Genomic DNA, 53,735 nt, shown 5'->3' on the forward strand with positions numbered 1-53,735 from the left:
CAAACCTGCACCAAAAGAGGAATAGGTGCAGGTTTACGTGAGAAAGCAGCACAAACCTGCATCAAAAGAGGAATAGGTGCAGGTTTGCGGGAGAAAACAGTTCAAATCTGCATCAAAAAGTTCCTAAAGCGGTGAATAGTTTTCTATCTATCGTTTTACATAGTGACTAGAGTTGGAATGTCCGATTAGCTCGTAATTTTTGGCTAGATGGTCTTGAATGATTCTTTTTGATTGATGAATTTTACACCATTCCCATATGGAATTTGTTGTGACAGGTCTTTCAGGAAACAACAAACGATACTCATCGATGCTGCGGGAAATAGCTAATTGATTAGTCTCTGTATAACCACACTGACATATTACTTTTTGAGTTGATAATGTTTTCATAAAAGAAGAGCATCGGGGGCAAACGACTCCTTTTTTTAATTTCTCGTAAGGATAAGATGGTTTGTGCGTGAACGGAGATTCGGGGATGTGGTGTGCCAAAAAGATATTTGCTAATTTCCGTTCGTCTGTTTTTAGATTGAGTTGGTTAGAATTTAATTGACTAACAAAACGCTTGCGTTGAGTTGAAAATATGATTGGTAGATTCATTGGGACATTATACAATTGGAATTCGGTGTTTGGGAAGATTAGGTAGCCTTTAATAGGCTTTTGAACACGAAGATGTTGAAGTAGCTGTCGTAAGAGTGATTCGTTTCGTTGCAATTGCAAAAGGGGATTTTTCATTTCTGTATGGATGGAAGTATACCAGCGGTTTTCTTTTAAATAAAAGTCACCTGAAAAATGTTTCACTTCGAACATCAAGAGGCAATCGGATAAAATGAGGAGAGTGTCAATTTGAAAGTGAGTTTGGTTGAATTCAAATAATAAATCTTGTAACACGAGTGAATCAGCTGTTAAAGCTTTCAGCCATTCATCAAATGTTTGTTCGCCATTATAGCCTTTTTCTAAATTTGAATACTGAAGTTCATCCTTCTCTGTTAAGGTTGTTCTCGCTTTAAAATGTTGTAGTCTGATTAAAGGTAAGGGTTTTGATCGTTGTTTAACTATCAAGAAATTCACTCCATTCGAATAGGTTACTATTTTTAAGTTTATAGGATTTATTTTCTTTTGAAAAGAAAGAATATGATTGATACTTGCTGATTCCTAGAAGAAACGTTAGTGTAGACAAGGATGGTTATCGTTTATTGGAGGGGACAGCATGAGGAACAATAAGAAGCTTTTAAAGAAATCGATTTTTGTTATTGGTTTAGTGTTTGTCGCGTTAAACCTGCGACCTGCCATTACATCTGTTGGTCCACTTATCCAAGATATTCGTAACGATTTAGGGATATCTAATGGAGTAGCTGGTCTATTAACGACTGTTCCATTACTAGCCTTTGCTATTTTATCGCTATTTGCTCCGAGAATCGGACGGAAATTTGGGAATGAAGCAGCAATTATCTTAGGCTTATTTTTACTAGGTATAGGAATTGTCGTAAGACCGTTTGAGTCTGTTACGTTATTATTTTTAGGGACCATTTTAATTGGTGTAGGCATTGCAATCGTTAATGTACTACTTCCTGGGATTATTAAAGGCAAGTTTCCAGCGAAAATTGGTTTAATGACGGGAGTTTATACGTTATCAATGGGGCTGGCAGCAAGCCTTGGTTCGGGTCTTAGTATTCCAATCTCACAGCAAATGCAATTAGGGTGGGAAAATGCATTACGTTTCTGGGTTTTTTTAGTAATGCTTGCTATTGTAGCTTGGCTCCCCCAATTAAAGAAAGATACTAGCGTTGCCAAAAAAGTAAGGTCATTACCGACTAAGTCGAGCCTATGGAAATCAAAGCTTGCTTGGCAAGTGACACTGTTTATGGGAATACAGTCATTTTTATTTTATTGTATGATTTCATGGTTACCCGAAATTTTAGCTAGTAGGGGAATGGATTTAGCTACAGCTGGTTGGTTAGTTGGATTTATGCAATTCATTGGTTTACCTGCGACGTTTATAGCACCAGTTCTTGCAGATCGACTATCTGATCAAAAAAAGATTGTGAAAGCAATAGGATTCCTTTCTGTTATTGGGATCGGTTTGCTGCTACTAGACGTGCAATCAATTTTACTAGTTGGATTAAGCGTTGTGATGATGGGAACTGCTTTTGGTGCTAGCATTAGTTTGGCATTGACGTTCATTAGCTTACGAACGAGAAATGCAGAGCAAGCTGCCAATCTATCAGGGATGGCCCAATCAGTCGGTTATTTATTAGCCGCTTGTGGACCGTTTATGATTGGATTTCTCTATGATTGGTATGCATCATGGAGCTTTTCTCTCATAGTATTAGTAGGACTAAGTATTGTAATGATGATTGCTGGTGTAGGTGCTGGACAAGCAAAATATGTAGACGATGAAAATAAATCACTCATGCCATAATCGTGAGTGGTTTTCGTGTTTTTACAGCTTCTCCCTTTTTCTTTTATTAAGTTATCTATAATATTGTAAAATTTTACTGTTTAAACGTATAGAAATTTCGTAAGATACATAAGTAAGTATCATTTTAGAAAATGCGGATAGGAGACTGGTATATGGGAGCATATCGCTATTTAATCCAAAGAAAAATATTAATTGGGCTTGCTGTTTTATTTATCATCATGGCGGGATGTTATTCAATGGTAAAGCTCGACAAGGAGCTATTTCCAGCAATCACACTTGGTGGGGCCTTTGTTGATGTGAATGCTGGGGAACTAGCAGCTACTGAAGTAGAAAGGCAAATTATTGAACCAATTGAACGAGAGGTTATGGCAATTGAAGGAGTAGAGACAGTCGTATCGTCTTCCTCGATAGGTCGAGGCTCAATAGATATCATTTTTGAGCGTGATAGCAAGGATACGCTTTATCAGGACATTCAAGCTGCCATACACGCAGTCACGGCAGATACCCGTTCTATTCAACATATTGAAATAGGTCAATATGGTACGAATCAAGATTATGAATTTTTTATGGATCTTTCTGAAGGTGAAATGGCCATAATGTCTGAGTTCGCGACCGATGTTCTGAAACCTCGTTTAGAGCAGCTACGTGAAGTGAGAGATGTCGCGTTAATGGGCTTAGAGGAATATGAAGTCGTGATCGAATTTAAGCGCGAACAGTTAGAGAAAAATAATATTCCACTACATACGCTAATTGGATTGATTCAACAAGAAAACAGTGAAGCGACATTAGGTGTATTAACAGGTGAAACAGATGCACCGACAGTACGTTGGGATCAGACGTTTCAAAATATTGAGGAACTTCGAGAATTACCTATACCTTCAGAAGATGACGAGCTCTCATTAGAGGATCTAGCATCCGTTTCATTAGAAAGAAAAAAGACTAGTACGAATGTTTGGAAAAATGGGACGACTGACTTTATTTTTATTCAAATTGGTCGTGTCGATAGTGTCTCACAAATTGATATGGCAAGTGCGATTCGTGATGAATTACAAAGCATTCAAGACGAGGGACTTGTTCAAGGATTTGAGATAAATGAACTTGTTGCTCAGGCGGATTATGTGCAATCTTCCTTAGATGAAGTTTCAACAAATATTATTATTGGTGCTGCTATTGCGATTGTGATTTTACTATTATTTTTACGCAATGTACGTGCAACCTTAATTATAGCTGTTTCAATTCCAACATCAGCACTATTAACGTTTCTCTCAATGTGGGTGTTTGGCTATAGCTTTAATATTCTAACCTTAATAGGACTCGGTTTAGGAATTGGGATGATGGTGGATGCTTCGATTGTTATACTTGAATCGATTTATCGCAAAATGGAGCAAGGTCTAGGACGTTTACAAGCAGTTCTGCAAGGGACGAAAGAAGTGGCGACCGCTGTTATTGCTTCGGTGCTTACGACAATCGTCGTCTTTATTCCAATTGGCTTAATTGGAGGAGAGATTGGCCAATTTATGATCTTTTTATCAGTGGTTGTTGCGATTGCACTGATTAGCTCGGTGGTCGTTTCGTTTACCGTGATTCCGTCAATTGCTGAAACATTTTTAAAACTATCTAAAAAGAAAAAGTTGCAGTCAGAAGGAAAAGGATTAAAAGTCTATTCATCTATTGTCTCCTTTGTCGTGAAAAGAAAGATTAATAGCTTATTAGTCATATTAGGATTTTGTGCTATGTTTGTTGGTTCCTTCTTTTTTGTCACAAAAATTCCGATGGCAATTATGCCTGATGTGTTTAATCGATATACGGAAATGGGGGTTGAGATAGAACCTGGACTTACGGTACAGGAAAAAGAAGAATTGTTTACTGAGATTCATCAGTCTATGAGTGCGATTACTGATGTTGAATCGAATTATATTATGGATAATGGGACTATTATTTATTTAATGATCAACATGACGAAAGATGATGATATTACAAGAGAGCAAGCTGATATTAATGAAGAAATCTCAAGTGTCTTAAGAGATCTACAAGAAGAGCAACCGATTCGAAATTCTCTAGATATGTTAGGGGGAGGTGGCGGTACACCTGTACATGTTAACTTAACTGGAGAGGATGTAGATGAACTTGTCACATTAAGTGATCAGTTTGCTGCAGAGCTTGAGAAGGTTGATGGAATTGTTGGTGTGACCCATTCTGCTGAACGAAGCTCGCTTGAAGAAGTCATTGTTTTGAATAATGCCGAAATAGAAGAAGCAGGAATTTCGTCAGCTACCATTCAACAAATGATCCAAGAGTCGTTTTTAGAGATGCCGATTAGTGAAATGAATCATGAAAGCGAAACGGTTGAAATTGTAGCGCAATGGGAGGAGCCTGTTGATCAAAAGCACCAGTTACTCGACTTAACGATACCGACACTCGAAGGGGAAAAAAAATTAGGCGATTTCATACAATTTGTCAGCAAACAGTCTCTGAATGAAATAAGACGAATTGATGGAGAACGTTTCATATCAATCACTGCAAATATGGAAGGTAGAGATTTAGGTTCGGTAAACCGAGATGTCCAGCAAGTCGTTAACGAATTTTCTCTTCCAAGCGGATATCAGCTATCATTGGCAGGCGATTTAGAAGAGCAGCAGGAATTAATGGAGGAAATGTTACTAGTATTAGGAATGGCGATCTTTTTAGTTTATGTTGTTATGGCGGTACAGTTTAATAGTTTCATTCATCCATTAATCGTTATGTCTGTTATTCCGATGACGATTGTTGGTGCAATCCTAGGTTTGCTATTGACACAACAGGAGCTAAACATCTTGTCTGGTGTAGGGGTTATCATGCTTATTGGTATTGTCTTGAACAATGCGATTCTATTAATTGATCGGACGAATAAACTCCGTCTCGATGGAATGTCTGTAGAAACGGCAATCGTAGAAGCAGGGAAAAACCGAATTCGACCAATTTTTATGACGACATTGACAACATCAGGGGGAATGCTCCCACTGGCATTATCGTCTGGAGATGCTGGGCAATATCAAGCTCCGATGGCAATCGTGATTATATCAGGTTTGTTATTTGCAACTTTAATAACTCTTGTGTTAATTCCGGCTGTTTATCGGTTGTTTTCATTCGGTAAATATAGAAGTGTAAAGAAAAAGAAAGAACTTACAGTATAATATTTAAGGTGCTCTCTTCAGAGGGAGCACCTTTTTTATATGGTGTTTAATAATATTAATTATATTATTTAAGAAATTTAATTTTTATTGATAAAAATTTTAAAAATTCTTATTTACTTTTTTATATAAGTGGATTAAACTGGAATTGTAGAAAGGGGATGATCGAAGTTGGCACATCCAATCATTACAGCATGTCCAGTTTGCAGTCAAACGATGAAGGTAACGAAATTACATTGTACGAACTGCCATACAACGATCGAGAACCAGTTTGAGTTGTCAAAATTTGCGGCGTTGTCAAAGGAGCAGCTTCATTTTGCCGAAGTGTTTATTACGTGTCGTGGAAATATTAAAGAGGTTGAAAAAGAGTTAGGTATTTCTTACCCAACTGTACGTGGCAAACTGACTGACATCATTTCTGCTCTTGGCTACGAGTCAGAGAAGAAACCGGCAGCAACGGATAAAAGTAAGGTCATTCAAATGTTAGAAAATGGAGAAATTTCATCTGAGGATGCCATTAAACTTTTAAAAGAAGAATAGGAGATGAGATTAATGAAGGATGAAATCGCAAAAGTACTGAATATGGTGCAATCGGGGAAAATCGATGCTGAAGAGGGTGCGGAATTAATAGGGTTGTTAAAAGGAGAAGACAAGGAAACAAACGAAGAAACGACGAGAAAGTCAAATTATTTAAACAAGACTTTAAAAATCCGCATCACTTCTGCGGAAAATGAAAATGTTAACGTGAATTTGCCGATTAAGCTTGTTAAAGTTATTCTCGTTGCTGGCCACAGCATTGCCTCAAAAATTCCACAATCAGAAAAATATGTGAAGGATATTGATATTAGTCTCATCATCGATGCAATTGAAAATGAATTAGAGGGACAAATTGTCGATGTGCAGTCAGAAGATGGTGATATGGTTTCGGTCGTTATCGAATAGTGAATACATATTGTAAAAGTAGAAAGGACGGATGATAGTGGAGCATTTAGAGTATGCAATTGAGGCTAAAGGGTTAATAAAGGTGTTTGGAGAAAACCGAGCTGTCAATGGAGTTGATCTTAAAGTAAAGGCTGGTACAGTTTACAGTATTTTAGGGCCTAATGGTGCTGGTAAGACGACAACAATTCGGATGCTTGCAACGTTATTGAAGCCCGATGGCGGTTCTGCGAAAGTTCTTGGACATGATTTACAATCAGAAGCCAAAGAAGTCCGCAGCCGTGTAAGTCTTACAGGGCAGTTTGCATCGATTGATGAAGATTTAACGGGCTATGATAACTTACGTATGATTGCACGCCTAATGGGTTTTTCGCGAAAAGCAGCGAAGGAACGAGCAAATGAATTGTTGCGTGCTTTTGGCCTTGAAGATGCAGGGAAGCGTCAAGTAAAAAAATATTCTGGTGGAATGAGAAGAAGAATTGATATTGCAGCTAGTATTGTTGTGACACCCGATTTACTATTCCTTGATGAACCGACAACCGGATTAGACCCACGCAGCCGAAATCAAGTATGGGACATTGTACGAGTGCTAGTAAGTACAGGTACGACGGTGTTATTGACGACACAATATTTAGATGAAGCTGATCAGCTAGCAGACAGGATTGCTGTGATTGATCGTGGAAAAGTGATTGCCGAAGGGACGAGTGGGGAACTGAAAGCTTCGATTGGTTCGGGTATGCTGCATGTCAGGTTGCTAGAAGCTAGCAAACGTCAAGAGGCTAAGCAAATTTTACAAGGACATTTACAAGCGGAGGTGCAATTATCTTCTGATCCAACTAGTCTTTCAGCTCGTATTCAAGAAAGTGAAAGAGCTGCACAAGCTTTGGTTGAACTTGCGAAAGCAGGAATTACTGTAACAGACTTTTCGCTAGGACAGCCAAGTTTAGATGAAGTATTTTTAACGTTAACCGGACTCCCGGCAGAGGATGAAGAAAAAGAGGAGGTCCAGTCATGAATTCGAATGTAAATGATAGTTTAAAAACAGCGATTGCCAATGGACAACGACCAAAAAAAGCACGAGGCTGGACCTCAACGTTTGTTTTTACTTGGCGGGCCATTTTAAAAATTAAGTACGTACCAGAACAGTTATTTGATGTGACTATGTTTCCAATTATGTTTACGTTAATGTTTACATATTTATTTGGTGGAGCAATTGCCGGTTCAACAAGTGAATACTTACAATTTTTATTACCAGGCATATTAGTACAGACAGTTGTTTTCACGTCCGTTTATACTGGAACGGCTTTAAACACTGATATTTCAAAAGGGATCTTTGACCGTTTTCGTTCGTTGCCAATATGGGGGCCATCACCACTTGTCGGAGCCCTCTTAGCTGATACTGTTCGATATTCGATTGCATCGGCCATCGTTATTGTTTTAGGTCTAATTTTAGGATTCCGTCCGGATGGTGGACTGTTAGGTATTCTGTTAGGTATTCTTCTTCTACTTATTTTTGCGTTTAGTCTATCGTGGATCTTTACAGCACTCGGTCTTGTTATGAGAACAACGAATGCCGTTATGGGTGTCAGTATGTCTGTACTATTTCCACTGACATTTGCTAGTAATGTTTTTGTAGATCCTGAAACGATGCCAGGTTGGCTACAAGCTTTTGTTGATGTGAATCCAATTACGCTGCTAGTAACTGCGATTCGCGGACTGATGGATGGGACGGTGACCTTCGGAGAAATTGGGGTTGTTCTGTTATTTTGTTTAGGATTAGTTGTGATTTTTTCTCCGTTAACGATGTATTTGTATCGAAAGAAGTAAGAATTGTGAAAGCATGCAACCAAGCTATCATCCAAGGAGAGTAAGGATCATTAATTGAATAATGGTACAATTAACAACTTAATAGAATGGAGTGAAGATGTGGAATATGCATTTTGGTTAGTAATCCTCTTTGCATTATTATATGAACCAATTGTCGGTTATTTTGATTTTCAAAAATTAAAAATTGAACGTAAAAACAAACGAAAAAAGCTAAAAACCAAATACTATATTAATTCAATAATAGGGCTATGGGTTCCTACGATATTTATACTACTATTAGTAATTTTTTCAGACCTAACTTTAGTTGATATAGGTTATCATGGACAACTATTAATACTGAACCATTCGGTCCAATTGTTACCTATTTTGTGTTTGGTATAGCGAGTTTATTATGTAATCAATATTTTATATTTTCTTATAGGTTATCATTATAGTGATAATATAAGATATAAATTAACAAAGGCGAAAGAAAAAGAATGGGATAAAGTGGAGTTTACAGAAATTTTGCCTATAACTAAAAAAGAGAGGAAATTGTGGACTTACGTCTCGTTAACAGCGGGTGTAACAGAGGAAATTATATATAGAGGATTTTTAATTTTTGCTTTTGCGTTCATATTTCAAGATTTTTCGATTTGGGTCATAATTTCTCTAGCTTCATTACTGTTTGGTCTAGCACACACTTATCAAGGAGTAATGGGAGTATTAAGAACAACCATTATCGGAATGATTTTTTCTATCCTTTATCTTAGTTTAGGGTCAATATTCCCCCTCATTATCTTACATTTCGTAATAGACTATGTTGCTAAATTAGGAGAAAAGGAAATTGTAAAATAAAATAGACAACAAAACGTTTGAGTTAAACGATTTATATTCATCCAACGGAGCTACTTCCGTAATGAACATACCACTACTTACGCAGAATGCTTGTTTCAAGTTTACTTACCTGTAATTATATTTTAGCGGTTTAAATCATGATTGAAAGAAAATGATAATGGGAGATGGAAAATGAGAGTATTAGTTCTTGGAGCAAGTGGTGCTACTGGAAAATTAGTTGTCAAACAATTAATCAAAAGGCAAATCAATACTCGAATTATCATAAGAAAAAGTGCTGTCCTACATGAGAGTATAAAAGAGAGTCCTTTAGTTGAAATAGTGGCTGGAAATATTAATGAACTTGATGATTTAGAGATGAAACGTCTTACAAATGATTGTGATGTCGTTATCTCGTGTCTTGGCCACAATCCCACCTTTAAAGGGATGTTTGGGCAGCCGCGTGATTTAGTGTTTCAGGCAATTAAAAGAATAAGTGAGACAATTGAAAACAAAAAAGTAAAGCTTATCCTTATGAGTACAACAGGCTATACGAATCCTTTAATTGGAGAAACACATTCCGTTGGAGAAACGATCATTCATTCCATATTAAAGATTTTCCTCCCTCCACATCGAGATAACATTAAAGCCGCGAATTATTTGATTAATGAAATTGGTACGAAAGACGAAATGATTGAATGGGTAATAGTTAGGCCTGACACATTAGTCAACCATGAGGAAAAAAGTTCATACGAAGTTTACGAATCTCCGATAAGAAGCCCACTATTTAATGCAGGTAAAACGAGCAGAATGAATGTAAGTCATTTTATGATAGATCTAGTAACAGTTGATCAAACATGGACGAATTGGCTGTTTAAGACACCTGTAGTTTACAATAATTGATTGTAGTCGTATTACTCAAGAAAACTTTTTTATGAGTGTAAACGTTTGCCTAATTTACTAGAATCGGAGTATGATGTTGGTCGAAAGGGGTTGAAGGAATGCAAAATTTTGAATTTCAAAATGGAACTGCCATTATATTTGGTAAAGATCAAGAGCAAGTAGTTGGAAAACAAACAGCTACTTACGGGAAAAAGATTCTTCTTCATTATGGTGGTGGAAGCATTAAAAAGAGCGGCCTGTATGACCGTGTCATCGCATCATTACAAGCAGAGGGGCTAGAAATTTTTGAATTAGGTGGAGTCAAGCCTAATCCTCGTATTGATTTAGTGAGAGAAGGAGTAACGATTTGTAAAAAAGAGCGAATCGACTTTATTCTTGCAGTAGGTGGAGGGAGTGTCATTGATTCGGCTAAAGCCATTGCTGCGGGAGCCTACTATGATGGAGATGTGTGGGATTTCTTTATTGGAAAAGCTGCAGTTGACAGTTGCTTGCCAATTGGTGTTGTGTTAACGATACCAGCAGCGGGAAGTGAAACAAGTGGTGGTACGGTTATTACGAATGAAGAAGGATTATATAAACGATCAACAGGTCATCAAAACATGAGACCGCAATTTGCTATTTTAAATCCGGAGCTTACATATACACTGCCACCTTATCAAACAGCATGTGGATTGACCGATATGATTGCTCACATTTTAGAGAGATATTTTACAAATGAGACGAATGTTGATTTAACTGATCGTTTATGTGAAGGAACATTACGTTCGATTATTGCCAATGCACATACGGTCATGAATGATCCGAATAATTATGATGCTCGTGCTGAAATTATGTGGGCAGGAACGATTGCACATAATGATATACTTGGTACAGGACGAATTGGTGATTGGGCAAGTCACGAAATCGAGCATGAAATCAGTGGTATTTATGATATTGCACATGGTGCCGGTTTAGCCATTGTGTTTCCTGCATGGATGAAATATGTTTATAAACATAATGTGAAACGCTTTGCACAATTTGCAAATCGTGTTTGGGATGTGGAAATCGACCTCAATGACCTAGAAAAAACTGCTTTAGCTGGTATAGAAAAAACAGAACAGTTCTTTAGCTCAATTGGAATGCCAATTCGTTTAAAGGAAGTAGATATTGATGACACTCATTTTGCTGAAATGGCGAAGAAAGCAACGGACCGTTGGTCTGTTGGGAATTTTGTGAAGCTAGATGTCGGTGATGTCCGAAAAATTTATGAATTAGCACTATGAGTGTATAGCTATCGAAAATATCGATACACTCTGTATTAGTTGTGATATCTCCATTGTTGGTATTTATTTCGGATATGGGTACATTAAGGGAAGTTCGGAATAATAGTTAAGGGCGATGAAAAAGTTATAATTTTTCATCGCCCTTTTTGTTGTCGTAATGGGATTGCTGTATATATATCATTGACACATATATATCAATCCCATAATATAGAATTATGAAAACGAATATGGATAAATGGAATACGCAACTACGTAAAGGAACGTTTGAATTAGCGATCTTATTATTAATTAAGAGAAAGCCAATGTATGGCTATGAGTTAACAAAAAACCTTCAGGAAAGCAGCACCTTTTCCATTGCCGATGGTTCAATTTACCCGATTCTTAAACGTATGACGACAAATGGTTGGGTTGACTCATACAAGGAAGAATACGAGGGGAGGAATAGAAAGTATTATTTCATTACTGAATTAGGAAATGAAGTGCTAAATAATCGTTGGGAAGAATTTGAGCAAGTATTTGATTTTATACGACGTATGCGAAATGTGGAAAGGAGCAATTAAGTGAAGAAGCTAACTACTTTTGATGAGTATCTTGCTCAATTATCATTTATATTAAAAGGGATACCGGAAGATGAGCGGAATCTTCATCTTACAGAGATCCGAGATCATTTTTTGGAACTAAAAGAAGAAAAATCAACGGAAGATGAAGAGGCTATTTTACAAGCATTTGTTCGTCCTGAAAAAATTGGGGCAGAAATACTTGAGGATTATAAAGAAAAGGAAAATGTACAATTTGAACAGCCTGACTTTGGTTTTACGATAGCTACCATATGTACGGTAACACCGTTTGCTACAATGGCACTTCCGATTTTTCTAGGATACTATGATGGTGGCGTTCAGCTTGCCTTTATAATCAAACTGCTCTTAGGAACAATTTTCACATTTGGCTATTATAAAAATAAACTGAATGAAAAAAGAATCAACATATTAAGAACAATGGGGAGATTTATGATTTTTCTTTTATGTTTACCATTTGGATTTTATGCCTTTTCCATAGCTAATACTGGTGAGATCGTGCTGTTTTCTTCCGTTTATTTAGTAATCTATTTAATGGTTTGGTCGATTTACTATTTTGCATTGCGGAGATATTATGTCAAAGCAGTTCATTAACACGCTTTTTCGATGAATTCGTGAAGACTGTTACTAGGTTTAAAAATTGAAAAGGTTAGAAATCGGAATAGTAAATAGAAAGCTGTACAAGATAATCATTTCTCATCGAACAGCTTAATTATCATCTGTTGAACAAAGAACTCATTGGATATACACCAACCATAATGGTAGTAAGTAATGAAGGGAATGTTGTCGGAAAATTTCCATACAGGTCTCTTTATACCAGAGATGAAACAATCGTGTTAAATTACGGTAATTCTTATACATTGTAACAAACAGTGATACTATTATATGGTATCAAGATAAAATATGGTAAAATAAAAGAACATAATTTCTTTCTAGGAGTGTTCATAAGATGAACCAGTTGTTTAAAATAGCTATCTATTCGTTGTTGGTGCTATTTACTTTCCTATTGTTAGGCTGGCATGGCGAAATTTCTTTATTTATCATCATGATAAGCTCAGTAGTATTCGGTTATAACATAAACATGTTTATGGACTTTTATAGAAAATTCCAAAGTAATATTGAAAAGAACACTTATTAAATAAATAGACGGGTATTCAATGAGCAGCACTTCCTTAGTGTTGCTCTTCTTTTTTTTGACGGCTTTGTTTTCATGAAGCAGGCACTAAACAACAACGAATGTAGTTGATTCTGTTCTCCTCAAAAAGTTAAACATAAATATGCTAGTATTCTAATAAATAAACATTGACAGCCTAAATAAAATAACTTAAAGTAATTAGTAATGATAATCATTATCGTTTGGTGGAAATCAGTATAAATCGCCATTCGAATTGATTATTTAATTCCATTTTAGATAGGTAGGGTTACATATGAAAAATATAAAAACTTCTTTAGTTATCGTCGTGTTTACGATAATAATCACTTTTGCTTTAGTAGGGTGCTCTAGCGAGTCTTCAACCGAGAAGACAGATGAACCAACGAAGTCGTCCGATTTAACGGAAACTAGTTCGGAGTATCCAATTACAATTGAACATGCTTTAGGAGAGGCTGTTATCGAAAGCAAACCTGAGCGAATTGTAACGATTCAATGGGCAAACCATGATATTGTTTTGGCACTTGGTAAAGTTCCTGTAGGTTTTTCTGCAGCAAACTTTGGAGTTCAAGAAGTTAATGGATTATTGCCATGGACAAAAGAGAAGTTAGATGAACTTGGAGTAAACGACCCAAATGTTTTTCAAGATACGGATGGTTTGGATTTTGAAGCCATTTCAGATGCGAACCCAGACGTCATTCTTGCGGCATATTCAGGTATTACAGAAGAAGATTATGAAATATTAACACAAATTGCCCCGGTTGTTGCGTACCCGACTGCACCGTGGACAACAACATGGCGCGAGCAAATTGAATTTAATGCGACAGGTATGGGAATGGAAGAAGAGGGAAAGCAATTAATTGTTGATACAGAGGACTTAATTACAGAGAAATTGAGTGCTTATCCACAAATTGAAGGGAAAAAGGTCGTATGGGTTAACTTTTCAGCCGACGATTTATCTCAATTACATATTTATACGCCCATTGATTCACGTGTTGCATTTTTAGAAGAATTAGGTATGACCTATCCAGAAAGTGTTCAATCACTCATTACAGACGCGACGAGCTATTCTTTAAATTTAAGTGCTGAAAATGTTGAAGCTTTATTCGATGCAGATGTACTTGTTGGTTACGGTGATGATAATCTTTACGAAACGATAAAAGCCGATCCGTTATTAGGGAAAATTCCAGCCGTTGAAAGAGGTTCTGTGGCCTTTATTTCAAGTGAAACACCATTAGTAGCAGCAGGAACGCCAAACCCACTTTCAATCGCTTATACAATTGATGAGTATTTAGAATTAATTGGTGGGGCGATTGATCAAATTGAATAGTCCTATCTCTGTCTCGAAAAATAAGCAAACTCATTTCAACGTTCCTAAGCGTATTTCTTTGATTTTAATGGTGGGACTTATGTTACTACTATTAACAATCATTGCCTCGCTTGTATTAGGTGCTAGGGTGGTCAGTTTTCAAGAATTGATTGAAGGGTTATTTTATCAGAATCAAGATTCCTACGGTGCTACCGTCGTACAAAAACGAATATCTCGTACAGTTTTTAGTTTGTGCTGTGGTATTGCGTTAGGTGTTGCAGGTGTACTTATGCAATCTGTCACACGTAATCCATTAGCTGACCCAAGCATCTTGGGGGTGAATACAGGAGCTGCTTTGTTTGTTGTAGCTGGCATTGCCTTTTTTCACATTACTTCAGCTTTACAGTATATTTGGTTAGCGATGATCGGTGCAGCTGTTACCGCTGTTTTCGTATTTGGTATTGGTTCTATGGGTCGAGGGGAGCAACACCAATAAAACTAGTTTTAGCTGGAGCTGCAACGAGTGCAGCACTATCTTCACTTGTAACCGCTATTATGATTCCAAATGCATACGCAATGGATCAGTTTCGATTCTGGCAAGTAGGGAGTGTTGGGGCAGGATCATGGAATTCGATTACGATTCTTCTTCCTTTTTTACTAATTGGGGTGATGATTGCGTTTGTATCTGCACCAGCACTTAATGCTTTAGCATTAGGGGATGATGTGGGAACGGGTCTTGGTGTACGACCAGGCATACTACGTATGCTTGCTATTTGTGCAGGTGTCATTTTATGCGGAGTCACGACTGCTTTGGCGGGTCCAATTGGCTTTATTGGACTTTTAGCAACTCATGCGATGCGTTTCGTTATTGGACCTGATTTACGCTACTTAATTCCAATGTCGGCGTTAGCAGGGGCCATTATATTAACGATTTCTGATGTGGTTGGCAGACTAATTGGAAGTCCTGGAGAACTTGAAGTTGGGATTATTACAGCGTTCATTGGTGCACCAATCCTCATCTTACTTGCTAAGAAATCGAAGGTGAGGTCATTATGAACATTCAATATAATACAGTCAATGTTATTAAAGAAGGAATGCGTCAAAGAAAAAGACGCTGGCTTTTTGTTACCCTATTATTACTCGGTTTAGCCTTATTACTATGTTGTGTGATGCTACTGTTAGGAAACACAATTTATCCAGTGAATGTGGTTTTTCGTTCATTAATAGGTGAAGAAATAGAAGGTGCTCATTTTGCAATTCATACGATTCGCCTACCTCGAATGATTGCGGGGGTATTTGCTGGTTTTGCTTTTGGTGTAGCTGGTTATATTTTTCAAACGATGTTACGGAACCCATTAGCGAATCCTAATATTCTCGGTATTACCTCTGGATCTAGTGTGGCTGCAGTATTTTGTATAACGGTGCTACAGACTAGTAATACAATTGTATCTGTTGCTGCGGTTATTGGTGGATTAATAACTGTTATCGTCATGTATCTATTATCTCGTGGCCGATCTTTTTCTATTGGTCGTTTAATTATAATTGGAATTGGAATGCAAGCGATGTTAGATGCGGTCATATCGTATATGATTTTGAAAAGTTCCCAGCAAGATATAGCAGGAGCACTTCGATGGTTATCAGGTAGTTTAAATGGCTCAAACATGGGTGAAGTATTTCCTTTAACTCTAGCTGTACTCGTATTTACACCTATCCTACTCGTACTTGGCAAGCAGCTAAACATGCTAGAATTAGGGGACCAAATGGCTAAATCGCTTGGAGTTGCGACCGATAAAGCGAGAATGATACTTATAATAGGTTCAGTATGTGTACTAGCAATTGCTACAGCTACAACTGGGCCGATCGCTTTTGTCTCATTTTTAGCAGGCCCTATTGCAAATCGACTGGTTGGTGTGAGTACATCCAATATTCTTCCGGCAGGTTTAGTTGGGGCTATTCTTGTATTATTTGCAGATATAATCGGGCAGTTTGCATTTGAATATCGATTCCCGGTAGGCGTTATTACAGGAGTACTTGGAGCACCCTATTTACTTTATTTACTTATCCGCATGAACCAAAAAGGAGAAATATAATGAACAACACACATGAATTTCGAGTCAAAGGTCTTGTTTCTGGGTATGATCATAAACCGATTATTCATGGGGTCGATCTCCATATTCCAAAAAATAATATAAGCGTAATTATTGGTGCAAATGGTTGTGGAAAATCAACACTATTAAAAACAATGGCTAAACTCATTAAGCCGACAGAAGGGGATATTACGCTTAATGGAAAAGCTATTAACAAAATCCCACCAAAGAAATTGGCTCGGGTTTTAGGGCTTCTTCCACAATCTCCTGTTGTTCCTGATGGAATTACGGTTGCCGATTTAGTGGGGAGGGGAAGGTTTCCTCATCAATCATTAATCGGTGGCTGGTCAAAAAAAGATTATGAGGCTGTAGAAGAAGCGATGGAGTTTATGAAGATTACAGAGTTTGCAAATCATCACATCGATGAGCTTTCAGGTGGTCAGAGACAGCGTGTATGGATTGCCATGGCACTTGCACAGCAAACCGATATTTTATTTTTAGATGAACCAACGACCTTTTTAGATATTACATATCAGGTAGAAATATTAGATTTGCTTACTAATTTAAATCGTACGTACGGGACAACGATTGTGATGGTTTTACATGATATTAATCTGTCAGCACGTTATGCAGACCATATTTTCGCAGTGAAAAAAGGGAAGCTCGTTGCAGAAGGAAAACCAACAGAAGTTCTAACAAGTGATCTTGTAAAATCAGTTTTTAATTTAGAATGTAAGGTTATTTCAGATCCCATATCAGATACTCCTTTAATTATTCCAATAGGCCGTTATCATGTGAAATAAAAATTTTGCAGAGAAATTGAAGGAGAACGCTGAGCTGGCAAAACAAAAGAAAACTCTTGTATGTAGCTAGTAGCTAGTAAGAATCGTCAAATTTTAAATTATAAGACTTTGGTAATATGGTAAGTAAATAATTTAACTGTTATTACTCAATAACAAGCAGACAGTGGGAGTTTGTGAAATGTACCTATAACAGTATTTTGATTTATCTGCCTAAGCATTCAAAACATCTCAGAAAAAGAAATTAATGATATTTCCATTTCTCACTGTGGACAACTCTTGTATAAAGGATAGAATTAAGCAAGTGTAGTTACTGCTCTTCTATCCTTTATTTCGTGCATTTTATTTTTTTAACTCTAATGAATTCCTATAATTTAATTATTATTTTAAAACAGAAGAGATCACTTTTTAGACAAGTATTTTTCTGTGCCCAATGGGATTAGATCGTTCAATGATAAACGCTAGGTCTATGTCGAGATATAACACGAGGATTTCATGAAGAACATAGACATAGCACGTACCGTTTTCATGAAAAGCAAGCCAATGTAACGGCTGAGCACAGTGTTTTTTTAAGTCTTATAATTCTTTACCGTTTGTTGCTATAACATTCTTATACCAATAGAATGATTTCTTCTTTTTACGTTCTAACGTACCGCTACCGTCATCCTGCTTGTTAACGTAAACAAGGCCATACCGTTTCGACATCTCTCCTGTACTCATACTAACTAAGTCTATACATCCCCAAGCAGTGTAGCCTATTAACTCTACGCCATCCTCTATTGCTTCTCCTATAGCCTTTATATGTTCACGTAGGTAATCAATGCGGTAGTCATCATTGATGCTACCATCCTCTTCCACTTTGTCGTAAGCACCTAGTCCATTTTCTACAACAAATAATGGAACACGATAACGATCATATAATTGATTTAAACTAATTCTTAAACCAATTGGATCAATTTCCCACCCCCAATCACTTGCTTTAAGGTAAGGGTTTTTCACCCCTGCAATGAGGTTTCCAGATGCTTTTTCTTCCCCTGATAGCACGGACTTCTCAGTACGAGACATGTAGTAGCTTAAAGATATGAAATCGACAGGGTATTGTTTTATTATTTCTAAATCACCTAGCTTCATGTCAATCGTAATACCGTTTTCTTTGAAGTAGCGTTTGGAAAAATTCGGGTACTCTCCTCGAACTTGTACATCACCGCAAATATAATTAAAGATTTGTTCCTCTTTTTAAAGCGTTTAGTACATTGATTGGATTACTATCGTATGAATAAACAGGCAAATAAAGTAACATACAGCCAATTTGTGAATGAGGAATTATATTGTGACAAGCTTTTACAGCTAGGGCACTTGCAACAAATTGGTGATGCAAAGCTTGGAAGGTTTCTTGTAGACGAACATCTTCTGTTTCAGGTGAGAAGCCGAGACTCATAATAGGAATATGTGTCGCACCATTAATTTCATTAAATGTTAACCAGTACTTTACTTTGTTGTTATAACGTTGAAATAAAGTGATGGCATATCGCTCGAAAAATGATATCACTTCTCGACTTCTCCAACCACCATACTCTTTAATCAAATACAAGGGCATTTCATAATGGGAGATCGTTACAACTGGTTCAATTTCATGTTTTAAGCACTCATCAAAAATACGATCATAAAAGGCAAGACCTGCTTCATTTGGTTCTAATTCGTCTCCTTTAGGAAGATACGTGACCACGCGATTGACATACGATACGTTTTAAAGCCCATTTCAGCAAAAAGAGCAATATCCTCTTCATAGCGGTGATAAAAATCGATCCCATCATGATTTGGATATGTATACGTATCATTGTCGATTTCAAAGTCGAATCCCGGTGAAGAAATGACCTTTAATCGAACTTTTCCTCCTGGCATTACATCTGCAAGGTTCATTCCTTTCCCATCTTCAAGATACGCACCTTCTATTTGATTGGCTGCTGTCGCACCTCCCCATAAAAAACGATCTGGAAATTGATAACTAACCATTTAATAAAACCTCCATTCGTATTTATCATTACAATGGTAGTATGAGATTAATTCAAAAACCTAAACCATATTAGAAGACAAAAGGTCCTTCCGATGCTATAGGATTTTGCGAAAATTAGTAACTATTGAAAGGGAATAGATATGTAAAAAGAGAAATATAACATTTAGCGAAAAATGGAAGGGGATAATAAAATGAAAACAAAATTATGGCGGGTGGGTACAACATATATTCCAGTATTTAATGTCGAACTTTCATCTGAATGGTATGTGAATAAATTAGGTGCTGAGTTAAGCTATAAAGATGAAGACAAAGCGATTTTAAATTTAGCTAATCAGAGCATATTCCTTGTGAAGTCCATAGAAAACCAAACCGCTAATTTCATTGATATTTATGGGGAGGAACGTTTTTCGTTAACTTATGAAGTGGATGGGATAGGGGAGTTAGAAGCACTTCACAAAGACTTTAAGGAAAATGAGATTACTGTTGGGGAGATTGAAGACAGAGGGCATTCTGGGAGAAACTTTGTTTTTTATGATTTAGATGGTAATAAATTTGATGTATGGAGTGAGCTCAGTCCGATATTTAAAGAAAAATATATGATCTCGAACTAAAAGAAATGATTGCGTTACTGCTTAGAGGTGGCGCCTTTTTACTTAGTTGCTAGTGATCATCATTGATCGTGAATTAGAGAAATTAATTTGCTAAATAAAGGTTTGCTAAATAGTAGCGACGGCTAAGTCCAATGTAGGAGGAAATTATATATATCACATTATGATATATATGTAGACTGATATATCATGATGTGATATAATCTTTTAGATATATCGCTTTGTGATATATCATAATCAAATATAAAGTGAGGTGCTAATTTTGAAAAAGACGGAACAATTAACAGATTCAATGTTCTATATTATGGCAGCTTTAACTGAACCAAGACATGGCTACGCTATTATGAATCTAATTGAAGAGACAACAAAAGGGGCAGTTACGATAGGTCCGGCCTCCATGTATACAATTATTAAGAAGTTATTAAAACAAGAGTGGATCTATTTACATGATGGTACGGACTCAAGACGGAAAACATATTTACTTACTGATAAAGGTAGAGACGTATTGGAAGAAGATATAAGGATTAGAAAACGTCTGATTCAATTAGCAGAGGATGGATTAAAACAGGAGGGGAAATAATGAAACAAACTAAATACGTCATGTCAGGTGGATTAGCTTTTTCAGAAGAGAAAGACATGGAGAAACTACGCCAATTTTCTTTAAAAGGTTGGCATGTTAGCAATTTTTCATTCATGGGATATACGCTTGAAAAAGGGCCTAGTTCGGATTATATCTATAGTATTGATTATCGTTCTTTACACGATGAAGAGAGTGAGGAGTATTTCGGCTTTTTCGCCGCTTCCGGTTGGACCCATGTTACATCAGAGGGAGATATGCATTTGTTTCGTGCAACACCAGGAACGAAGCCGATTTATAGTGATCGCGAGACGCAAGCTGAGAAGCACGACCATTTAGGGAAATCGATGAAATGGACTGCCATTTCAGTCATTTTCATAACAATACTCGTATGGCTAGGAGTGTTATTTAGTTCAGGCTCGCTCCAAGTGGTATTGGCTATAATTGCAGTTATTTCCACTGTGATTACTATTCCAATGTCTTGGACTGTAACGGCAATATACAAAAATAAGTGGGAGACAGATGGTAAAAGACGTTTAGCAGCGATAACAAAAATGTTACCATTCCTTTTTCTTTTCTTGGTTGTAGTGAGCATTTTACTTGTAGTTAATGATTTACGAAGTGCCATTCGGATATTAACGTCGATGGCAATTGGAGGGGTTATCCTACCAACTGTTATTTGGATCATTATGTCATTGTATCATAAAATACGTAGAGGAAATTCGTAGTAATTTTAAAGGGGCATTGAAAAGTATTTACTTTTCAATGCCCCTTTAGCAATTGCCTCTTTCGAATCAAAGGTGCGAACTTTAGCTACACCGATCATCACTACAAGTGCTATTGTGATTCTTTTCCTGTTCATTAAATGGTCCATCTTGCTCAATTACTTGCTGCAACGATTGAACGAAAACATCCGTTGGTTGAGCACCTGTAATGGCGTATTTTTTGTTAATAAGGAAAAAGGGTACGCTGCGAATGTTATATTCTGAAGCTTGCTGCTGATCTTTACGAACGGATTCGATTAGGTCATCACTTTCTAGCATAGCTAAAACAGCATCTTGATCTAAGCCGACCTCAGTAGCGATTTCGGTAAGTGTTTTGTGATCTCCTATATGTTTACCTTCTGAAAAATAGGCTCGTAAAAGGCGTTCGGTCATTTGAGCCATTAACCCTTTTGATTTTGCATATAAAACTAGGCGGTGTGCATCGAATGTATTCGTCAAAACCATTCGGTCAAAATCAAAGTGCAAACCGGCTTTCTCAGCCATTTTGACAATGTTATTGCAATTAGCCTTTGCTTGATCATTACTCATCCCGTATTTTTCAGAAAGCTTTTCGTACATCGATTGATTGTTATGAACGCTTGCAGTTGGATCAAGTTCAAAGCATTTATAAACGACTTTAGTTGGTTCTTCAATTTGTTTGAGGGCATCCTCCAGATGCCTTTTGCCAATATAGCAAAATGGTCAAGCGAAATCTGTCCACATTTCAATTAACATGTTTAGTCCTCCTTTAAAGATCTAATGTTAGTATACAGAGTGAACAGTGTGAAGTCCAAACACTTGATTAGAGACTGCTTAAAAAGCTCTTATGAAACTAACATATTGTTCCACCTCTAAATGCTTATAATTATAAATTTTCTCTCTAAGAAAGATAATGCAGGAATGAGTTATCTTGAAGGAGAAAGGATAATATACACATTATTTTATTGGGGGGACGTTCATGTCAGAATTTTATCGCGTGCTTATCGTCGATGATGAACTGTTAATTAGGCAAGGAATTAAGCATTACCTTGATTGGGAAAAAGCAGGTTACATCATTGTTGGCGAAGCTTCAAATGGCCAAGAAGCATTAGATCTTATTCCTCGATGCCAGCCCCACATTGTTTTAACTGATATTGTTATGCCCGTTATGGATGGTGAACAACTGACGAAGGAAGTGAAGCATCGTTATCCAGACATACAGATTATTATTTTAAGTAGTTTCGGTGAGTATGATTATGTGCGAGCTGCTTTTCGTAATGGTGCGATAGATTATATTTTAAAACCAAAGCTAAATACGAAAGATCTTCATGATGTATTGACTAAAGCTGTACAACATATACCGAAAGGAACAGCAAAGAACCCCATTTTAACTAAAACAGTCATTTCTACATCTCATTTAGTTGAGAAAGTACTGGAAGGCTACAGCTCAAAGGAAGAAATTGAACAAATAAAAAAGACTTTTCAACATGATTTTTTTGCACTAATTGGTGTTTTTATAAAGAATCAAAATGAAAGCGATAACAAAACTAAAGTGAAGCATGCTAATTCTTGCTTAAAGCCTTTTCACCAACAACATGTACAGCAGTTCGATTACCTATGGATCAAAGATGAGAAAAGAATCGCAATCGGGCTATTAAATATCGCACAAAGGGATTTAGTTGATAAGTTAAAAGGATTTCTTCATTCACCTTCCGTTTCATTTGTCTTGACGTCCACTTGTGAAATTGAGGAATTGCGTCACGTTTACCAACAGGAATGGAATGAATTAATTCAATTATCTTTTTATTTTCCCAATCAAGCAGTTTGCGTGAAATCTGATGTCCCGACTTATGATAAGGAGGAGACGTTTAATTTAGATTGGTTTACAGCGGAAATGAAAAAGGGTCACTATGATTTGGCTTTTCAATACTTACGGAAATATAGTCAATTTTTAGTGGGAAATGCCTATTTAAGTATAAAAGAGTTTCGTAGCTTTTTTAACCATATATTCTTTACAGTGACAATTTTATTAAAAAATCAAGGTTTCAAAAAGTCATTGTTAGAGCAGGTAAAGTACACGTATGTTGCCATGGTGAGCGAAGCAACGAATGCGAATCAAGTTGTTGATTGTATGGATCGCTTTATTGAAGAAATAGATATAGCAGTAAGTAAGGAAAGTGTGAACGAAGGTGAGGGGAATATTCAGCGAATTATTGAGTATATTTCTTGCCATTTTCATGAGCCGATTAGTTTGCAGGCAGTAGCAGAGGTATTCCACTTCAATCCTTCTTACTTATCTACACAATTTTCTAATCATATGAAGGTCGGATTTAACGAATACGTCAACCGAATTCGCATAGAACATGCTTGTAAGCATTTGATAACAAAGGAGAAGTCGATCGCTGAAATAAGTGAGCTTGTTGGCTATTCAGATCATAGTTATTTTTGTAAGGTTTTTAAGAAAATGAAGGGCGTCTCACCAAGTCAATATCGACGCAAGCAACGAAATCAACAACTGCGAGAGTTGGGATAACATGATTCCAAAACGTTTTCAGCATAGAAGTTTATTTATTAAATTGTTTGTAATAACAGTCGTGATGATGATGATCGTCTCGACTGTTATTACGTGGACAGCGATTCGGATGTCTGAACGATTTTTCATTAATACGTTTAGCATTACAAATACACAAATTTTGGAGCAAATAGAAGGATCAATCGATACGTTTCATTATTCGATCGTGATGGCGTCGAACCAATTAATGCAAAATACACAAATGAAAAGCTATTTATCTGAGGAGTACTCAAATCTTGAATTACTTAATTCCTATTATTATATGGATCAAGAAATAGAACGAACTAAACGTTTTTTTAGTGCTCATGATGTTGGTGTTCTTATTGCTGGGGATAACGGTCGAGTATATACGTCGGAACGCTCGCAATGGCCGATTTCAGATAAAGAGTTATATGCAAATGATATTACGAAGATGTCACTGTTAAACCCACGAAAGATGCTTTATCAAACCGATCCGACTGCGAGAGTTCCGATTATTGTGATTTCTAGAGCTTTCTTAGATCGTACGAAACAATCAACGTATGGTGTGATGTACTTTACAATTCGCGAGGCTGATTTTCAAGCTTTTTATGAAAGCTATACATCGCCAGGCAATGATATTTTGTTAATGAATGCTGCTGGTGAGGTTGTGTCAAGCAATCGCAATGATTTAATAGGCAAGCAGGACTGGAGTTTATTACAATATTCACAGCAAATCGCAAATAGTGAGACAGGGTATTTAACGACAACGATCGATGATGCAGAGCATATTATTTTTTCTTCGTATATTCCAGCGATTGATTTGTATTTAGTCAATACGTTAAATAAGGATATTGTGTTTGCGGATTTAATTGATACAAGAGCAATTTTCCTCTTATGTATGTTGATCACATTGGGGGCGGTTTTTATTATTTTTTTCGTGACCCAAAAAATAACTAATTCGATTTCAACATTAGTTAGAGAAATCGGTTACGTTTCTGAAAATCAATTTGGCTTTTATATAACGTTACAGGATACGTATGAAACGAAGAAGATTGGACGTGCTTTTAATCGAATGCTTGATGAGTTGCATACGTATGTGGACAAAGTTATAGAAAGCGAGAAGAAAAAGCGTCAAGCAGAATTTGCAGCACTACAACAACAAATTAATCCCCATTTTTTATACAATACTTTAACGTCGGTACAATTCCTTGTACAGCAAGGTAACAAGGAAGAAGCCGTCAGTACGATTCATTCCCTTATTTCATTGTTGCAGGGGACGTTAAATAACGGGAACGAGATGGTAACGGTTAAACAAGAAATGGAGCATTTAAAGCATTATGTCATTATTCAACAAAGGCGTTATGGTGCGCGTATCCATGTTGATTATTTTATTGATGAGCAAACTTTATCGTTTTTGATTCCGAAGCTCATATTACAGCCTTTTGTGGAAAACGCGTTTTTCCATGCTTTTAATGAACAAGATCAAGGATACATCCACATTTTTATATCGAAAGAACAGAACTTGCTCCTATGCGAAGTAATAGACAATGGCAAAGGGATGGATTTGAATGGAGAACAACTAGATATTGGGAAACGAAGCCGCTCATCATTTTTTAAAGGAATAGGCATTAAAAACGTCAATGAACGAATTCAGTTTTTATATGGGGAGTCTTATGGGGTACATGTTTATAGTGAAAAAATGAAAGGGACAAACATTAAGTTAACATTACCGATCCAACATATAGAAAATGTCCAAATTTCTAAAGATACTCCAAATGAGTAGAAACGTAAACGATAAAAAACTCCAATTATCACTAGAAATCATCCTAACGGTATAAATAGATAAGATGGTAGACTTTTCACAAAAGGAAAACGCTTACAATAAAACGATAGGGGGATTTATGATGAAAAAATGGTTGATAGCAGTTTTATTAGTAGTACTGCTTGGGTTAGTAGCTTGTTCGAACGCTTCCGACCAATCGGCAGCACAAAATGGTAATGGTGATTCAGATACGACTGGTGATGTCGAAGCAACAGGAGGAGATGGAAAGATTACGATTTGGGCTTGGGATGTTAATTTTAACATTAAAGCTCTTGAAATTGCTCAAGAACATTATCAGTCAATCAATCCAAATATTGAATTTGAAGTAATTGAGAATGCTCAAGATGATATTGTTCAAAGATTAAATACGAGTTTAAGTTCTGGGACAACAAGAGGTTTACCGAATATTGTCTTAATTGAGGATTATCGTGCACAAAGCTTCTTAAATGCGTACCCAGACTCCTTTCACCCTATAACAGGTTCATTTAATGCAGAAGATTTCGCTCCATATAAATTAGCACCTACAAGCTATGACGGCGAAAATTATGGACTTCCATTTGATACAGGTGTAACAGGTTTATTCGTACGTACTGATTATTTAGAAGATGCCGGATATACAGCTGACGATCTATCTAATATTGACTGGTACGAATATATTGAAATAGGAAAAGATGTGTATGAAGCAACGGGGAAGAAAATGATTACAACAGATCCGAGTGATTTAGGTTTAATTCGGACAATGATTCAATCGGCAGGATCTTGGTATATGGAGGATGACGGAATTACACCAAATCTAGCAAACAACGAAGCTTTAAAAGCAGCGTTTACAGTTTATAAGGATATGGTTGAAGAAGATATTATGGGTTTCCATTCGGACTGGAGTCAATTTTTACAAGGATTTAATAGTGGCGACGTTGCATCAGTTCAAACAGGGAACTGGATTAGTCCATCAATAAAGGCTGAGGAATCTCAAGCTGGTTTATGGCAAGTAGTTGAACAGCCGAGATTATCCGGGGTTGATGGTGCCGTCAATGCTTCAAACTTAGGTGGATCGTCATGGTATGTGTTAGATGTAGATGGGAAAGAGGATGCCGTCGAATTCTTAGTACAAACATTTGGTTCAAATATTGATTTTTATCAAGATCTCGTAACAGAAATCGGAGCAATTGGAACGTATATGCCAGCAGCTGAAGGAGAGGCATATCAATATGGAGATGACTATTTCCAAGGACAGAGTATCATTGCAACTTTCTCAGAATGGGCGGAGTTGATTCCACAAATCAATTACGGTATGCACACGTATGCAATTGATGACATTCTTGTTGTTGAGATGCAAAATTATTTAAACGGGAAGGACTTAGATGAGGCGTTAGCAGATGCACAAGCACAAGCAGAAGCTTCTTTAAATTAAAAAAGAGCATTTGTCCTAGGAGGGATAAGCCTTTTAGGACATAGCTTTTTATGAAAAAGGAGAAAGGAGTGGAAAGGGTGCTAACTACAAAACAAGAAAATCAACCTATGAAGCTGCAACCCAAACGTACAATAACTGGTCAAAACTTGAAAAAAAACATGATAGGCTGGTCATTTGTCCTCTTAGCAGTTTTCATGATTGGCTTATTCTATTTTTATCCGATGGTCCGAGCTCTAATTTTATCATTTCAATCAGGGTCGGGAAATAACTTAGAATTTATTGGATTTTCAAATTATATTAGGCTTTTTTCTGATCCTGTTTTTATTACAGCAGTGCAAAATACAGTTCTATATTTTTTAATTCAAGTACCAGTGATGTTAATATTGGCACTGTTCTTTTCAGTTTTGCTGAATGATCGGAATTTAAAAGGTCGAAGCTTTTTTCGGATTGCAATCTTTCTACCTTGTGTAACGTCACTTGTTGCATATTCTGTCGTATTTAAATACATGTTTGGGCCTGATGGATTTATTAATATCATGCTTATAAATATGGCACTTATCCAAGAGCCGATTCAATGGTTAACCGATTCTTTTTGGGCAAAAGTGACAATTATTATTGCGATAACATGGAGGTGGACGGGTTATAATATGATTTTTTACTTGTCAGCTTTGCAAAATATTAACCCTTCCATTTATGAAGCGGCTCGAATAGATGGAGCGTCTGCTTTTACCCAGTTTTTTAAAATTACGATTCCACTATTAAAACCAATTATTTTATTTACATCGATTATGTCAACGATTGGGACACTTCAATTATTTGATGAGGTGATGAATATAACGGGTGGAGGTCCAGGAAATGCCACGCTGACGATCTCACAATATATTTATAATATTTCATTTAAGTACACTCCTGATTTTGGTTATGCGGCAACGGTATCGTATGCGATTGTCGTCATGGTCGTGTTCTTCTCAATTATTCAGTTTAAAGTAGCAGGTGATAAAAATGCGTAGCGTTAAACGAATGTTCGTATATTTGTTTTTATCTATAGCAGCGTTGATTTCGATTCTCCCTTTTCTATGGATGGTTGTTAGTTCAACGAATCGTTCTGTCGATGTAACAGGTGGAAGGTTAATTCCAGGAACTCATCTAGTAGAAAATGTGAGAAACTTGTTTGCTACTGTTGATATTGTGCAAGCTCTTTGGAACTCGACATTGATTGCTGTTGGTACGACTGTACTCGCTTTATTAATTGGGTCACTCGCAGGTTACGGATTTGAAATTTACAGAAGCAGAACGAAGGATATTGTTTTCTCGATATTATTGTTATCGATGATGATTCCTTTTGCGGCTCTAATGGTACCACTCTTTCAGTTATTTGGGACGATCTCATATATCATTCCAGCGATTGGGATTGATACGCTAGCGGCTGCAGCTCTTCCAACAATTACGACTGCGTTTTTAATCTTTTTATTTAGACAAAATACAAAGTTCTTTCCAAAAGATATTTTAGAAGCTGCAAGAATTGATGGTGTTTCAGAGATTGGCATATTCTTTCGGATTTACATGCCGACAATGAAAGCAACGTATGCAGCAGCAGCGATCATTACATTTATGAATAGCTGGAATAATTATCTTTGGCCATTAGTTGTCTTACAGTCGCAGGATCGCCAGACAATTCCGTTATTAATCTCTACATTAGGCTCCAGTTATTCACCTGATTACGGTTTAATAATGACAGCAATAGTGATTGCAACGCTACCAACAGCTGTTATTTTCTTTTTAATGCAGCGTCACTTTGTCGCTGGTATGTTAGGTTCAATAAAATGAGTGGTCTACGCTCCCCCTAAAAGCACTTAGGGGGACGTATTAATGTCCAATTGTATTTGATAAGCTATCATTTCCTATATTGTTTAGCATTTATATACATGCTAAAGTTAATGTCTGGTAGGTCATAAATTTTCTTAGGTTTAATCTTTAGTTTGTAGAGTGACTGAACTAAGTTATTAAATATACAATGAAAGGGCTTACAATGAAGGTAAGCTAATTTAAATAAAGGGGGAATTGCAGTATGTTTTTAGTAAGAAGAACTTGTTCTTATGTTTAGCATTTGTGTTCATGTTAGCATTGGTTGCTTGTTCCGGAAATGATACATCGAGTAATGAACCGAGTGACACAGGCGATGACTCTAGTACAGATGAGGGAACAGAAGTAGAAAATGAGCCGTATACGTTTACGTATTTCAATGGTTCTACAACGTTACCGAACATTAATTCACGAGATACAACGATTGGAGCCATGTTTGAAGAGGAGTTAAACACGACTGTTGATATGGAGTATATTACAGGTGATCTTAATACCCGTATTGGTACGATGATCGCATCAGGTCAATATCCAGATGTTATTGAGCCGAATGAAGCAATTGATGCATTATTGGACGCTGAAGCATTTATCCCATTAAATGATTTAATTGATGAATATGCTCCAGATTTGAAAGCGCTTTATGAACCGTATCTTGATGCAATGACTCATGATGATGGAAATATTTATTATATTCCGATGGGAGCAAATCAAGGATTCATCCCTCCAGCAAACCAAGATCAAGGTGCATTTTGGATTCAACGTGAAGTGTTACGTGAGTTTGATTACCCAGAAATTAAAACGCTAGATGAGTACTTTGAGTTAATTGAAGCATATGTTGAAAGACATCCAGAAGTTGATGGAGCAGCACCGATTGGATTTACAGCACTGACTTATGATTGGAGATTCTTTGCATTAACGAATGTACCTAACCATTTAGCAGGATTTCCGAATGATGGTGGTGTATGGGTAGATATGGAGACGCACGAGGCAGAGATTTATGCAGATAAAGAAGAAACGAAACGTTATTTACAAAAGTTGAATGAAATTAATTCAAAAGGATTGTTCGATCGCGAAGCTTTTGTTGCGAACTATGATGAATACTTAGCAAAAATTTCTTCTGGTCGCCTGTTAGGTTTCTTTGATTACGGATGGCAATCTGATGTTGCAATGCGTGTCCATCGGGAAGATGGGAATCATTATAAAGAATATATGGGTCTTCCAATAGTTTTTGATGAAGATATTACCGATCAATACCTTGATCCACCAGCCTTTATTACAAATCGTGGTGTTGGTATTACGACAAGTGCAGATAATCCTGAACGCATCATGGAGTTCTTTAACCATATTGCTAAAGAAGAGACACAAAAGCTTGTTATGTGGGGTATTGAAGGTGAAACATACGAGGTCGATGAAGACGGAATGTTTTATCGTACACCAGAGCAAATTGAGATGACATCTGATCAAGATTGGCGACAAGATTTTGGGTTTGCTTACTTTGAGTGGTACTGGCCTCGTGGTGATGGTGTTTTCTCAGACGGAAACGCATGGGAACCGCGCCGTCAACCATCTGTAGTTCAAGAGACGTACAATGAAACAGATCGTGAATTCCTAGATGCATATGGATTAGAGACCTTTACGCAAATTTTTGCCGAGCCACAAGATCGTCCTTGGTATCCAACATGGAGTGCCAATATTGAACAAGGATCAGACCCTGAAATTTTCGAGCAGCGTTTAGAAGATATTCAACGTGAGTACTACCCACAATTAGTTTTATCAGATCCATCAGATTTTGAAGATATTTGGGAGAAATATGTAGAACGAGTTCATGAGCTTGATATAGAATCATATGAAGCATTCTTTACACAAGTAGTAAAAGAACGTATTGAACAATTTGAAGGTGAATAAGAAATATAGGATGAAGCTAGCTGTTGATCAGTTAGCTTTCTTTTTGTTTGAAATTAGATGGTTTTTTCGATTTTTAGGAGGAATTAACCTAGGTGTTGTAAAAGGTTACATAGAGGAGGAGATTTACCTTGAAGCCGAATATATTTATTACCCGGAAAATAAACGAATCAATTGTTCAACAATTACAAAAGTATGGAGAAGTTGAGATGTGGGATGAAGAAGAAGTTCCAGTCCCTAGACAGATACTAGAAGAAAAAATAGAGAACATCCACGGAATATTTTGTTTACTAACAGACACGATTGATCAAGCTCTACTAGAACGGGGAAAGCACCTAAAAGCGATTAGTAATATGGCAGTTGGCTATAACAATATCGATATTTCATATGCAAGAAAGCTCGGAATTCCTGTTACGAATACTCCAGATGTATTAACGGAAACAACTGCTGATTTAACGTTTGCATTGTTAATGGTGACAGCAAGAAGAATAACGGAATCTGAACGATATTTACGGGAAGGGAAATGGCAAACTTGGTCACCGATGTTATTAACTGGTCAAGATATTTATGGGGCCACTCTAGGAATCATTGGAATGGGGAGAATCGGTGAGGCACTTGCTAAGCGGGCTAATGGTTTCTCGATGAATGTCTTATACCATAATCGAAATCGGAAATATAATGTGGAAAAAAAGCTAGGAGTGTCTTATGCGGAGCTTCATAAGCTTTTGGAACAGTCTGATTTTGTATGTGTGATGACACCTTACACGAAGGAAACCCACCATTTAATCGCTGATAAAGAATTAAAGCAAATGAAACGTACAGCTGTCTTAATTAATACATCTCGAGGTGGTGTTGTTGATGAACAGGCTTTGTATGATGCGTTAGTAAATGGTGAGATCTGGGGGGCGGGGCTTGATGTTTTTGAACAAGAACCGCTTCCACATGATCATCCATTATTGCAGCTTGATCAAGTCGTCGCAACGCCACATATAGGAAGTGCTAGCATAGCAACAAGATTAAAGATGGCCCAATTAGCAGCGACCAATTTAATTCAAATGTTAAACGGACAAAAAAATCAATATATTATAAATCAAGTTAAATAGCTTAGAGTAGGAGGTATTATAGTGAAAGTAGTTTTAGCTCCAGACTCATTTAAAGGTTCACTTGATGCTAGTCGAGTTTGTCAGATTATGAAAGAGGCGATTCATTGTATAGACAGATCAGTAACAGTACAAGAGGTACCGTTAGCTGATGGTGGAGAAGGTACGACAGATAACTTCGTAAAGGTAACAGGGGGGGAACGAATAAATGCTGTTGTGCATGATCCACTATATCGTCCAATTCAAGCCTTTTATGGTGTGTTAGGTGATGGGAAAACGGCTGTTATTGAAGTTGCCCAAGCTTCAGGTTTACCTTTATTAAAAGAGAAAGAGCGAAACCCACTCATAACATCAAGCTATGGAACAGGGGAGCTAATTAAGCACGCACTTGATAAAGGGTATCGCCGTTTTATCATCGGTTTAGGTGGCAGTGCGACAAATGATGCGGGTGCCGGTATTTTGCAAGCACTAGGGTGCAAGCTCTTACAAGAGAATGGTGAAGATCTTACGTTAGGTGGAGGTTCATTATCCAAGCTCGCAACTATTGATTTGAATCATTTTGATAATAGGATTCGAGAAAGCTCCTTTCGTGTAGCGAGCGATGTCTCGAATGTTCTCTGTGGTAACGACGGAGCTTCTGCTGTATTTGGTCCACAAAAAGGAGCTACTGCTAAAATGGTGTCTGTTCTAGATCGTAATTTAGCTCATTACGCCAACGTTGTTGAAAGGCTAGACGGAACTGATTTGCTTTCGATAAAAGGAGGAGGGGTAGCTGGAGGTATTGGGGCAACTCTCGTTCATTTCTTTCAAGCAGAAATGTGTTCGGGCATTGAGTTAATAATGGAAGAAATTGATTTTAACACAATGTTGCTAGATGCTGATTTAGTGTTTACGGGCGAAGGGAAAATAGATCAACAAACACTTTCGGGAAAAGTGGTAATGGGAGTTGGAAAAGAGACGAAACGGTTACGAATTCCTACGATTGCCTTTTGTGGTCAATTAGACTTAGACCATCAGCAATTAAGGAAGATAGGCGTTACAGCTGCATTTTCAATCGTCCAAGAGGCATGTACTCTAGAACAGGCCATTTACCATAGTGAAAAATGGTTAAATGAAACCGTAAAGAATGTTTACTCTAGCTTATTGAATACTAGATAAGAGTTTATCACTTAAATGAGATTTTCGAATTAATAGTACGTATGAGGATGCGGAGATCGCTTATTGATTGATAATTTGGTTTTTCCTATTCCTTCCGTTATAATAAAATTGGCGATAATTAGAAATCTAAATGCTCGTCTCATCTAAAAAGAATAGCCAAAAAGATGTTTTCTTTGGTATTCTAAATAAAGAAGGAATTAAGTCAAAATGGCTAGAACAGCTTAAAGGTAAATGGAAACAAGCCAAAAGGGTACTAAGAACAACGTTTGTTTGGTTTATTGCTTTCTATCAGTTTGGAAACGTTAAGTAAAGATAGGAGTTGGTAACGAATGAAATTCTTTGCAAATCTCATTATTGTAGTTGGACTTGCACTAGTTTTTTATAGTGGCTACAATATTTATGACAATTATATGAAGCAAAACGATTCAATTGCCCAAGCGAATGAGTTACTGAAGCGTAACTCGACACCGAAATCAGCTGAAGAAATGGTGATTGAACAGGGCGATGCTATTGGTATTTTGTATATTCCGCGATTTGATAAAGAACTTCCGATTGTCTCGGGAACGGATGAAGATGATTTAGATCGCGGAGTTGGTCACTATACGACAACTGTACTTCCAGGACAAGGGGATCAAATTTTATTATCAGGTCACCGAGACACGGTATTTAGAGGGTTTGGTGATTTAGAAATTGGCGATGAGTTTATTGTGAAAATGCCTTACGGTGAGTTTACGTATGTCATGTATGAAGATGAAATTGTTGACGCCGATGACCGAACAGTAATTCGCTCCACGGCCCCGGATGAAATCTTAACTTTATCGACATGTTATCCTTTCGGTTTTGTCGGTTCCGCACCTGATCGATACATTGTATATGCCAAGCCGGTAGATGCTGAATAAATTGCTTTGAACTAAAAACCTAGCTAGAAGATGTAAAAGTCTTTAGCTAGGGTATTTATTATAAAAAATAGTCTTGTTCGTTTCAATAAATAATAAAATGAATGGACAGATGAAGCGTTCCAACAGGCAAAAGCTTAGGCATTTATCTGATCCAATATAGAATGACTTCTTTATTCGGAGTAGTCACATTTAAAGGTGATCTATGATAAAATAGCAGATAACACATTGAAAAAGGTTGTACCTTAAGGGGGAAGCTCAATGACATTCACACCTGTACTTGATCAATATGAGCGTCCGCTACAAGATCTAAGAATTTCGATTATTGATAAATGCAACTTTCGTTGCTCCTATTGTATGCCTGCTGAAGTATTCGGCGAAGATTATGCCTTTTTACCTGAAGAAAAATTATTATCATTTCTTGAGATTGAAAGAATCGTACGTTTATTTACGAAGCTCGGTGTCAAAAAACTTCGCTTAACTGGTGGCGAGCCTTTAATGAGGAAAGACGTACACTTATTAATTCGTCGTTTAGCAGCGATTGAAGGAATTGAGGACATCGCACTAACAACAAATGGTGTTTTTCTAGTAAAGGAAGCGAAAAGATTAAAAGATGCGGGCTTGCAACGTGTTAATATTAGTTTAGATGCTTTAAATGAGACTATTTTTCAAAGAATGAATGGAAGAAATGTGAAGCCGAAAGTCGTATTAAAAGGGATAGATGCTGCGATTAAAGCAGGGTTGGACATTAAGATTAATATGGTCGTTAAAAAGGGTGTCAATGATAGTGAAGTTTTAAACATGGCATCCTATTTTAAAGATCGACAGATTCCCTTACGGTTTATTGAATTTATGGATGTAGGCCAGACAAATGGTTGGGACTTTTCCAAGGTTGTAACAAAAAAGGAATTAATACATCGAGTATCGTCATTAGGTGAGTTAGAGCCTGTAGGGAAAGAATATTTAGGTGAAGTTGCAACAAAGTATCAATACAAAGGAACAAATGTTCAAGTTGGCTTTATTTCATCTGTTAGTGATACGTTCTGTGGCTCCTGTACTCGAGCACGGATTTCAGCAGACGGCACGTTGTATACTTGTCTCTTTGCTGAAAAGGGACATTCTATAGTTGAGTTTCTTCGTTCTGAAGTGTCAGACGAGTTCATACTTTCAACTGTTAAGGCTATCTGGAACAAACGTACCGATCGTTATTCTGAATTACGTACGGAGGAATCCGCAAAGAAACGTAAGAAAATTGAAATGTCTTATATAGGTGGGTAATTGATACATTTATGGAAGATGTGTAGATTGTATGTTTAATTGTATATGATAAAAGTTTTCTAGGGTTCCGCAATGTAAATTGGTCTGGTCCGAGAGAGAACACACAGCATAGCTGTGTCACGGAAGGATAAAAGCCTGGGAGAAACTGTTTTTTCACTCCAGGCTTTTTTGCTTTTTTGAAGAAAGTATAAAATTAATAGCAGTATTTTTGCGAGAACATCTACTTTGTTCGTTACACGTTTTTTCTGAATGAACCCAACTTTTCAGTAAAACTATGGCCAAGAGTAACGACATGTTAGATGCTTCTAATAATTTAGTGTTTATATGGAAAATGGTGGGGGGATTAGATGAATACAAATTGGTTGAAAGTTTTTGTAGCTGCTTTGTTTGAAGTCTTATGGGTAATTGGCTTGAAATATGCTGAAGGCTTTTGGGATTGGACTGGAACCGTTATAGCAATCATTATCAGTTTCTATTTGATGATTATGGCAGGAAAGAAACTTCCAGTTGGAACCGTTTATGCAGTATTTGTTGGATTAGGAACAGCAGGAACAGTTATTTCTGAAATTATGTTCTTTGGTGAACCATTCAAATTCAGTAAAATTCTACTGATTGTACTATTGCTAACAGGTGTCATAGGTTTGAAATTAGTAACGGGGGAAAACGTAAAAGAAAGGGCTGATGGTTAATGGCATGGATTTCTTTAATTTTGGCAGGCGTATGTGAAATGTTTGGTGTTGTTATGATCAATAAACTTCATAAAGACCATAATTGGCAATCATTTGTTCTATTACTACTAGGATTTGGGGCAAGTTTTCTATTTTTAGCATACGCGATGGAAACTCTACCTATGGGAACAGCTTATGCGATTTGGACGGGAATTGGTGCTTCTGGTGGAGCATTATTAGGGATGATTTTATACGGGGAATCGAAGGATTGGAAGAGATTAGTTTTTATTAGTATGGTCTTAAGTGCAGCAGTAGGGCTAAAACTTGTTTCTTAATACAACAAGGTTATTAGTGAAATTTGTAGAATAATTAACTATGATCAAAGAAGAAGGCGGATTCCTTCTTATTTGGAGGTTGTAATGTAAATGGGTTTCTTTAAACGTTTTTTTAAACGAGTTGAAGATGTTAATAAAGGAGAAGCAACTGTTTCTGACCTTGAGTCTGAGTTTAATTTAGAGTTACCGGAAGAAGAAGCAATGGACTTATGGGTTGAGATTGCACAGAATGTAATCGTAAATGTCGTCAAAGCTGCTAACAACTCAGTAGATCGTGCATTTGTCTTGATCGATATGAGGGAACAACCTTCTTTTGATATTTTCTATCAAATCGCTGGTCGTTTAGTAATGTGGAATCAACTTGAAGATACTAGTATGAAAGAAAAAATTAAAAATGAATTATTACCACAAGCAGCTGCGGTCGCCTCAGCAGTAAACGGAAACTTTGAACAAACGGAACATCCTAAGATTGCGTTCGCCCAGTTACAATTTGAATGGGCAACGAAAGCTTGGTTTTCACATGTGAACTGGGAAGACGATGAATATGCAAATTTAGATAAGGAAGAAATTTTAAACAACTGGTTTCATATTTTGAGTGATGAGATAAAAGGGCAACCAATAGATAGTGATAGCAAACTTTCATGGTATCCTTAATTTCTAATCATTGATTATGTGATCCCTAAAAAAGAGAAAAGCGTAAGTAATAATTCATGTATAAATTACGCTTCTTTTCCATATTACACATATCATCTCTTCGTTGTTAACGAATTCGAGTTGGGTGTGAATAGATGTTAAAAGATTGCTCACGGATAAATCCAACTGTTGTAATATTTAAATCGTTGGCTAAATGAATCGCTAGCGTTGTCGGAGCTGATTTTGATAATAATATACTTATCCTCATTTTCGCGGCTTTCAATAGGATTTCAGACGAAATTCTACCACTAAATACAAGGATTTGATCGGAAAGCGATTGACGTTGAATTAGGCATGTCCGTATAGCTTATCAATTGCATTGTGCCTGCCGATATCACTTCTTTGGAGCAGAATTCCCTCTGGAGTAGCAAGTGCAGCATTGTGGACGCCACCTGTTTTTTGAAATGTATCACTTTGACGTTGTAATGTATTCATTAACGTTAAACATTGCTCTGGTGTGATCGTAATCGTTGACAGTGCTGTTTTAGCCGTTTTTATATCATTTTGAAAATAAAATTTTCGGCTTTTTCCACAGCATGATCCAAATACTCTTTTTGCTGATAAAGTGACGGGGTTCGTTTTGTTTTTCAGAGTTACGTAAGAAACGCCTTTGTGAATGTCGATTTCTAATGATTCAATTTCTTTTTCGGCTATCACAATACCTTCTGATGCTAGAAAACCAACAATCAATTCTTCCATATGTGTTGGACTACAAACTAAAGTAGCAAATTCGGTTTGATTTACATAGATCGTTAAAGGGAACTCTTCGACAATTACATCGTTCATTTTTTGAAACTGGCCATTTATATATTTAACTATCGGTTGATGATTGCTCATATCATTAATCAAAATCATACCCTCACTTTTGTTATGAAAATGCATACAAGATTCTACTGTTATTTTATAATGAAATGAGAGGATTGTGAAATGTGGAAGACAAAAGAGGAGTTGCTCGTAAAATGGGGAAAACAAAGCATACAGGACCAATGAACTTAGATAAAAGACCGCAGCCTTCCTTGTGGGCTGGAATCACACCTATGGGGTTAGGAAAGGTAAAGCCTAAGCATATTCGCGATACAATGAAGTCAGTTTGGGAGAATCGCGACAATGCGAAATATGCTTATCGTATTTTAACTGAAGGAGTATGTGATGGTTGTGCACTTGGTGTTTCTGGTCTATATGACCAGACGTTAAAAGGACCACACCTTTGTACGACACGTTTAAATGTACTTCGTCTAAATACCGCACCAGCAATTGACGATAAATGGTTCGAAGATATTGATCAACTAAGACAGATGGATAGTACACAATTAAGAAAGCTAGGTCGGATTCCGTATCCACTTTCTCGTAAGCCAGGAGAAAAGCAGTTTAGAAGATTAACATGGGATGAAGCGTTAAACCGAATTGCAGCTAAAATGAAATCAATTGATCCAAAGCAGATAGCGTTTTATTTAACAGCACGTGGGATTACAAATGAAGTCTACTATACTGCTGCAAAGGTTGCTAGGTTTCTCGGAACGAATAATATTGATAATGCCTCAAGGATCTGTCATTCACCAAGTAAGACTGCATTAAAGCGGTCTTTAGGGATTGGTGCTGCTAGTTGCTCCTATAAAGATTGGATCGGAACAGATGTGTTAATTTTTTGGGGAAGTGTTGCAGCGAATAACCAACCAGTTTCAACGAAATATATGTATGCTGCTAAAAAAGCGGGAACGAAAATTATTATGATAAATCCATACCGTGAGCCAGCAATGGAAAAATACTGGATACCGTCGATTGCTGAAAGTGCCTTATTTGGAACGAAAATTGTCGATGATGTCTATCAAGTGAATATTGGTGGTGACATCGCCTTTATGAACGGTGTGATGAAGCATTGGTTTGAAATGGAGGAGCATTCTAAGGGCTCGGCCATTGATCATTCTTTCGTAGAACATCACACGAACGGTTTTTTGCAATTAGAGCAGCACGTTTCTTCATACAATTGGGAAGAGCTTGAGCGTTCATCAGGACTCTCTAAAAAGCGAATGCAGGAGTTTGCTCAGCTGTTAGCAAATAGTAAATCAGGTGTATTCATTTGGAGTATGGGATTAACGCAGCACCGTTTTGCTACCGATAATATTTCTCAAGTTGCCAACTTAGCAATGTTACGTGGTTTTTAGGGAGAGAACATTGTGGAGTGATGCCGATTCGTGGACATAGTGGTGTACAAGGCTCTGGTGAGATGGGAGCAGATCCATTTGTACTTCCAGGAGGGGACTTTGACCAGAAAAACAAAGAGAGAATTGAAGCATTATGGAACTTCTCTATTCCCTATTGGCAAGGAGATACGGTTGGTCAATCGTTAGAAAATGCTCATTTACATGATGATCATGAACGCAAATTGAAACTTTTTTATACGAGTGGTGGCAACTTTTTAGAAACGATGCCGAATCCAGATTTTATGAAGCAATCATTGGAAAAGGTTGAGCTTCGAGTCCATCAGGATATTATTTTAAATACATCAACATTAGTTGATGCTAAAGAAGAAGTGATCGTTTTACCTGCTATGACGCGTTATGAGCAGCAAGGAGGGGGCACTTCGACGAGCACAGAGCGTATGGTTTATTTTAGTCCAGAAATAGAAGGACCTAGAATAGAAGAAGCACGGTCAGAGTGGGAGATTTATGTAGATTTGGCTAAACGAGTCAAACCTGAACAAAAGAATAAAATTACTTTTGAAACAGCTGCACATATCCGTGCTGAAATTGCCAAAGCGAATCCTAATTATGAAGGGATTGTGCACCTTTCTAAAAAGGGAGATGTCTTTCAATGGGGAGGAGCTTGGCTTTGTGAAGACGGTGTGTGTCCGACAGAAGATGGAAAAGGAAAGTTATTTTCAATCGATTTACCGGAAAACAGACGAACAGAAGGCCATTTCTACGTGACGACACGTCGCGGTAAGCAATTCAATTCGATGATATACAGTGAAACAGATCCGTTTAATAATGGTGAACGGTATGATGTTTTACTAAATGAAGAGGATGCTCGTGATCTTGGTATTGATGAGGGGTGTCCAGTGGTCGTCTATAATCAATATGGTCAGTTTCAAGGAAAAGCAAAATTTGAAAATGTAGCAAAAGGCAATATTGCTTTATATTGGCCAGAAGGTAACGTGATTCTCCCAAAAGGAGTTTATGAAAATGAGGCTAAAATCCCTGAATACAATACAACAGTAATTGTTGAACGAGCTGATCAATTTCATGCAAGGAAAGACAAGCGTTATGTGGAAAAGAGAATTGCTGATTTAGAAATGACCGTTGATTAAAAACGATTGCCGCTTACCTTTTTTGCGAAGTTGTATTAAAATTAAAGAAAGAATGTGGGGGATGGTCGGTGATGTTAGATAAACAATTAACGAAGGCGTTAAATGATCAAATGAATTATGAGCTTTATGCAGCACATTCTTATGTTGCGATGGCTGCTTATTGCTCTAGTGAAAGTCTTGATGGATTTGCGAATTTCTTTTTAGTTCAAGCTGAGGAAGAGCGATTTCACGCGATGAAATTTTACAACTTTATTAATGCATTAGGAGAACGAGCAACAATTCAAGCGTTGCCGGAGCCAAGAAATTCTTTTTCCTCTGTACAGGATGCGTTTGAACAAGCTCTTGTACAAGAGAAGGATGTTACAAAAAAGATTTATCACCTATCAGATTTAGCACTAGACCGTAGGGAACACGCGACAATTTCATTTTTGAAATGGTTTATTGAAGAGCAGGTAGAAGAAGAAGATATGTTTGATAGCATCATTCAAAAATTAAAGCGCATTGATAATGATAGTAACGCCTTCATCATGTTAGATGAAGAATTTTCAAAACGCTCATTTACAGCTGAAGCCGAATAACAGAAAGAAGAGTAATGAGAACTTACTCAAAGGTCTCATTACTCTTCTTTGTATAAAAACGATTAATTTGGAGGTGAGAATATAGTTGTATTATAAAGAAGTTGGAGATGGAAACTCTACACTAATGGTTTTTCTTCATGGTGGTGGAGTTAGTGGTTGGATGTGGGATAAACAAATTGAACATTTTCGTTCAATATTCCACTGTTTAGTATTAGATTTGCCTGAACATGGACGAAATCAAAGTGATGTACAATTTACAATAAATAGTGCGGCCGAAGAAATCATTGAACTCATTAAAGAAAAAGGCCAAGGGAAACGTGTTGTAGTCATTGGTTTCTCGCTAGGTGCTCAAGTTTTAATTGCAATGCTTAGTAAAAAGCCAAATTTAATTGATTATGCGATGATTAACAGTGCTTTAGTTAAACCAATTCCTTTTGCTAAGCTACTTATAAAATCAATGATGTTTGCATTCCCGCTCGTGAAAAATAAAGCATTCTCCAAAATTCAAGCAAAATCAATGTACATAAAAGAAGATTACCAAGATATTTATTATCAGGAGAGTTGTCAAATAAAAAAGGATGCGTTTGTTAGAGTAATGAATGAGAACATGTCTTTTAAAATCCCTAATGGTTTTGAGAACTGTAGTAGCAAAATATTAGTTACCGTAGGAGAAAAAGAGAGAAGCGTCATGAAGGGATCAATGAAAGAAATTGTTGAATGCAATCGTACCTGTAAAAGTCTAATTATTCCTAAAATAGGTCACGGCTTTCCTTTGGCGAATCCGCAATTATTTAATAAGACGTTGGAAGAGTGGGTTGAAAAAGATGCTGTAAATATATAATTTAAGAAGCAGCGATAGCTATGTTCATGAAAATAGCTATCGCTGCTTGATACGTTAATTATAGGCTTAATGGACTAGTTGCCATTAAAAATTCACATCACCTTAAACAGATTTTCCTAGGAAAGCTTGGAGCATCCATGCGTGTTTTTCTAAGCTAGAATGAATGGCAAGAAGCATGTCAGCAGTCGTTTCATCATCGGCTTTTTCGGAAATTGCCATTCCCTCACGTAATTCAGCAATCATAGTCGAAAAGTCTTTTGAAATGGTTTGAACCATCTCTTCGGCTGTTTCATTTGATGTAGCTTCTTCAATCGATGCTTCTTCTAAGTATTCCTTCATCGTAGCACTTGGCTTGCCACCAATAGCAAGAAGTCGCTCGGCTAACTCATCGATATGAACAGCGGCCTCATTGTATAATCCCTCAAATTTTTCATGTAATGTAAAAAATTGATGACCTTTTACATACCAATGGTAGTTGTGTAATTTAACGAATAGTACACTCCAGTTGGCAATTTGTTTATTAAGTACGTTGTGTAGTGTTTTGTCCATTTGTACCCACTCCTAATTTGATTATCTTTTCTACATTTTACTAATACCCATCTTTCTGCAGAACTAAACACTTTTTTTTAAAAGACTGATCGTTACCATTTTTCAACTACACCATTGATATGAATAATTTGCTTTGAACTTACTCCGCCATGAATATGGGTAAACATCTCTGCAGCAGCTTGAATTAACTGTTTCGCCTCTGCCAACTCCATTGATGGACGAAGGTAAAAAATATGTAAGGCACTAGTAGTGTTCTCCGTTACCTTTGCTTGATTTGAGTCCACGATGGGACTACCAAAGGGCCCTTTCTTGTCTGCACTAATCAATTTTCCTTTGAGTTGATTGATTCGACCATTAATTCCATTATATTCTTCTCCACTTTGACCTAAACGTATGGTAATATCATTGTCGATCATTGAGAGGTCATAAATCCCAATTGGAATTTCGTATTGCAAGGAAAAGAACGTATTTAAATCAACAGCTGAGTGAATAAAAGGTAAGAAGTTCCCCTTTTTGATACGCCGTAATAGTGCTTCATTGGACGGCCGATAACGATTCGGATCAATATGGAGTGCTTTAAAGGCACGACGCCATTCAGCAACACCAACGACATCTGCTATCGGTTTTGTAGCGAATTCAACTTGCAATGTTTCTTGGAAAAATTGTAATCTTCCTTTTAACATTTGTGGAGAGTCAGCAATTTCGATATGATGATATTGAATAATCCCCATTTTTAAGTTAGGTATAATCGTTTGCAAGGATGGGTCTATCTTTATTGAAACCATAATTGCCTCCTTCTTATGAAATTAGAATATAAATTGGCACAACCGAAAATCAGATGAGAATTAAAAATATCAAGTGAGACATTGGTTGTTCCACGAAGTTTTCTTATTGTAACATAAATGTAAAAAAAGTTAGAGAAAAGGTGGGTTGAACATGACACTCGCCCAACTAAAAAAAGATATAATTGCATATAGTAAATCAATCGGGATTGATAAAATTGGGTTTGCTTCTGCCGATCCTTTTTTACAATTAAAAGACCGTCTGCTTACACAGCAGCAATTAGGCTATCAATCTGGTTTTGAAGAATCAGATATCGATAAACGAGTTACACCAGAACTTCTGTTACCAAAAGCAAGAACGATTATTTCGATTGCGTTAGCTTACCCATCTAAAATGAAAAATCCACCGAGAAATACGAAAGAAGAACGGAGAGGGATTTTTGCCGAGCCTCTTGGGGGACAGATTATCATGATATTCTTAGAGAGCGATTGCAAAGATTAGAGGATTATATAAAAGAAAAGGCACCAGAGGCAAAAACGGTTTCAATGGTTGATACAGGAGAGTTATCGGATCGTGCAGTTGCAGAACGGGCAGGGATAGGATGGAGTGGGAAAAATTGTGCTATTATTACTCCGGAATTTGGAAGCTATGTATACTTAGGAGATTTAATTACGACTTTAATGCTTGAACCCGATACCCCACTTACGGAGCAATGTGGTTCGTGTACAAAGTGTATAGATGCTTGTCCGACAGGAGCGTTAGTACAAGGTGGACAGCTAAATTCACAAAAGTGTATTGCATATTTAACGCAAACAAAAGACTTTTTGCCAGAACAATACCGAAAAAAGATTGGAAATAGGCTTTATGGGTGTGATACCTGTCAACAAGTTTGCCCGAAGAATAAAGGAATAGACGCTCATATCCATCCTGAAATGGAGCCTGATCCAGAAATAGCAAAGCCAAAGTTGATACCATTATTAACAATGAGTAATCGAAATTTCAAAGAAAAATTTGGTCATGTTTCAGGTTCATGGAGGGGAAAGAAACCGATCCAACGCAATGCCATTATTGCATTAGCTCACTTCAAAGATAAAAAAGCATTGCCCGTTTTACAGGAGCTTGCCCAAAAAGACCCTAGACCTGTTATAAGAGGGACGGCTGCTTGGGCAATTGGCGTAATTGGGAGTAAACATGAGTTAGAGATATTAAATCGACTTAAAAATAATGAAGAAGATGAGAAAGTTCAAGAAGAAATCGATAGAGGCTTAAAAATCATTGAAAATAAGCCATTTTAATCATGCATCATGCATCTTAATAAGGTAATCTATGAATAAGATGGACAATAGGAAGGAAGGGTCGATAGATGTCAAATCAATCTACACATTACGTTGATGAGATGAATAGCCCGCTTGGCCCACTAACGTTAGTAGCATCTGAAAAAGGACTCTGTCATCTTTATTATGGCGAGATGTCCTCATGTCAAGCAAGCTTAAAGGTGTGGCTGAAAAAGCAAGGTCGCTGTGGTAATATCGTTCACTGTACTGAAACTCTTCGTCCGTATTGTACTCAATTAGAAGAATATTTTAAAGGGGAAAGGATCGCATTTGATCTCCCATTAGATTTATGTGGAACACCATTCCAAAAGAAGGTTTGGGAAGCCTTAATGCAAATTGGTTATGGCAAAACAGTTTCTTATAAGGAAATTGCAGAACGAATTGGAGCACCTCGTGCCGTTCGAGCAATTGGTGGTGCGAATAATCAAAATCCAGTGCCAATTATCATCATGTCATCGCGTTATCGGCAGTAATGGGAATATGGTCGGTTATGGCGGTGGACTAGAGAAAAAGGAGCAGCTCCTCTATTTAGAAGGGGCTATTGAAAAGATCTCTTCATAATATTCATGATAAGCACTAAAGGGATATCCCTTTAGTGCTTTCTTATGCTTCTAGCAAAGTTTTTGTCTCCGCCTCTTTTACATTTCATCTAATAAATGATTCCACTTAAATATTTCATTTTTTTAATGTAACGCAGATTAAGTGCATACGGTTATAGAAAGGGGTGGGACTATGACAAATAACGTTATTCATCATTTACACGATTATATTGAGGAACGTTGTCGCTCATTTGTAACGGGACATGAGCTTAGAGAGAAGCAGATTGACCGAGCAATACAAATGCATCTACAGCGTGGGGCTACGATAGTTCGTTCATTTGTTGAAGGCGATGTGATACGTTCAACGACTTTTGATCAGCAAGTTGTGGTTGACTATGTACAGCATGAGGAATATTTGATTAAAGTGAAGGATGGGTGCTATTTAGAGGAGAAGGAAAGTGAACGGAGAGCCAAATTCCAGCATGAAAGGTTACTTTCAGATCAAGAAATAAGTATGGAGGGCAGGATCGAGGAATTTATTGAATTTAAAGGGGAAGAATTATCAGATGAAAAAGAACAAGCAGCCCCTTATCGAGCTACGTATGATCGGAGAAAGGCTGTTCAATATGCTGAAAGATGGTGGAATGATTACAATCCTCAATATCAAAAATTTGAAAACAACTGTACGAACTTTATTTCACAATGTTTGCGAGCAGGAGGTGCAGAAATGCACGGTTTTTCTAATCGATCCAAAGGCTGGTGGTATAGTGGTAATAACTGGAGTTATAGTTGGTCGGTTGCGAACGCCTTACGTTGGTATTTGAGTGGAGCAAAACAGGTCTAAGAGGAGAAGAAAGAGAGAGGGCTGATTTATTAGAACCAGGTGATGTTATCTTTTATGATTTTAACGGAGATGGAAGATGGCAGCATTCCACGATTGTCGTTGCGAAGGATGCCAATGGTGAGCCATTAGTGAATGCACAAACAACCAATAGCCGGATGCGTTATTGGAAGTATGAGGATTCAACTGCATGGACATCGCAAATACAGTATAAATTTTTTCATATTCTTATTTAATGTTGAGAGGGGGATTAAATAGTGAAAAGCTATTGATTCCTCTTTTTACATATAGAGTTGTATGAATAGGGTTACACTACAATCTTTATAGACGGTGTACATATGCACGTAACTATTTCTGAATTATTTTTTAAACGCATTGCTGATCTTATGATATAATTAATTTCGTTTACAATATTATGATTAGAAAGAGTGAGGTGAAGCGCGTGGGGCTTCATATTGTGTTGTATCAACCTGAGATTCCAGCAAACACTGGCAATATTGCTCGAACGTGTGCAGGGACGAATACGACGTTGCATTTAATCAGACCATTAGGCTTTTCAACTGATGATAAAATGTTAAAGCGTGCTGGCTGTGATTATTGGCCAAGTGTAACAATTCGTTATTATGACTCATTGGACGAGCTATTTGCTCGGTATCCAGAAGGTGAGTTTTATTTTATTGAAACAGTTGGAAAGAGAAATTATAGTGAATTTGACTATTCAAATATAGAAAAGGATCACTTCTTTGTCTTTGGTCGAGAAACAACGGGGATCCCAAAAGAAATTATTGAACGAAATGTTGATCGCTGTTTTCGAATTCCACAGACAGAGCATATTCGTTCATTGAATTTATCGAATACAGCTGCAATCGTCATTTATGAGGCGATTCGTCAACAAGGATTTTTGAATTTAACATAAAGGCAAAAAAATCGACCAGCTCTAATGCGAGTCTGATCGATTTTTTCATGTGTTAGTTTTTGTGAGGGTTTCCTTCATAGCCTGCTGTAAACAGTGCAACAAAGAATACTACACATACTCCAAGGATAAGGATCGTTCCCATATATCATAGCCTCCTTGCGACATGATCTTATTTATTATAAATCAACTTGGCCTAGAATGAAATATGAGAAAGACAAATTCACAATCATTACATACTTATTATAATAATTAGAAATGGAGAAGCGTTTATGACAAATCGTTATATTACAAGTCATTTCCCATTAATTTCAATTGTACTTTTTAGTTTATCATTGGCGATTTATGTTCAAGGGTTAATTTTAGATGCACTAGTAGATATGGGGATTTTCAGCGGGATGTTGGAATTTATCTCAGAGAATGGCATTAAATTGACATTATTATTTTTGTTACTATTATGTTTCTTTATGATTTTCTCAGCCCTAAAATTAATTGCTGATACGACCATAGAATTATCGATGCTCTTTTTCTCCAAGGATGAGGAAGGGACAGAGTTATCGAAAGCGAGAGCTGGTTCATGGATATTCCTTGTTGCAAGTATTGCCTCATTACTTGTTGCTAATTATATTTTAATCATCGTTGCACTTATTTTACTAGCTAATTTTGTTTATTTTGTCTATTTAATTTATAAAGTAAGTGATGCTTTGTCGTTCTCAGGTCTAGTCGGTTTTATATTCTTTCAGGTTTTCTTTTGGGGTGCATTCGTTATTTCCATTGGTTATGCCCTAATTCGCCTTTATAATAGTTTTATGGCGAGTTTACCAATTTAAAAGATTTAGACAAAAGTGGATTCGGTTATCATTGTGGATGACCGGATCTATTTTTTGTTTAAAAAATCATTTCAGGCCATTTCCTACGTTTGTATTACCATTTTAATAAACCATTACTTTCGTTACATACGTTATTCAAAGTGATGACGTACATTTTTAGTAGTAACAGGAAAACCAGAAGGCAAACCGTAGGAAAAACCAGAAGATAAAACGGAAGAAAAGCTAGACGAAGAACAAATGGAAAAGGGAGATAAGCCCCTTCCAGATACTGCTAATAATCAATATCAGTGGTTGATTTTCGGAATGCTACTTCTTGTCATCGGTAGTTTGAAGATGGTTTGGAAAAGGTCTAGAATTAAACAATAGAGGATTCTTGCTTTACAAATGTAATAGACAAATCAGTACAGGAAAAGATAAATAAAAAATCCGGAAGAATCATTGCAGAATCGTTCGGATTTTTTGCTTTTACTATTTTAATAAACTATGTCATGTAAGGAAGGACATTATCTCAGACTTTCTCTCCATATATCAAGATGAGGAGAACGGTTGTTAACTTTTTCAATAGATTTGTTTTGATCATTTCCAATCCAAACCCCGGCTGTATATTGATCTGTTAATCCGACAAACCATAAATTTCGATATTCATCAGTTGTTCCAGTTTTACCACCGCGATAGGCTGCGGAAAGGTTTGCTTGTCTTCCTGTGCCACTATTAATCACTTCTTCTAGTAGTGAGCGCATTTTTTGGTTAGTCGATTGAGACCAAACACGTTCAGATTGAAGCTCCCAGCTATATAGAAGCGTTCCGTTTTCATCTTTAACAGCCCGAATGCCGTAAGAAGGTGTATATTCACCATCATTAGCAAACGTTGTATAAGCACGTGTCATTTCCAATGGAGAAACTCCATACGTTAATCCACCTAGTGCTGCACTATGGACATAATCGTCAGAAACGATTCGTGAAAAGGAAAAAGGCTCTAAATAAGAGAAGGCTGTTTCAATGCCAATTTGCTGTAATAAACGAACAGCAGGTGTATTGTATGAGTGCTTAAATGCTGTTGTCATTGAAACCTGACCATATTCACGATCTCCATAATTGTTTGGACAATAATCGTTGATACAAATTTTTGAAGCATCAACTTGGCTTGAAATCGATGAACCTGTTTCTTCAATATACGGCCCATAAACTAGTAGTGGTTCATTGCAGAGCCAGGCTGACGAAAATCTTGAAATCCACGGTGGAAATCAAACTTTTTATAGCCTTTTCCTCCACTAAGTGCGACAAGTTCATGATTGTTATGATCAATGATTGCAACTGCAGCTTGGATATCGTCTTCAGGCAAATAGCGTTGGACCGCCTTTTGGATCTGATTTTGTTTATATGGATCAAGAGCAGTTTCAATATGGACACCACTTTCTATGAGCTGTTGAACGTGGTCTTGTAATTCACTTTCAATTTTTTGGCGAGCTTCATCTGTGTCGGCCTGTGCGAGTCTCGATGAAAATCCTTCCGATGTTGATACGAGTTCAGTTAATTCGTTGTAAATATAAGTAACGTAATCAGGAAACTCATCTACACGATGACGCTGATTTAATTGAATCTTCTCATCTAATGCCTCGTCAAATTCCTTTTCAGAAATATATCCGGATTCAAGCATCTTTTGCAAAATCCATTCTTGGCGAAGGAGCGTATTATCAAAATTCTGCAGGGGATCGTAATGGCTTGGATTATTCGGAATTGCACTTAAAAAAGCCGTTTCAGCTATTGATAGATGATGGCTAGACTTATTAAAATAATAATAGCTTGCAGCTTCAATCCCATATACTCCATTGCTAAAATAGATCGAATTAATGTACAGTTCTATAATTTCTTCTTTAGTATAATGCTTCTCTAATTCGTGTGAGTATAGAATTTCGGTCATTTTCCGGTTATATGTTTGGTCATGGCTTAAAAATAGATTTCGGGCAAGCTGCTGCGTCATTGTACTTGCACCTTCTTCTATTCCTTGTTGGCGTACATTAGCTAATAACGCTCGTACCATGGCTATGGCGTCATAACCTCGATGCTCGAAAAAGCGCTGATCCTCTGTAGCGATAAAAGCATCAATAACTTCATTAGGTATTTCTTCGTAAGGTAAGTATATTCGATTTTGCTCACTGTAAAGCTCGGAGATTAAATCTCCATGCTGGTCATACATATAACTATTAGATGCTAGATCAATAGTTTGAAAATCAATTTTTTCGCCCATAATTTCTGAAAGGGTTTTGACCTCTTTCATTTCAGCTGTCGCTTCAATTAGAAAAAAGGAAAAGATGAGGCACGCCAATCCAGTAAAGATCCAACCAATTGTCATTTTTATCATTCTACTACACTCTTTTCTCATTCAGTTTCATTCTTATTTTATCACCATTTAAAAGAAATGGGGCATATTTATGTAATTATGCATGATGGTTTCTCCTATTGCATATGGTTAATTAATCTTGCTCTGACCATGAGGATGGAGGTTACGCATCATGTCAATCTTACGTAAAATTGAGCATTTCAGAGAAGAAGAGGAACATTTGAAATGGGAAGGGACGTTTGCTGAGTATTTAGAGCTATTGAAAGAGAAGCCGTGGATTGCTCAAACCGCTCACTCTCGCGTATACAACATGATTAAAGATGCTGGGGTTGAGGAGAATAACGGGAAGAAAAACTATTTATTTTTTAAAGATCAGCTATTTGGCGTTGATGAAGCACTAGAAAAGCTAGTAGAAGAATATTTCCACTCAGCTGCGAAGCGTTTAGATGTACGTAAACGAATTCTATTATTAATGGGACCAGTAAGCGGTGGGAAATCGACACTCGTAACAATGTTAAAACGAGGGCTAGAGCAGTATTCACGAACAGAAAAAGGAGCCGTTTACGCGATAAAAGGTTGTCCAATGCATGAAGACCCACTGCATTTAATACCGTCCCATCTCCGGAAAGATTTTTTTGAGGAATATGGTATTAAAATTGAAGGAAATTTATCTCCATTAAATATGATGAGACTTGAAGAAGAATATAATGGGCGAATTGAAGATGTGATGGTTGAACGAATCTTTTTTCAGAAGATAAGAGAACGGGAATTGGAACGTTCAGTCCTTCAGATCCGAAATCACAGGATATCGCTGACTTAACAGGAAGTATTGATTTCTCAACGATTGCCGAGTATGGTTCGGAATCTGATCCAAGAGCGTATCGCTTCGATGGAGAATTGAATAAAGCAAATCGTGGCATGATGGAATTTCAAGAAATGCTCAAATGTGATGAGAAATTCCTTTGGCATTTACTTTCACTTACGCAAGAAGGAACTTCAAGGCTGGGCGTTTTGCATTAATTAGTGCAGATGAATTAATTGTCGCTCATACGAATGAATCAGAGTATCGTTCATTTATTGCCAATAAGAAAAATGAAGCATTACATTCGCGAATTATTGTAATGAAGGTCCCATATAACTTAAAAGTGTCAGAGGAAGAGCGTATTTATAAAAAAATGATTCAAGAAAGTGATTTATCTCATGTTCACATCGCACCTCATGCGTTAAAGGTGGCCGCTATTTTTACGATTTTAACCCGATTGCAGCAACCAAAAAAGCAAGGCATTGATTTATTGAAGAAGATGAGACTTTATGATGGAGAAAGTGTGGAAGGCTTTAATTCCCAAGATGTAGAGGATTTAAAACAGGAATACCCAGATGAAGGAATGAGCGGAATTGACCCACGCTATGTCATTAATCGTATTTCTTCTGCGATCATTCGTAAACAGTTAACATCAATCAACGCACTTGATGTTTTACGTTCAATTAAGGAAGGATTAAACGAACACGCATCGATTACGAAAGAAGATCGAGAACGCTATAAGGATTTTATTGCTGTAGCGAGGAAAGAATATGATACGATAGCGAAAAAGGAAGTGCAAAAGGCATTTGTCTATTCATATGATGAGTCCGCTAAAACACTGATGGATAATTATTTAGACAATGTTGAAGCCTATTGTAATCAAAATAAACTACGAGACCCATTAACAGGGGAGGAAATGACTCCAGACGAGAAGTTAATGCGCTCGATTGAAGAACAGATTGGAATATCAGAAAATGCGAAAAAAGCTTTTCGTGAAGAAATCCTAATTCGTATTTCGGCTTATGCTCGGAAAGGGAAAAAGTTTGATTACAATTCACATGAACGATTACGAGAAGCGATTCAAAAGAAGCTCTTTGCAGATTTAAAGGACATCGTGAAAATAACAACATCAACGAAAACACCAGATGAATCACAATTGAAGAAAATTAATGAAGTGATCGCTCGCTTAATTGATAAGCACGGTTATAATTCCGTATCAGCAAACGAGTTGCTACGTTATGTAGGGAGTTTACTTAATAGGTAATTGAGTTTTATTTAAATGTTAGGATAATGAATAGAGGCTCTAATATTGATAAGTTTATTACTTTTCCCCATGTGACTTCATTTATTTAATGAAGTCACATGGAGATTTTTTTGTTCAAATGGAACCAACAATTTAAACTTGAACCTTGTGATGATACATTAATAGTGGTAAATTTAAGTAAAAGGTGCAGATAGGTCGGGATATGATGGTAGAGAAAAATAAAAATGAGTGGCTTGAATGGATAAAAGCGATTGTGATTGCTTTACTTATTGCTTTTTTAATACGTACATTTCTCTTTACGAGCTATGAGGTACAGGGTGAATCAATGGAACCAAACGTTTTTGATGGCGAGCGTTTTTATTGTGAATAAAGTGGGATATGATTTTTTCGAGCCAGAACGTTTTGATTTAGTTGTCTTTCATGCAACCGAAACAGATGATTATATAAAACGTGTGATTGGATTGCCAGGTGATCAAATATCATATATGAATGATACGTTGTATATTAACGGTGTAGAAATGGAGGAGCCTTTCTCGAAGGATTAAAAGGTGAGGGGCAAAAGCGTTATACACGCGATTTTATTATAGAAGAGGTTGTACCTGATCAGCATGTGTTCGTATTAGGTGATAACCGACCAAATAGTCTTGATAGTCGGCGACTCGGCTTTATTCCAATGGAAGATATTGTTGGAAAAGTTGATTTGCGTTTTTGGCCGATTACTGATGCAGGCATAGTGAAATAAATGGACAAGGACGGGTGAATAGCCTGTCCTTTTTCGTTACAGCATTTTGTCAGAATTTATTAGCAACTCTTCTTCTTGTCTGCATAAGATAGAGTAAGTTATTTTAAAAATTCGCCATGTAGGAACTAATCTTGACGTCAACAGTATATGTTAATCAATGTCAATTTGTGACTATGGAATGGAAATAATAAAAAGGGAGGGAATCACATGGAAAATAACAACCATCGTCAATTTGTTATCTCACAAGAAAATTGGTCTCTACACCAAAAAGGTTATCAAGATCAACGTAGGCATCAAGAAAAAGTACAGGAAGCCATTAAGAAAAATCTGCCTGATCTTGTGAGTGAGGAAAATATTATCATGTCAAATGGGCGTGATGTGATTCGTATTCCAATTCGGTCATTAGATGAATATAAGATTCGATATAATTACGATAAAAACAAGCATGTCGGTCAAGGGAAGGGAGATAGTAAGGTTGGAGATGTCGTTGCCCGTGATCCGAATGGTGATAACCAAAAGGGGTCTGGAAAAGGGCAAGGGGCAGGTGATCAGCCTGGTGTTGATTATTCTGAAGCAGAAGTTTCTATTATGGAGTTGGAGGAATTACTGTTTCGAGAATTAGAGCTGCCGAATTTACAGAAGAAAGAAGAAAATGAAATTGTTCTAGAAGATATTAGCTTCAACGATATACGTAAGAAAGGGTTAATGGGCAACATTGATAAACGGCGAACCATTTTATCTGCAATTAAGCGCAACGCCCTTGAAGGCCGACCAGGCATTGTTCCAATTTATAATGATGACTTACGCTTTAAAACGTGGAATGAAGTTGTGAAACCAGAATCGAAGGCCGTAGTCATTGCAATGATGGATACGAGTGGTTCAATGGGACGTTGGGAGAAATATATGGCACGAAGCTTTTTCTTTTGGATGACTCGTTTTCTCCGAACGAAATATGAAACGGTAGATATCGAGTTTATCGCCCACCATACGGAAGCAAAGGTTGTTTCAGAGGAAGATTTCTTTAATAAGGGAGAAAGCGGTGGAACGATTTGTTCATCTGCTTATCGAAAAGCATTAGAACTAATTGATACAAAATATGATCCGGTACGATACAATATTTATCCTTTTCACTTTTCTGACGGAGACAACTTAACATCCGATAATGCACGTTGTTTAAAATTAGTAAAGCAGCTGATGGAGGTTGCGAGTATGTTTGGTTATGGGG

At 37.0% G+C, this 53,735-nt stretch carries 43 protein-coding genes, 9 pseudogenes and 1 riboswitch; of the genes and pseudogenes, 45 read left to right on the forward strand and 7 right to left on the reverse strand.

Annotated features, from left to right (window positions below; all coding sequences use genetic code 11):
* Nucleotides 1-147: 147 nt before the first annotated feature.
* Nucleotides 148-1,056 (reverse strand): nuclease-related domain-containing protein, encoded by a 909-nt coding sequence (locus JCM19034_RS17420; protein WP_062051776.1) that lies wholly within the window; start codon nt 1,054-1,056, stop codon nt 148-150.
* Nucleotides 1,057-1,204: 148 nt separating this feature from the next.
* Here JCM19034_RS17420 and JCM19034_RS17425 point away from each other — a divergent pair, with 148 nt between their 5' ends.
* The 15 genes and pseudogenes from JCM19034_RS17425 to JCM19034_RS17500 all read left to right on the forward strand — a co-directional run bounded on the left by JCM19034_RS17425 (nt 1,205) and on the right by JCM19034_RS17500 (nt 17,251).
* Nucleotides 1,205-2,416: an MFS transporter gene (locus tag JCM19034_RS17425; RefSeq protein WP_062051778.1), complete on the forward strand. Its 1,212-nt coding sequence runs from the start codon at nt 1,205-1,207 to the stop codon at nt 2,414-2,416.
* A 152-nt stretch (nt 2,417-2,568) separates the two neighbouring features.
* On the forward strand, nt 2,569-5,589 hold the full coding sequence (locus JCM19034_RS17430) for an efflux RND transporter permease subunit (RefSeq protein WP_062051780.1): 3,021 nt from the start codon (nt 2,569-2,571) through the stop codon (nt 5,587-5,589).
* 168 nt (nt 5,590-5,757) lie between these two features.
* Complete coding sequence (locus JCM19034_RS17435) at nt 5,758-6,126, forward strand: DUF2089 domain-containing protein (RefSeq protein ID WP_062051782.1); 369 nt, start codon at nt 5,758-5,760, stop codon at nt 6,124-6,126.
* A 12-nt stretch (nt 6,127-6,138) separates the two neighbouring features.
* Entirely contained in the window at nt 6,139-6,528 is a 390-nt protein-coding gene (locus JCM19034_RS17440) for a hypothetical protein (protein ID WP_062051785.1), read from the forward strand.
* 31 nt (nt 6,529-6,559) lie between these two features.
* Complete coding sequence (locus JCM19034_RS17445; RefSeq protein WP_062051786.1) at nt 6,560-7,540, forward strand: ATP-binding cassette domain-containing protein; 981 nt, start codon at nt 6,560-6,562, stop codon at nt 7,538-7,540.
* Nucleotides 7,537-8,352, forward strand: a complete 816-nt coding sequence (locus JCM19034_RS17450; RefSeq protein ID WP_062051788.1) for an ABC transporter permease — start codon at nt 7,537-7,539, stop codon at nt 8,350-8,352. Before JCM19034_RS17445 ends, JCM19034_RS17450 begins: the two co-directional genes overlap by 4 nt.
* 486 nt (nt 8,353-8,838) lie before the next feature.
* A complete protein-coding gene (locus JCM19034_RS23555) occupies nt 8,839-9,186 on the forward strand; it encodes a CPBP family intramembrane glutamic endopeptidase (protein WP_231687023.1) in 348 nt (115 codons plus the stop codon).
* A 171-nt stretch (nt 9,187-9,357) separates the two neighbouring features.
* Nucleotides 9,358-10,065, forward strand: a complete 708-nt coding sequence (locus JCM19034_RS17460; RefSeq protein ID WP_062051790.1) for an NAD(P)-dependent oxidoreductase — start codon at nt 9,358-9,360, stop codon at nt 10,063-10,065.
* 98 nt (nt 10,066-10,163) lie between these two features.
* The gene (locus JCM19034_RS17465) at nt 10,164-11,327 is read left to right on the forward strand and encodes an iron-containing alcohol dehydrogenase (protein ID WP_062051792.1); all 1,164 of its coding nucleotides are present in this window, start codon (nt 10,164-10,166) and stop codon (nt 11,325-11,327) included.
* A 215-nt stretch (nt 11,328-11,542) separates the two neighbouring features.
* Nucleotides 11,543-11,887 carry a PadR family transcriptional regulator gene (locus tag JCM19034_RS17470; RefSeq protein WP_062051794.1) on the forward strand — a complete coding sequence of 115 codons (345 nt, stop codon included), beginning with the start codon at nt 11,543-11,545 and terminating at the stop codon, nt 11,885-11,887.
* Complete coding sequence (locus JCM19034_RS17475) at nt 11,888-12,496, forward strand: hypothetical protein (protein WP_062051796.1); 609 nt, start codon at nt 11,888-11,890, stop codon at nt 12,494-12,496.
* 833 nt (nt 12,497-13,329) lie between these two features.
* On the forward strand, nt 13,330-14,382 hold the full coding sequence (locus JCM19034_RS17485; protein ID WP_062051800.1) for an iron-siderophore ABC transporter substrate-binding protein: 1,053 nt from the start codon (nt 13,330-13,332) through the stop codon (nt 14,380-14,382).
* A gap of 67 nt (nt 14,383-14,449) precedes the next feature.
* Nucleotides 14,450-15,417 (forward strand): annotated as a pseudogene (locus JCM19034_RS17490) (FecCD family ABC transporter permease).
* Nucleotides 15,414-16,451, forward strand: coding sequence for an iron chelate uptake ABC transporter family permease subunit (locus JCM19034_RS17495; RefSeq protein ID WP_062051802.1), 1,038 nt, complete (start codon nt 15,414-15,416; stop codon nt 16,449-16,451). The pseudogene JCM19034_RS17490 and the gene JCM19034_RS17495 overlap by 4 nt, the downstream one beginning before the upstream one ends.
* On the forward strand, nt 16,451-17,251 hold the full coding sequence (locus tag JCM19034_RS17500; RefSeq protein WP_062051803.1) for an ABC transporter ATP-binding protein: 801 nt from the start codon (nt 16,451-16,453) through the stop codon (nt 17,249-17,251). The genes JCM19034_RS17495 and JCM19034_RS17500 overlap by 1 nt, the downstream gene beginning before the upstream one ends.
* 573 nt (nt 17,252-17,824) lie before the next feature.
* Here JCM19034_RS17500 and JCM19034_RS17505 read toward each other — a convergent pair.
* A pseudogene (locus JCM19034_RS17505) lies at nt 17,825-19,261 on the reverse strand (glycoside hydrolase family 1 protein).
* A 192-nt stretch (nt 19,262-19,453) separates the two neighbouring features.
* On the opposite strand from JCM19034_RS17505, the gene JCM19034_RS17510 reads away from it, so the two are divergent.
* The 3 genes from JCM19034_RS17510 to JCM19034_RS17520 all read left to right on the forward strand — a co-directional run bounded on the left by JCM19034_RS17510 (nt 19,454) and on the right by JCM19034_RS17520 (nt 21,175).
* Nucleotides 19,454-19,873, forward strand: coding sequence for a VOC family protein (locus JCM19034_RS17510; protein WP_062051805.1), 420 nt, complete (start codon nt 19,454-19,456; stop codon nt 19,871-19,873).
* A 259-nt stretch (nt 19,874-20,132) separates the two neighbouring features.
* Nucleotides 20,133-20,450: a PadR family transcriptional regulator gene (locus JCM19034_RS17515; protein WP_062051807.1), complete on the forward strand. Its 318-nt coding sequence runs from the start codon at nt 20,133-20,135 to the stop codon at nt 20,448-20,450.
* A complete protein-coding gene (locus tag JCM19034_RS17520; protein WP_062051810.1) occupies nt 20,450-21,175 on the forward strand; it encodes a DUF2812 domain-containing protein in 726 nt (241 codons plus the stop codon). The genes JCM19034_RS17515 and JCM19034_RS17520 overlap by 1 nt, the downstream gene beginning before the upstream one ends.
* Nucleotides 21,176-21,256: 81 nt before the next feature.
* Here JCM19034_RS17520 and JCM19034_RS17525 read toward each other — a convergent pair whose 3' ends face one another.
* On the reverse strand, nt 21,257-21,901 hold the full coding sequence (locus JCM19034_RS17525; protein ID WP_082394191.1) for a DsbA family protein: 645 nt from the start codon (nt 21,899-21,901) through the stop codon (nt 21,257-21,259).
* Nucleotides 21,902-22,169: 268 nt separating this feature from the next.
* Here JCM19034_RS17525 and JCM19034_RS17535 point away from each other — a divergent pair, with 268 nt between their 5' ends.
* From JCM19034_RS17535 to JCM19034_RS17600, 13 genes are all read left to right on the forward strand, one after another.
* Nucleotides 22,170-23,723, forward strand: a complete 1,554-nt coding sequence (locus JCM19034_RS17535) for a response regulator transcription factor (protein ID WP_062051816.1) — start codon at nt 22,170-22,172, stop codon at nt 23,721-23,723.
* A 1-nt stretch (nt 23,724) separates the two neighbouring features.
* Nucleotides 23,725-25,506, forward strand: coding sequence for a sensor histidine kinase (locus JCM19034_RS17540; protein ID WP_062051818.1), 1,782 nt, complete (start codon nt 23,725-23,727; stop codon nt 25,504-25,506).
* 121 nt (nt 25,507-25,627) lie between these two features.
* Nucleotides 25,628-26,956, forward strand: coding sequence for an ABC transporter substrate-binding protein (locus JCM19034_RS17545; protein WP_062051820.1), 1,329 nt, complete (start codon nt 25,628-25,630; stop codon nt 26,954-26,956).
* A 107-nt stretch (nt 26,957-27,063) separates the two neighbouring features.
* On the forward strand, nt 27,064-27,966 hold the full coding sequence (locus tag JCM19034_RS17550; RefSeq protein WP_231687025.1) for a carbohydrate ABC transporter permease: 903 nt from the start codon (nt 27,064-27,066) through the stop codon (nt 27,964-27,966).
* Nucleotides 27,959-28,783 carry a carbohydrate ABC transporter permease gene (locus JCM19034_RS17555; RefSeq protein WP_062051822.1) on the forward strand — a complete coding sequence of 275 codons (825 nt, stop codon included), beginning with the start codon at nt 27,959-27,961 and terminating at the stop codon, nt 28,781-28,783. The genes JCM19034_RS17550 and JCM19034_RS17555 overlap by 8 nt, the downstream gene beginning before the upstream one ends.
* 288 nt (nt 28,784-29,071) lie before the next feature.
* Nucleotides 29,072-30,721 carry an ABC transporter substrate-binding protein gene (locus JCM19034_RS17560; protein ID WP_062051853.1) on the forward strand — a complete coding sequence of 550 codons (1,650 nt, stop codon included), beginning with the start codon at nt 29,072-29,074 and terminating at the stop codon, nt 30,719-30,721.
* A gap of 128 nt (nt 30,722-30,849) precedes the next feature.
* Complete coding sequence (locus tag JCM19034_RS17565; RefSeq protein WP_062051824.1) at nt 30,850-31,821, forward strand: D-glycerate dehydrogenase; 972 nt, start codon at nt 30,850-30,852, stop codon at nt 31,819-31,821.
* A 21-nt stretch (nt 31,822-31,842) separates the two neighbouring features.
* Nucleotides 31,843-32,976 carry a glycerate kinase gene (locus tag JCM19034_RS17570; RefSeq protein WP_062051826.1) on the forward strand — a complete coding sequence of 378 codons (1,134 nt, stop codon included), beginning with the start codon at nt 31,843-31,845 and terminating at the stop codon, nt 32,974-32,976.
* Between the two features lie 329 nt (nt 32,977-33,305).
* Nucleotides 33,306-33,875, forward strand: coding sequence for a class D sortase (locus tag JCM19034_RS17580; protein ID WP_062051830.1), 570 nt, complete (start codon nt 33,306-33,308; stop codon nt 33,873-33,875).
* Between the two features lie 258 nt (nt 33,876-34,133).
* Nucleotides 34,134-35,150 carry a GTP 3',8-cyclase MoaA gene (gene moaA / locus JCM19034_RS17585; protein ID WP_062051831.1) on the forward strand — a complete coding sequence of 339 codons (1,017 nt, stop codon included), beginning with the start codon at nt 34,134-34,136 and terminating at the stop codon, nt 35,148-35,150.
* 48 nt (nt 35,151-35,198) lie between these two features.
* Nucleotides 35,199-35,294, forward strand: a riboswitch (guanidine-I (ykkC/yxkD leader).
* 203 nt (nt 35,295-35,497) lie between these two features.
* Entirely contained in the window at nt 35,498-35,839 is a 342-nt protein-coding gene (locus JCM19034_RS17590) for a multidrug efflux SMR transporter (protein WP_062051834.1), read from the forward strand.
* Nucleotides 35,839-36,153, forward strand: a complete 315-nt coding sequence (locus JCM19034_RS17595) for a multidrug efflux SMR transporter (protein ID WP_062051836.1) — start codon at nt 35,839-35,841, stop codon at nt 36,151-36,153. Before JCM19034_RS17590 ends, JCM19034_RS17595 begins: the two co-directional genes overlap by 1 nt.
* A 90-nt stretch (nt 36,154-36,243) precedes the next feature.
* Nucleotides 36,244-36,807, forward strand: coding sequence for a hypothetical protein (locus JCM19034_RS17600; RefSeq protein WP_062051838.1), 564 nt, complete (start codon nt 36,244-36,246; stop codon nt 36,805-36,807).
* 106 nt (nt 36,808-36,913) lie between these two features.
* Here JCM19034_RS17600 and fdhD read toward each other — a convergent pair.
* Nucleotides 36,914-37,695: pseudogene (fdhD, locus tag JCM19034_RS17605) on the reverse strand (formate dehydrogenase accessory sulfurtransferase FdhD).
* 110 nt (nt 37,696-37,805) lie between these two features.
* On the opposite strand from fdhD, the pseudogene JCM19034_RS17610 reads away from it, so the two are divergent.
* The 3 genes and pseudogenes from JCM19034_RS17610 (at nt 37,806) to JCM19034_RS17620 (ending at nt 41,572) form a co-directional block, all read left to right on the forward strand.
* Nucleotides 37,806-40,153 (forward strand): annotated as a pseudogene (locus JCM19034_RS17610) (FdhF/YdeP family oxidoreductase).
* A gap of 71 nt (nt 40,154-40,224) precedes the next feature.
* On the forward strand, nt 40,225-40,731 hold the full coding sequence (locus tag JCM19034_RS17615) for a ferritin (protein WP_062051855.1): 507 nt from the start codon (nt 40,225-40,227) through the stop codon (nt 40,729-40,731).
* A 124-nt stretch (nt 40,732-40,855) separates the two neighbouring features.
* Nucleotides 40,856-41,572 (forward strand): alpha/beta fold hydrolase, encoded by a 717-nt coding sequence (locus JCM19034_RS17620; protein WP_156324048.1) that lies wholly within the window; start codon nt 40,856-40,858, stop codon nt 41,570-41,572.
* A gap of 102 nt (nt 41,573-41,674) precedes the next feature.
* Here JCM19034_RS17620 and JCM19034_RS17625 read toward each other — a convergent pair whose 3' ends face one another.
* Together JCM19034_RS17625 and JCM19034_RS17630 are read right to left on the reverse strand one after the other, a co-directional pair.
* Nucleotides 41,675-42,121: a Dps family protein gene (locus JCM19034_RS17625; RefSeq protein WP_062051842.1), complete on the reverse strand. Its 447-nt coding sequence runs from the start codon at nt 42,119-42,121 to the stop codon at nt 41,675-41,677.
* 92 nt (nt 42,122-42,213) lie between these two features.
* Nucleotides 42,214-42,906, reverse strand: coding sequence for a B3/4 domain-containing protein (locus tag JCM19034_RS17630; protein ID WP_062051844.1), 693 nt, complete (start codon nt 42,904-42,906; stop codon nt 42,214-42,216).
* Nucleotides 42,907-43,057: 151 nt separating this feature from the next.
* Between JCM19034_RS17630 and queG the strand changes: the two are divergent.
* From queG to JCM19034_RS17655, 6 genes and pseudogenes are all read left to right on the forward strand, one after another.
* Nucleotides 43,058-44,199 (forward strand): annotated as a pseudogene (gene queG / locus JCM19034_RS17635) (tRNA epoxyqueuosine(34) reductase QueG).
* A 68-nt stretch (nt 44,200-44,267) separates the two neighbouring features.
* A pseudogene (locus JCM19034_RS17640) lies at nt 44,268-44,799 on the forward strand (methylated-DNA--[protein]-cysteine S-methyltransferase).
* Between the two features lie 171 nt (nt 44,800-44,970).
* Nucleotides 44,971-45,621, forward strand: coding sequence for an amidase domain-containing protein (locus JCM19034_RS24290; RefSeq protein ID WP_269431727.1), 651 nt, complete (start codon nt 44,971-44,973; stop codon nt 45,619-45,621).
* Nucleotides 45,591-45,854 (forward strand): amidase domain-containing protein, encoded by a 264-nt coding sequence (locus JCM19034_RS24295; RefSeq protein ID WP_269431728.1) that lies wholly within the window; start codon nt 45,591-45,593, stop codon nt 45,852-45,854. Before JCM19034_RS24290 ends, JCM19034_RS24295 begins: the two co-directional genes overlap by 31 nt.
* A 206-nt stretch (nt 45,855-46,060) precedes the next feature.
* The gene (gene trmL, locus JCM19034_RS17650; RefSeq protein WP_062051845.1) at nt 46,061-46,534 is read left to right on the forward strand and encodes a tRNA (uridine(34)/cytosine(34)/5-carboxymethylaminomethyluridine(34)-2'-O)-methyltransferase TrmL; all 474 of its coding nucleotides are present in this window, start codon (nt 46,061-46,063) and stop codon (nt 46,532-46,534) included.
* A 269-nt stretch (nt 46,535-46,803) separates the two neighbouring features.
* Nucleotides 46,804-47,361, forward strand: coding sequence for a DUF5366 family protein (locus JCM19034_RS17655; protein ID WP_062051847.1), 558 nt, complete (start codon nt 46,804-46,806; stop codon nt 47,359-47,361).
* A gap of 503 nt (nt 47,362-47,864) precedes the next feature.
* Here JCM19034_RS17655 and JCM19034_RS17660 read toward each other — a convergent pair.
* Nucleotides 47,865-49,723: pseudogene (locus tag JCM19034_RS17660) on the reverse strand (transglycosylase domain-containing protein).
* Between the two features lie 151 nt (nt 49,724-49,874).
* Here JCM19034_RS17660 and JCM19034_RS17665 point away from each other — a divergent pair.
* From JCM19034_RS17665 to yhbH, 5 genes and pseudogenes are all read left to right on the forward strand, one after another.
* Nucleotides 49,875-51,768, forward strand: a pseudogene (locus JCM19034_RS17665) (PrkA family serine protein kinase).
* 205 nt (nt 51,769-51,973) lie between these two features.
* Nucleotides 51,974-52,138: a S26 family signal peptidase gene (locus tag JCM19034_RS25315; RefSeq protein ID WP_370622186.1), complete on the forward strand. Its 165-nt coding sequence runs from the start codon at nt 51,974-51,976 to the stop codon at nt 52,136-52,138.
* Nucleotides 52,086-52,313, forward strand: coding sequence for a signal peptidase I (lepB, locus tag JCM19034_RS25320; protein WP_370622187.1), 228 nt, complete (start codon nt 52,086-52,088; stop codon nt 52,311-52,313). Before JCM19034_RS25315 ends, lepB (JCM19034_RS25320) begins: the two co-directional genes overlap by 53 nt.
* A gap of 23 nt (nt 52,314-52,336) precedes the next feature.
* A pseudogene (lepB, locus tag JCM19034_RS25325) lies at nt 52,337-52,510 on the forward strand (signal peptidase I); the annotation flags it as partial.
* 207 nt (nt 52,511-52,717) lie between these two features.
* Nucleotides 52,718-53,735 (forward strand): sporulation protein YhbH (yhbH, locus tag JCM19034_RS17675; protein WP_062051850.1); only part of this gene is annotated, 1,018 nt, incomplete at its 3' end.

The sequence above is a fragment of the Bacillus sp. JCM 19034 genome (assembly GCF_001310635.1).
GTDB lineage: Bacteria > Bacillota > Bacilli > Bacillales > Bacillaceae_D > Halalkalibacter.

What these genes read in the sequence shown, in the direction of transcription:
- JCM19034_RS17425 (WP_062051778.1), top strand. Translation starts at nt 1,205, where the DNA reads ATGAGGAACAATAAGAAGCTTTTAAAGAAATCGATTTTTGTTATTGGT.
- JCM19034_RS17430 (WP_062051780.1), top strand. Translation starts at nt 2,569, where the DNA reads ATGGGAGCATATCGCTATTTAATCCAAAGAAAAATATTAATTGGGCTT.
- JCM19034_RS17440 (WP_062051785.1), top strand. Translation starts at nt 6,139, where the DNA reads ATGAAGGATGAAATCGCAAAAGTACTGAATATGGTGCAATCGGGGAAA.
- JCM19034_RS17445 (WP_062051786.1), top strand. Translation starts at nt 6,560, where the DNA reads ATGATAGTGGAGCATTTAGAGTATGCAATTGAGGCTAAAGGGTTAATA.
- JCM19034_RS17450 (WP_062051788.1), top strand. Translation starts at nt 7,537, where the DNA reads ATGAATTCGAATGTAAATGATAGTTTAAAAACAGCGATTGCCAATGGA.
- JCM19034_RS17460 (WP_062051790.1), top strand. Translation starts at nt 9,358, where the DNA reads ATGAGAGTATTAGTTCTTGGAGCAAGTGGTGCTACTGGAAAATTAGTT.
- JCM19034_RS17465 (WP_062051792.1), top strand. Translation starts at nt 10,164, where the DNA reads ATGCAAAATTTTGAATTTCAAAATGGAACTGCCATTATATTTGGTAAA.
- JCM19034_RS17470 (WP_062051794.1), top strand. Translation starts at nt 11,543, where the DNA reads ATGAAAACGAATATGGATAAATGGAATACGCAACTACGTAAAGGAACG.
- JCM19034_RS17485 (WP_062051800.1), top strand. Translation starts at nt 13,330, where the DNA reads ATGAAAAATATAAAAACTTCTTTAGTTATCGTCGTGTTTACGATAATA.
- JCM19034_RS17495 (WP_062051802.1), top strand. Translation starts at nt 15,414, where the DNA reads ATGAACATTCAATATAATACAGTCAATGTTATTAAAGAAGGAATGCGT.
- JCM19034_RS17500 (WP_062051803.1), top strand. Translation starts at nt 16,451, where the DNA reads ATGAACAACACACATGAATTTCGAGTCAAAGGTCTTGTTTCTGGGTAT.
- JCM19034_RS17510 (WP_062051805.1), top strand. Translation starts at nt 19,454, where the DNA reads ATGAAAACAAAATTATGGCGGGTGGGTACAACATATATTCCAGTATTT.
- JCM19034_RS17520 (WP_062051810.1), top strand. Translation starts at nt 20,450, where the DNA reads ATGAAACAAACTAAATACGTCATGTCAGGTGGATTAGCTTTTTCAGAA.
- JCM19034_RS17535 (WP_062051816.1), top strand. Translation starts at nt 22,170, where the DNA reads ATGTCAGAATTTTATCGCGTGCTTATCGTCGATGATGAACTGTTAATT.
- JCM19034_RS17540 (WP_062051818.1), top strand. Translation starts at nt 23,725, where the DNA reads ATGATTCCAAAACGTTTTCAGCATAGAAGTTTATTTATTAAATTGTTT.
- JCM19034_RS17545 (WP_062051820.1), top strand. Translation starts at nt 25,628, where the DNA reads ATGAAAAAATGGTTGATAGCAGTTTTATTAGTAGTACTGCTTGGGTTA.
- JCM19034_RS17550 (WP_231687025.1), top strand. Translation starts at nt 27,064, where the DNA reads ATGAAGCTGCAACCCAAACGTACAATAACTGGTCAAAACTTGAAAAAA.
- JCM19034_RS17555 (WP_062051822.1), top strand. Translation starts at nt 27,959, where the DNA reads ATGCGTAGCGTTAAACGAATGTTCGTATATTTGTTTTTATCTATAGCA.
- JCM19034_RS17560 (WP_062051853.1), top strand. Translation starts at nt 29,072, where the DNA reads ATGTTAGCATTGGTTGCTTGTTCCGGAAATGATACATCGAGTAATGAA.
- JCM19034_RS17580 (WP_062051830.1), top strand. Translation starts at nt 33,306, where the DNA reads ATGAAATTCTTTGCAAATCTCATTATTGTAGTTGGACTTGCACTAGTT.
- moaA (WP_062051831.1), top strand. Translation starts at nt 34,134, where the DNA reads ATGACATTCACACCTGTACTTGATCAATATGAGCGTCCGCTACAAGAT.
- JCM19034_RS17590 (WP_062051834.1), top strand. Translation starts at nt 35,498, where the DNA reads ATGAATACAAATTGGTTGAAAGTTTTTGTAGCTGCTTTGTTTGAAGTC.
- JCM19034_RS17595 (WP_062051836.1), top strand. Translation starts at nt 35,839, where the DNA reads ATGGCATGGATTTCTTTAATTTTGGCAGGCGTATGTGAAATGTTTGGT.
- JCM19034_RS17600 (WP_062051838.1), top strand. Translation starts at nt 36,244, where the DNA reads ATGGGTTTCTTTAAACGTTTTTTTAAACGAGTTGAAGATGTTAATAAA.
- JCM19034_RS17615 (WP_062051855.1), top strand. Translation starts at nt 40,225, where the DNA reads ATGTTAGATAAACAATTAACGAAGGCGTTAAATGATCAAATGAATTAT.
- JCM19034_RS17620 (WP_156324048.1), top strand. Translation starts at nt 40,856, where the DNA reads ATGGTTTTTCTTCATGGTGGTGGAGTTAGTGGTTGGATGTGGGATAAA.
- JCM19034_RS17625 (WP_062051842.1), bottom strand. Translation starts at nt 42,121, where the DNA reads ATGGACAAAACACTACACAACGTACTTAATAAACAAATTGCCAACTGG.
- JCM19034_RS17630 (WP_062051844.1), bottom strand. Translation starts at nt 42,906, where the DNA reads ATGGTTTCAATAAAGATAGACCCATCCTTGCAAACGATTATACCTAAC.
- JCM19034_RS24290 (WP_269431727.1), top strand. Translation starts at nt 44,971, where the DNA reads ATGACAAATAACGTTATTCATCATTTACACGATTATATTGAGGAACGT.
- JCM19034_RS17655 (WP_062051847.1), top strand. Translation starts at nt 46,804, where the DNA reads ATGACAAATCGTTATATTACAAGTCATTTCCCATTAATTTCAATTGTA.
- JCM19034_RS25315 (WP_370622186.1), top strand. Translation starts at nt 51,974, where the DNA reads ATGGTAGAGAAAAATAAAAATGAGTGGCTTGAATGGATAAAAGCGATT.